This is a genomic window from Streptomyces sp. AC558_RSS880 (assembly GCF_019049255.1).
Taxonomy (GTDB): Bacteria; Actinomycetota; Actinomycetes; order Streptomycetales; family Streptomycetaceae; genus Streptomyces.
The window spans coordinates 284,114-341,784 of sequence record NZ_JAGMUJ010000030.1 but is presented as its reverse complement, the minus strand read 5'-3'; the positions used below and the strand labels follow the sequence as shown (position 1 = coordinate 341,784).

At 68.7% G+C, this 57,671-nt stretch carries 52 protein-coding genes and 1 riboswitch (2 of these 53 running past the window's edge); of the genes, 25 read left to right on the top strand and 27 right to left on the bottom strand.

Features of this window, described 5'->3' with window-relative positions; all coding sequences use genetic code 11:
- A protein-coding gene (locus KUM38_RS13520) for a Na+/H+ antiporter (RefSeq protein ID WP_217129571.1) crosses the window boundary here: on the bottom strand, nt 1-1,584 show its 5' portion. The gene continues 9 nt to the left of window position 1, outside the view; the window shows 1,584 of its 1,593 coding nt (coding positions 1-1,584); it begins with the start codon at nt 1,582-1,584; its stop codon lies off the left edge, out of view.
- Nucleotides 1,585-1,644: 60 nt separating this feature from the next.
- Here KUM38_RS13520 and KUM38_RS13515 point away from each other — a divergent pair, with 60 nt between their 5' ends.
- The 3 genes from KUM38_RS13515 (at nt 1,645) to KUM38_RS13505 (ending at nt 3,731) form a co-directional block, all read left to right on the top strand.
- A complete protein-coding gene (locus tag KUM38_RS13515) occupies nt 1,645-1,905 on the top strand; it encodes a UBP-type zinc finger domain-containing protein (RefSeq protein WP_217129570.1) in 261 nt (86 codons plus the stop codon).
- 258 nt (nt 1,906-2,163) lie between these two features.
- Nucleotides 2,164-2,577: an anti-sigma regulatory factor gene (locus KUM38_RS13510; protein ID WP_004925829.1), complete on the top strand. Its 414-nt coding sequence runs from the start codon at nt 2,164-2,166 to the stop codon at nt 2,575-2,577.
- A gap of 17 nt (nt 2,578-2,594) precedes the next feature.
- On the top strand, nt 2,595-3,731 hold the full coding sequence (locus tag KUM38_RS13505) for a SigB/SigF/SigG family RNA polymerase sigma factor (protein ID WP_308408962.1): 1,137 nt from the start codon (nt 2,595-2,597) through the stop codon (nt 3,729-3,731).
- Between the two features lie 21 nt (nt 3,732-3,752).
- Here KUM38_RS13505 and KUM38_RS13500 read toward each other — a convergent pair whose 3' ends face one another.
- Nucleotides 3,753-4,196, bottom strand: coding sequence for a hypothetical protein (locus tag KUM38_RS13500; protein WP_217129568.1), 444 nt, complete (start codon nt 4,194-4,196; stop codon nt 3,753-3,755).
- Between the two features lie 116 nt (nt 4,197-4,312).
- Between KUM38_RS13500 and KUM38_RS13495 the strand changes: the two genes are divergently transcribed.
- Nucleotides 4,313-5,281, top strand: a complete 969-nt coding sequence (locus KUM38_RS13495) for a diacylglycerol kinase family protein (RefSeq protein ID WP_217129567.1) — start codon at nt 4,313-4,315, stop codon at nt 5,279-5,281.
- 320 nt (nt 5,282-5,601) lie between these two features.
- Complete coding sequence (locus KUM38_RS13490; RefSeq protein WP_030219886.1) at nt 5,602-5,859, top strand: WhiB family transcriptional regulator; 258 nt, start codon at nt 5,602-5,604, stop codon at nt 5,857-5,859.
- Between the two features lie 148 nt (nt 5,860-6,007).
- On the opposite strand, the gene KUM38_RS13485 is transcribed toward KUM38_RS13490, so the two are convergent.
- Nucleotides 6,008-7,483, bottom strand: coding sequence for a sensor histidine kinase (locus KUM38_RS13485; RefSeq protein WP_217129566.1), 1,476 nt, complete (start codon nt 7,481-7,483; stop codon nt 6,008-6,010).
- Nucleotides 7,484-7,989: 506 nt separating this feature from the next.
- Here KUM38_RS13485 and nagB point away from each other — a divergent pair.
- The 7 genes from nagB (at nt 7,990) to KUM38_RS13450 (ending at nt 16,075) form a co-directional block, all read left to right on the top strand.
- On the top strand, nt 7,990-8,775 hold the full coding sequence (gene nagB / locus KUM38_RS13480) for a glucosamine-6-phosphate deaminase (RefSeq protein WP_217129565.1): 786 nt from the start codon (nt 7,990-7,992) through the stop codon (nt 8,773-8,775).
- A gap of 158 nt (nt 8,776-8,933) precedes the next feature.
- On the top strand, nt 8,934-9,698 hold the full coding sequence (locus tag KUM38_RS13475) for a GntR family transcriptional regulator (protein WP_217129564.1): 765 nt from the start codon (nt 8,934-8,936) through the stop codon (nt 9,696-9,698).
- Between the two features lie 228 nt (nt 9,699-9,926).
- Nucleotides 9,927-10,193 carry a DUF3311 domain-containing protein gene (locus tag KUM38_RS13470; RefSeq protein ID WP_217129563.1) on the top strand — a complete coding sequence of 89 codons (267 nt, stop codon included), beginning with the start codon at nt 9,927-9,929 and terminating at the stop codon, nt 10,191-10,193.
- Nucleotides 10,190-11,818 carry a monocarboxylate uptake permease MctP gene (gene mctP / locus KUM38_RS13465; protein ID WP_217129562.1) on the top strand — a complete coding sequence of 543 codons (1,629 nt, stop codon included), beginning with the start codon at nt 10,190-10,192 and terminating at the stop codon, nt 11,816-11,818. The genes KUM38_RS13470 and mctP overlap by 4 nt, the downstream gene beginning before the upstream one ends.
- A gap of 76 nt (nt 11,819-11,894) precedes the next feature.
- Nucleotides 11,895-12,401: a GNAT family N-acetyltransferase gene (locus KUM38_RS13460; protein ID WP_217129561.1), complete on the top strand. Its 507-nt coding sequence runs from the start codon at nt 11,895-11,897 to the stop codon at nt 12,399-12,401.
- Between the two features lie 35 nt (nt 12,402-12,436).
- Nucleotides 12,437-12,585: riboswitch (cobalamin riboswitch) on the top strand.
- A 122-nt stretch (nt 12,586-12,707) separates the two neighbouring features.
- Complete coding sequence (locus tag KUM38_RS13455; protein ID WP_217129560.1) at nt 12,708-15,068, top strand: ribonucleoside-diphosphate reductase subunit alpha; 2,361 nt, start codon at nt 12,708-12,710, stop codon at nt 15,066-15,068.
- Between the two features lie 50 nt (nt 15,069-15,118).
- Nucleotides 15,119-16,075 carry a ribonucleotide-diphosphate reductase subunit beta gene (locus KUM38_RS13450; protein ID WP_254397133.1) on the top strand — a complete coding sequence of 319 codons (957 nt, stop codon included), beginning with the start codon at nt 15,119-15,121 and terminating at the stop codon, nt 16,073-16,075.
- Between the two features lie 30 nt (nt 16,076-16,105).
- On the opposite strand, the gene KUM38_RS13445 is transcribed toward KUM38_RS13450, so the two are convergent.
- Nucleotides 16,106-16,342: a hypothetical protein gene (locus KUM38_RS13445; RefSeq protein WP_217129558.1), complete on the bottom strand. Its 237-nt coding sequence runs from the start codon at nt 16,340-16,342 to the stop codon at nt 16,106-16,108.
- 93 nt (nt 16,343-16,435) lie between these two features.
- Here KUM38_RS13445 and KUM38_RS13440 point away from each other — a divergent pair, with 93 nt between their 5' ends.
- Complete coding sequence (locus tag KUM38_RS13440; protein WP_217129557.1) at nt 16,436-17,398, top strand: GlxA family transcriptional regulator; 963 nt, start codon at nt 16,436-16,438, stop codon at nt 17,396-17,398.
- A gap of 19 nt (nt 17,399-17,417) precedes the next feature.
- On the opposite strand, the gene KUM38_RS13435 is transcribed toward KUM38_RS13440, so the two are convergent.
- The 18 genes from KUM38_RS13435 to KUM38_RS13350 form a co-directional block, all read right to left on the bottom strand.
- Nucleotides 17,418-18,788, bottom strand: coding sequence for a cytochrome P450 (locus KUM38_RS13435; protein WP_217129556.1), 1,371 nt, complete (start codon nt 18,786-18,788; stop codon nt 17,418-17,420).
- The gene (gene cyc1 / locus KUM38_RS13430) at nt 18,785-19,870 is read right to left on the bottom strand and encodes an epi-isozizaene synthase (RefSeq protein WP_217129555.1); all 1,086 of its coding nucleotides are present in this window, start codon (nt 19,868-19,870) and stop codon (nt 18,785-18,787) included. The genes KUM38_RS13435 and cyc1 overlap by 4 nt, the downstream gene beginning before the upstream one ends.
- A 219-nt stretch (nt 19,871-20,089) precedes the next feature.
- Nucleotides 20,090-20,740, bottom strand: coding sequence for a peptide deformylase (gene def / locus KUM38_RS13425; RefSeq protein ID WP_217129554.1), 651 nt, complete (start codon nt 20,738-20,740; stop codon nt 20,090-20,092).
- 149 nt (nt 20,741-20,889) lie between these two features.
- Entirely contained in the window at nt 20,890-21,870 is a 981-nt protein-coding gene (locus KUM38_RS13420) for a hypothetical protein (RefSeq protein WP_217129553.1), read from the bottom strand.
- Between the two features lie 133 nt (nt 21,871-22,003).
- Entirely contained in the window at nt 22,004-23,275 is a 1,272-nt protein-coding gene (locus KUM38_RS13415; RefSeq protein ID WP_217129552.1) for an HD-GYP domain-containing protein, read from the bottom strand.
- Complete coding sequence (locus KUM38_RS13410) at nt 23,272-24,666, bottom strand: HD-GYP domain-containing protein (protein ID WP_217129551.1); 1,395 nt, start codon at nt 24,664-24,666, stop codon at nt 23,272-23,274. The genes KUM38_RS13415 and KUM38_RS13410 overlap by 4 nt, the downstream gene beginning before the upstream one ends.
- A gap of 145 nt (nt 24,667-24,811) precedes the next feature.
- The gene (gene rsrA, locus KUM38_RS13405) at nt 24,812-25,123 is read right to left on the bottom strand and encodes a mycothiol system anti-sigma-R factor (protein WP_085575468.1); all 312 of its coding nucleotides are present in this window, start codon (nt 25,121-25,123) and stop codon (nt 24,812-24,814) included.
- Entirely contained in the window at nt 25,120-25,806 is a 687-nt protein-coding gene (gene sigR / locus KUM38_RS13400) for an RNA polymerase sigma factor SigR (protein ID WP_217129648.1), read from the bottom strand. The genes rsrA and sigR overlap by 4 nt, the downstream gene beginning before the upstream one ends.
- Before the next feature lie 256 nt (nt 25,807-26,062).
- Nucleotides 26,063-26,794 carry an alpha/beta family hydrolase gene (locus tag KUM38_RS13395; protein WP_217129550.1) on the bottom strand — a complete coding sequence of 244 codons (732 nt, stop codon included), beginning with the start codon at nt 26,792-26,794 and terminating at the stop codon, nt 26,063-26,065.
- Between the two features lie 13 nt (nt 26,795-26,807).
- Nucleotides 26,808-27,623, bottom strand: a complete 816-nt coding sequence (locus tag KUM38_RS13390) for an SOS response-associated peptidase (protein WP_217129549.1) — start codon at nt 27,621-27,623, stop codon at nt 26,808-26,810.
- A 48-nt stretch (nt 27,624-27,671) separates the two neighbouring features.
- Entirely contained in the window at nt 27,672-28,394 is a 723-nt protein-coding gene (locus tag KUM38_RS43585) for a DUF1775 domain-containing protein (protein WP_374227053.1), read from the bottom strand.
- Nucleotides 28,395-28,434: 40 nt separating this feature from the next.
- Complete coding sequence (locus KUM38_RS43580; protein WP_254397131.1) at nt 28,435-28,623, bottom strand: transposase; 189 nt, start codon at nt 28,621-28,623, stop codon at nt 28,435-28,437.
- 121 nt (nt 28,624-28,744) lie between these two features.
- Nucleotides 28,745-30,742, bottom strand: a complete 1,998-nt coding sequence (locus tag KUM38_RS13375) for a DNA sulfur modification protein DndB (protein ID WP_217129548.1) — start codon at nt 30,740-30,742, stop codon at nt 28,745-28,747.
- 3 nt (nt 30,743-30,745) lie between these two features.
- Nucleotides 30,746-31,549, bottom strand: a complete 804-nt coding sequence (locus KUM38_RS13370) for a GIY-YIG nuclease family protein (protein ID WP_161298564.1) — start codon at nt 31,547-31,549, stop codon at nt 30,746-30,748.
- 433 nt (nt 31,550-31,982) lie between these two features.
- Nucleotides 31,983-32,816 (bottom strand): phosphoadenosine phosphosulfate reductase family protein, encoded by an 834-nt coding sequence (locus KUM38_RS13365; protein ID WP_161298565.1) that lies wholly within the window; start codon nt 32,814-32,816, stop codon nt 31,983-31,985.
- Nucleotides 32,813-36,412, bottom strand: coding sequence for an AAA family ATPase (locus KUM38_RS13360; protein ID WP_217129547.1), 3,600 nt, complete (start codon nt 36,410-36,412; stop codon nt 32,813-32,815). The genes KUM38_RS13365 and KUM38_RS13360 overlap by 4 nt, the downstream gene beginning before the upstream one ends.
- Nucleotides 36,409-37,527 carry a DUF4007 family protein gene (locus KUM38_RS13355; protein ID WP_161298567.1) on the bottom strand — a complete coding sequence of 373 codons (1,119 nt, stop codon included), beginning with the start codon at nt 37,525-37,527 and terminating at the stop codon, nt 36,409-36,411. Before KUM38_RS13355 ends, KUM38_RS13360 begins: the two co-directional genes overlap by 4 nt.
- A 45-nt stretch (nt 37,528-37,572) precedes the next feature.
- On the bottom strand, nt 37,573-38,757 hold the full coding sequence (locus tag KUM38_RS13350) for a cysteine desulfurase family protein (RefSeq protein ID WP_161298583.1): 1,185 nt from the start codon (nt 38,755-38,757) through the stop codon (nt 37,573-37,575).
- A 462-nt stretch (nt 38,758-39,219) separates the two neighbouring features.
- Here KUM38_RS13350 and KUM38_RS13345 point away from each other — a divergent pair, with 462 nt between their 5' ends.
- From KUM38_RS13345 to KUM38_RS13325, 5 genes are all read left to right on the top strand, one after another.
- Nucleotides 39,220-40,848, top strand: coding sequence for a DEAD/DEAH box helicase (locus KUM38_RS13345; RefSeq protein WP_217129546.1), 1,629 nt, complete (start codon nt 39,220-39,222; stop codon nt 40,846-40,848).
- A gap of 53 nt (nt 40,849-40,901) precedes the next feature.
- Complete coding sequence (locus tag KUM38_RS13340) at nt 40,902-42,728, top strand: ATP-binding protein (protein ID WP_254397076.1); 1,827 nt, start codon at nt 40,902-40,904, stop codon at nt 42,726-42,728.
- Nucleotides 42,725-43,621, top strand: coding sequence for a phospholipase D family protein (locus KUM38_RS13335; protein WP_161298570.1), 897 nt, complete (start codon nt 42,725-42,727; stop codon nt 43,619-43,621). Before KUM38_RS13340 ends, KUM38_RS13335 begins: the two co-directional genes overlap by 4 nt.
- 74 nt (nt 43,622-43,695) lie before the next feature.
- Entirely contained in the window at nt 43,696-44,343 is a 648-nt protein-coding gene (locus tag KUM38_RS13330) for a hypothetical protein (protein ID WP_161298571.1), read from the top strand.
- Between the two features lie 197 nt (nt 44,344-44,540).
- The gene (locus tag KUM38_RS13325; protein ID WP_161298584.1) at nt 44,541-45,341 is read left to right on the top strand and encodes a phosphoadenosine phosphosulfate reductase; all 801 of its coding nucleotides are present in this window, start codon (nt 44,541-44,543) and stop codon (nt 45,339-45,341) included.
- A gap of 116 nt (nt 45,342-45,457) precedes the next feature.
- Here KUM38_RS13325 and KUM38_RS13320 read toward each other — a convergent pair whose 3' ends face one another.
- Both KUM38_RS13320 and KUM38_RS13315 read right to left on the bottom strand, forming a co-directional pair.
- Nucleotides 45,458-46,309, bottom strand: a complete 852-nt coding sequence (locus tag KUM38_RS13320) for a hypothetical protein (protein WP_217129544.1) — start codon at nt 46,307-46,309, stop codon at nt 45,458-45,460.
- 59 nt (nt 46,310-46,368) lie between these two features.
- On the bottom strand, nt 46,369-47,811 hold the full coding sequence (locus KUM38_RS13315; RefSeq protein WP_217129543.1) for a DNA phosphorothioation-associated putative methyltransferase: 1,443 nt from the start codon (nt 47,809-47,811) through the stop codon (nt 46,369-46,371).
- Between the two features lie 384 nt (nt 47,812-48,195).
- On the opposite strand from KUM38_RS13315, the gene KUM38_RS13310 reads away from it, so the two are divergent.
- Nucleotides 48,196-48,468, top strand: a complete 273-nt coding sequence (locus tag KUM38_RS13310) for a hypothetical protein (protein WP_217129542.1) — start codon at nt 48,196-48,198, stop codon at nt 48,466-48,468.
- A 289-nt stretch (nt 48,469-48,757) separates the two neighbouring features.
- Here KUM38_RS13310 and KUM38_RS43265 read toward each other — a convergent pair whose 3' ends face one another.
- A complete protein-coding gene (locus tag KUM38_RS43265) occupies nt 48,758-49,939 on the bottom strand; it encodes a site-specific integrase (protein ID WP_308408961.1) in 1,182 nt (393 codons plus the stop codon).
- A 983-nt stretch (nt 49,940-50,922) separates the two neighbouring features.
- Between KUM38_RS43265 and KUM38_RS13300 the strand changes: the two genes are divergently transcribed.
- From KUM38_RS13300 to KUM38_RS13285, 4 genes are all read left to right on the top strand, one after another.
- Entirely contained in the window at nt 50,923-51,645 is a 723-nt protein-coding gene (locus KUM38_RS13300) for a M50 family metallopeptidase (protein ID WP_217129541.1), read from the top strand.
- A gap of 156 nt (nt 51,646-51,801) precedes the next feature.
- The gene (aroA, locus tag KUM38_RS13295; protein WP_217129540.1) at nt 51,802-53,118 is read left to right on the top strand and encodes a 3-phosphoshikimate 1-carboxyvinyltransferase; all 1,317 of its coding nucleotides are present in this window, start codon (nt 51,802-51,804) and stop codon (nt 53,116-53,118) included.
- Between the two features lie 9 nt (nt 53,119-53,127).
- On the top strand, nt 53,128-54,138 hold the full coding sequence (rsgA, locus tag KUM38_RS13290; RefSeq protein WP_217129539.1) for a ribosome small subunit-dependent GTPase A: 1,011 nt from the start codon (nt 53,128-53,130) through the stop codon (nt 54,136-54,138).
- Nucleotides 54,139-54,257: 119 nt separating this feature from the next.
- A complete protein-coding gene (locus KUM38_RS13285; RefSeq protein WP_125504317.1) occupies nt 54,258-54,581 on the top strand; it encodes a multidrug efflux SMR transporter in 324 nt (107 codons plus the stop codon).
- Nucleotides 54,582-54,587: 6 nt separating this feature from the next.
- On the opposite strand, the gene KUM38_RS13280 is transcribed toward KUM38_RS13285, so the two are convergent.
- Nucleotides 54,588-55,199 (bottom strand): TetR/AcrR family transcriptional regulator, encoded by a 612-nt coding sequence (locus KUM38_RS13280; protein WP_217129538.1) that lies wholly within the window; start codon nt 55,197-55,199, stop codon nt 54,588-54,590.
- A gap of 127 nt (nt 55,200-55,326) precedes the next feature.
- Here KUM38_RS13280 and hisN point away from each other — a divergent pair, with 127 nt between their 5' ends.
- A complete protein-coding gene (hisN, locus tag KUM38_RS13275; RefSeq protein WP_217129537.1) occupies nt 55,327-56,127 on the top strand; it encodes a histidinol-phosphatase in 801 nt (266 codons plus the stop codon).
- 170 nt (nt 56,128-56,297) lie between these two features.
- A complete protein-coding gene (locus KUM38_RS13270; protein WP_217129536.1) occupies nt 56,298-56,699 on the top strand; it encodes a cyclic nucleotide-binding/CBS domain-containing protein in 402 nt (133 codons plus the stop codon).
- Between the two features lie 71 nt (nt 56,700-56,770).
- On the opposite strand, the gene KUM38_RS13265 is transcribed toward KUM38_RS13270, so the two are convergent.
- On the bottom strand, nt 56,771-57,671 hold the 3' portion of the coding sequence (locus KUM38_RS13265) for a catalase (RefSeq protein ID WP_217129535.1). It continues 551 nt past the right edge of the window; 901 of the gene's 1,452 nt are visible here — the last part of the coding sequence; the start codon falls outside the window, past its right edge; the stop codon is at nt 56,771-56,773.

Below are 57,671 nucleotides of genomic sequence, written 5' to 3'. Positions count from 1 at the left end.
CTCCCGGAACGCCGCCGCCTCCTCCAGGTCCAGCCGTCGCAGCAGCGTGCGCAGCATCTCGTCGTCGATGTGGCGGCCGTCGCGCAGTCGGACGAACACCTCGCGTTCCGCACTGATCATCTCCCGTGACAGCCGCCGGTAGGTGTCGTCCACCGACTCCCCGGTGACCGGGTTGACCTGCCCGAGCCGTTCCCAGACGGCGTTGCGGCGGCGCTCCAGGACGGTGCGCAGGCGTTCGGCGAGCGGTCCGGGCAGGGTGTTGCGCCCGTCGGCGAGGAGCTCGTCCAGGCGCTGCTCGGCGACCCGGGAGGCCTGTGCCTGGGCGTTGGCCTCGGCCAGGGTCTCGGCCCGCACGTCGCGTCCGGGGAGCTTGAGCACCCGGATCAGCGGGGGCAGTGTCAGGCCCTGCACGACCAGGGTGCCGATGACGGTGGTGAAGGTCAGGAAGAGCAGCAGGTTGCGCTGCGGGAAGTCCTCGCCCTCGGCGGTGACCGGGATCGAGAAGGCGATGGCCAGCGAGACCACGCCGCGCATTCCGGCCCACGCGATGACGAACGGCGCCTTCCAGCCGGGTCTCCCCTCGCGTTCCCTGATCTTCGCCGACAGCATCGGCGGCAGCCAGGTCGCCGGGTACACCCAGACGAACCGCATGACGACGACCACCGCGAAGACGGCGACCGCGTACCAGGCGGCGTCGACGCCCTCGTACTCGCCGAGCCCTCTCAGGACGACGGGCAGTTGCAGTCCGATCAGCGCGAACACCGCGGACTCCAGGACGAACGCGACCATCTTCCACACCGCGTCCTCCTGGAGGCGGGTGGCGAAGTCGACCTCCCACGCGCGGTGCCCCAGGTAGAGGGCGACGACCACCACGGCGATGACGCCGGAGGCGTGCACCTGCTCGGCGGCGGCGTACGCGACGAACGGGATCAACAGGGAGAGCGTGTTCTGCAGCAGCGCCTCCTTCACATGGGTGCGCAGCCAGTGCAGCGGTGCCATCAGCACCAGGCCGACCACCAGTCCGCCGACCGCCGCGAGCAGGAACTCGCCGATTCCCCCGGCCCAGGTCGCGCCCTCGCCGACCGCGGCCGCCACGGCCACCCGGAACGCGGTGATCGCGGTGGCGTCGTTCAGCAGGGACTCGCCCTGGAGGATGGTGGTGATCCGGGAGGGCAGCCCCACCCTGCGCGCCACCGCCGTCGCCGCGACCGCGTCCGGCGGGGCCACCACGGCGCCGAACACCAGCGCCGCGGTCAGCGGCAGGCCCGGCACGATCAGGTACAGGACCCAGCCGACGGCGAAGGTCGCGAACAGCACGTACCCGACCGACAGCAGCGCCACCGGCCGCAGTTGCGCCCGCAGGTCGAGGTAGGAGCTGTCGGTGGCCGCCGTGTGCAGCAGCGGGGGCAGGACGAGCGGCAGGACGATGTGCGGGTCGAGCGTGTACTCGGGCACGCCGGGGACGTAGCTGACCACCAACCCGGCGGCGACCAGCAGCAGCGGTGGCGGCACCGGGGTGCGCCGGGCGGCCGCGGCGATCGCGGCACTGCCCGCCACCAGCAACAGCAGCGGCATCACATCCATGTCCGGCCCACCCTCGTTTTTCCGCGCGGCTCTCCGCACGGGCGTCGTAATCTGGCAATCATGAAACAGTGCACGCACGCCGACGCGCTGCCGCACCCGGAACCCGTCCCGCTCGGTGAGACGTGTCCGGAGTGCCTGCGGGACGGCACCGATCCGGTGCAGCTGCGCCTCTGCCTCACCTGCGGTCACGTCGGGTGCTGCGACTCCTCGCCGAACCGGCACGCCACGGAGCACCACAACGAGACCGGTCACCCCGTGATGCGGACCCACGAGCCCGGCGAGGACTGGCGCTGGTGCTTCGTCGACCACGTACTCGTGTGACCCGGCGTGACCCCGGTGCCGGACGGTTCGACCGTCTGACGTCTGGGTACGTCAATGCGGCGCACGCTCTTCCTATTTGGGAGCCGCAGACCCCTAGCCACGGAGCGTATTCATAGTTTTACTATGAGTGACGGCATGCGGGTCGGGGTCCCGGGGACAGGACCGTCGAGAGCGCGATAGCGTCACCGCTGAACCACGTAGCGCGTTACCCGGGGGCGAACGAGGCCCTGAAACGCTTGTACCACCTTGGAGGTGAGGGTGTCCCAGATCGCAGGCGAGCCCGCGACCCAGGACTTCGTGGAAGTCCGGCTGCCGGCCGCGGGGGCCTACCTGTCGGTGCTGCGTACGGCCACGGCCGGCCTCGCGGCCCGTTTGGACTTCACCCTCGACGAGATCGAGGACCTGCGCATCGCGGTCGACGAGGCCTGCGCGATCCTGCTCCAGCAGGCCGTGCCGGGTTCGGTGCTCAGCTGTGTCTTCCGGCTCGTCGACGACTCGCTCGAGGTGACCGTTTCGGCGCCGACCACGGACGGCCACGCCCCTTCGCGGGACACCTTCGCCTGGACCGTGCTGTCCGCGCTCGCGGGCAAGGTCTCCTCCGCCGTGGACGAGGACAAGACCGTGTCGATCAGCCTCTACAAACAGCGCGGCGCGGGACCCGGGCCGGCGTGAGGAGCGAGGACGGGCCGGTGCGGGACGAAGAACGCGGCACACGGGAGCTGCCGGCCGAGCGCGTGCCGGACGGCATCGACGGCATCCCCGAGCAGGCCCGGCCGCACCCGGAGGACGACTCCACGGAGGCCGTCACCCCGGGCGGCGGGCAGTCCGGGGGTGCCGCGCGGAGCACGCCCGCGGCCGGGCCGGCCGGGGTCGCTCCGGGCCGAGGGGGCGCCCCCGCCAGGGCCAACCCGGCGGGGGACGAGGCGAGCGCTCGGGGAAGGGCGACGGGCGGGACGATGAGCGAGCACGAGCGACACGCCGAGGACGAGGCGCCGCGGGCGCCCGCCACCCGGGGCGCGCGGAGCACCCCCGGTGCTTCGGGCACCCAGGGCGGACACGCGCACCACGACCCGCAGGACCGCAGCGGGGCACGCGCCATGTTCCTCGAGCTGCGCACGCTGCAGGACGGCACTCCCGAGTACGCGGAGCTGCGCAACCGCCTGGTGCGCATGCATCTGCCGCTCGTCGAGCACCTCGCGCGCCGCTTCCGCAACCGCGGTGAGCCGCTGGACGACCTGACGCAGGTCGCCACCATCGGGCTGATCAAGTCGGTCGACCGCTTCGACCCCGACCGGGGGGTGGAGTTCTCGACGTACGCGACCCCGACGGTCGTCGGCGAGATCAAGCGGCACTTCCGCGACAAGGGCTGGGCGGTGCGGGTGCCGCGCCGGCTGCAGGAGCTGCGGCTGTCGCTCACCACGGCCACGGCGGAGCTGTCCCAGCTGCACGGCCGCTCCCCCACGGTGCACGAGCTGGCCGAGAAGCTGGCCATCTCCGAGGAGGAGGTCCTGGAGGGCCTGGAGTCCGCGAACGCGTACTCCACGCTGTCCCTGGACGTCCCCGACACCGACGACGAGTCCCCGGCGGTCGCCGACACCCTCGGCGCCGAGGACGAGGCGCTGGAGGGCGTGGAGTACCGGGAGTCGCTCAAGCCGCTGCTGGAGGACCTGCCGCCGCGCGAGAAGCGGATCCTGCTGCTGCGCTTCTTCGGCAACATGACCCAGTCGCAGATCGCGCAGGAGGTCGGCATCTCGCAGATGCACGTCTCCCGGCTGCTGGCCCGCACCCTGGCCCAGCTACGGGAGAAGCTGCTCGTGGAGGAGTGACCCGGCGCGGCCGCCGGGGCGCTACTTCCCGGCGTTCCCGGGCCCCCGGATGCCGAGGGCCCGGGTCGTCTCGGGGTTGAGCAGCAGGACGAGCGCGGTGACGGCCACGACGGAGAGCAGGATTCCTGCGGGGATGGCCACGCTGTCGGAACGCAGCAGGTTGTAGGCCACCGGCAGCGCGATGATCTGTGTGATCACGGCGGGGCCGCGGCTCCAGCTCCGCCGGGCGAACAGTCCCCGCGCGGCGAGCAGCGGAAGCAGCGCGAGCACGATCAGCGTCACCCCGCCGGTGACGGCCTGCCGACGGTCGTCCGGTTCGCCGGTGAGGGCGAGGACCGACATCCACACACCGCCGGCCACCAGCGCGAGCCCCTCCAGGGCGGCCAGTGCCGCGGCGTACGTCAGACGGCGCGGGCGGGGGCCGGTGGCGTCCGGGGCGGTGGTGGGGGTCTGCTCACTGCTCACCCCTGAAGGGTAGCCCTCGCCTCCGCGCTCCCCGTGTCGAGGTTCACGCCCCCGTCTCCCCCTCCGCCCCCGCCTCGGTCTGGGCCCGGTACCCCTCAGTAGGTACCCTGCACGTCATGCGTGCACTTCTCGTGGTCAACCCGGCGGCAACCACCACCAGTGCGCGCACGCGCGATGTGCTGATCCACGCGCTCGCCAGCGAGATGAAGCTGGAGGCGGTCACCACCGAGTACCGCGGGCACGCGCGCGATCTGGGCCGGCAGGCCGCGGAGAGCGACGACATCGACCTGGTGGTGGCCCTCGGCGGGGACGGCACGGTCAACGAGGTCGTCAACGGTCTGCTGCACGCGGGGCCCGACCCGGAGCACCTGCCCGGTCTCGCCGTGGTCCCCGGCGGCTCCACCAATGTCTTCGCCCGCGCCCTGGGCCTGCCCAACCAGCCCGTGGAGGCCACCGGCGTCCTGCTGGACGCGCTGCGCGAGGGCCGCGAGCGCACCGTCGGCCTGGGTCTAACCTCGGGCACGCCGGGCTCGGAGGACGAGGCCGTACCGGCCCGCTGGTTCACCTTCAACGCGGGGCTGGGCTTCGACGCCGGCGTGGTCGGCCGGGTGGAGCAGCAGCGGGAGCGCGGCAGGAAGTCGACCCACGCCCTGTACGTGCGCCAGGTGGTCCGTCAGCTGCTCGGCGAGCCGCACCGGCGGCGCGGGGTGATCACCCTGGAGCATCCGGGCGAGGAGCCGGTCACCGATCTGGTGCTCTCCATAGTCTCGAACACCTCGCCGTGGACGTTTCTCGGCAATCGCCCGATCTACGCGTCACCTAAGGCCTCGTTCGATACGGGCCTCGACCTCTTCGGCCTGAGCCGGCTGTCCACCGCCGCGGTTGCCCGGTATGGCACCCAGTTGCTCACTTCGTCCCCGGAGCGCGGACCCCGCGGCAGGCATGCGGTCTCCCGGCACGATCTGACGCGCTTCACCTTGCATTCGAAGGTGCCGCTGCCCCTCCAGATGGACGGTGACCACCTGGGGCTGCGAACCAGCGTGACGTTCACAGGCGTACGCCGTGCACTGCGTGTGATTGTGTGAGCAGAAAGGGCCAAAGTCCTTTCAGTCGAACGTTTAGGCCAGGATCCACCCCATGGAAGTACGGCTGTGACCTAGTCGACACCGAAGAATCAAAAAAAACTTTCCGGAAGGGGTTGTATCCGCCGCCGAGGTTTGCGAGTCTCTTCTTGGCGATCGGGACGGCCCGCAACACCGGCCTCCACAGGTCACCGGAACCCCTCTTCAAATCCAAGGACCCAACGCCGGGGAACCTGGCGGTCGGCCCTTCCCTTGTCGGGGGATTCGTGAAAGCGTTCACATTCACAAGCAATCGCATTACATACCCAGGAGAGGTAGCAGCCATGGACTGGCGTCACAACGCCGTTTGCCGCGAGGAAGACCCCGAGCTCTTCTTCCCCATCGGCAACACCGGTCCTGCGCTGCTGCAGATCGAGGAAGCCAAGGCCGTCTGCCGTCGCTGCCCGGTGATCGAGAGCTGCCTGCAGTGGGCGCTCGAGTCCGGTCAGGACAGCGGCGTCTGGGGTGGTCTCAGCGAGGACGAGCGTCGCGCGATGAAGCGCCGTGCCGCCCGCAACCGGGCCCGTCAGGCCTCCGCCTGACAACCCACCCCTGCTGACAGCCTGAGCTTGGCGGCGCGTACGGCGCGTACGCATCTCCCGCCCCCGAGCCGCAGCGCGCAGTTGAGCAAGAGCCCCGGCCGCTTTCAGCGGTCCGGGGCTCTTCGCCGTCCGTGCCCGTCCGCTCCCGCTACTTGTCCGACTGCACCGGGACGTCCAGGATCACCCTGGTCCCCCGCTCCGGGGCCGGCACCATGTCGAAGCTGCCGCCCAACTCGCCCTCCACCAGGGTCCGTACGATCTGCAGACCGAGGTTGCCCGCGGTGTGCGGGTCGAAGCCCTCGGGCAGACCCACGCCGTCGTCCTGCACGGTGACCAGCAGACGGGTCTCCTTCGTGGTGCCGCCGCGGACCGCCGACACCTCGACGGTGCCGGTCTCGCCCTCGCGGAAGCCGTGCTCCAGGGCGTTCTGCAGGACCTCGGTCAGCACCATCGACAGCGGCGTGGCGACCTCGGCGTCGAGTATGCCGAAGCGGCCCGTGCGCCGGCCGGTGACCTTGCCCGGGGAGATCTCGGCGACCATCGCGAGGACGCGGTCGGCGATCTCGTCGAACTCCACGCGCTCGTCCAGGTTCTGGGACAGCGTCTCGTGCACGATCGCGATGGACCCCACCCGGCGCACCGCCTCCTCCAGCGCCGCACGGCCGCGCTCGGACCCGATGCGCCGTGCCTGCAGCCGCAACAGCGCCGCCACCGTCTGGAGGTTGTTCTTCACCCGGTGGTGGATCTCCCGGATGGTCGCGTCCTTGGTGATCAACTCGCGTTCGCGGCGGCGGAGTTCCGTGACGTCACGGAGCAGCACCAGCGAACCGATGCGCGTGCCCTTCGGTTTGAGCGGGATCGCCCGGAACTGGATCACCCCGTCGTGCGCCTCGATCTCGAACTCGCGCGGCGCCCAGCCGCTGGCGACCTTGGCCAGCGCCTCGTCCACGGGGCCGCGGGAGGGGGCGAGTTCGGCGGTGGTCCGGCCGAGGTGATGACCCACCAGGTCGGCGGCGAGACCCATGCGGTGGTACGCGGACAGGGCGTTCGGGGAGGCGTACTGGACGATGCCGTCGGCGTCGAGCCGGATCAGCCCGTCGCCGACGCGGGGCGAGGCGTCCATCTCGAGCTGCTGGTTCGCGAACGGGAAGGAGCCGGCCGCGATCATCTGCGCGAGGTCCGAGGCGCTCTGGAGGTAGGTGAGCTCCAGCCGGCTCGGGGTGCGCACGGTGAGCAGGTTGGTGTTGCGCGCGATGACCCCGAGGACGCGCCCCTCCCGCCGGACGGGGATGGACTCGACCCGTACGGGAACCTCCTCGCGCCACTCCGGGTCGCCCTCGCGCACGATCCGGCCCTCGTCCAGGGCCGCGTCCAGCATGGGGCGGCGTCCGCGCGGGACGAGATGGCCGACCATGTCGTCCTGGTAGGAGGTGGGGCCGGTGTTGGGCCGCATCTGGGCGACGGAGACGTAGCGGGTGCCGTCGCGGGTGGGGACCCACAGGACCAGGTCGGCGAAGGAGAGGTCGGAGAGCAGCTGCCACTCCGAGACCAGCAGGTGGAGCCACTCGAGATCGGTGTCGTCGAGGGCGGTGTGCTGGCGTACGAGTTCGTTCATGGAGGGCACGTCAGCGAGCGTACCCGGCGGTCTGCGGGGCCGCGGAACACCCGCGGGCCGCGGCGCTGAGAGGGACCCTCAACCCTCCCGGCACCGCAGCCCGGAGCAACATCGGCCGTGGGGTGTGCGGTCCCGGTCGGCCGAGGGACGAGGAGCCGGGGCAGTCAGGGCAGAGAGCTCCGGTTCCTCGGTTCCACCTTCCTGTGCGGGGAAGGCAGGCTTGTTGTGCCCTGTTACGCATTGTGGACTAGACCACTGTCCCTGTAAATGCGTCGGACGCTGTTCTTCGTTCTTCGATGTCACTTCGTCGTCGGTCCGGACCCATGGGTCTCCGTCACGCAGCCTAACCCGTGGGGTTCCCGTGCGGGGCCGGTCGGCCGGGTCAATTTCGGTGCGCGGCCCTCGCGCCCGCTCTGTTAGATTGAGATTGGTCTAAACCACAGTGCATCACCGTACGGGCCCGCGCCGGCGGGTCCGGTCCCAGTCGAGTCCTCCTCAAGATCGGCAGGCCCACCGTGGAAGTTGTCATCGTTGCGGACGCCAAGGCGGGCGGCGAGCTCATCGCCGAGGCCATGGCGCAGCTCCTGCGGCGCAAGTCCGACGCCCTGCTGGGCGTGGCGACCGGCTCGACGCCGCTGCCCGTCTACGAGGCGCTGGCGGCCAAGGTGCGCTCCGGTGCCGTGGACGCCTCGCGGGCGCGGATCGCCCAGCTCGACGAGTACGTGGGACTGCCCGCCGACCACCCCGAGTCCTACCGCTCGGTGCTGCGGCGCGAGGTGCTGGAGCCGCTCGGCATCGGGATGGACGCCTTCATGGGCCCCGACGGCACCGCCGAGGACGTGCAGGGCGCGTGCGAGGCGTACGACAGGGAGCTGGCCGAGGCCGGCGGCGTGGACCTCCAGCTGCTCGGGATCGGCACGGACGGGCACATCGGGTTCAACGAGCCGTGCTCCTCGCTCGCCTCGCGCACCCGGATCAAGACGCTGACCGAGCAGACCCGGGTGGACAACGCCCGCTTCTTCGACGGCGACATCGACCAGGTCCCGCACCACGTCATCACCCAGGGCATCGGCACCATCCTGGAGGCCCGTCACCTGGTCCTGCTCGCCACCGGTGAGGGCAAGGCGGACGCGGTCGCCGCGACCGTCGAGGGGCCGGTGGCGGCGGTGTGCCCGGCGTCCGCGCTGCAGCTGCACCCCCACGCCACGGTGGTCGTCGACGAGGCCGCCGCCGCCAAGCTGAAGCTCGCCGACTACTTCCGGCACACCTACGCGAACAAGCCGGACTGGCAGGGCATCTGAGCGACCGCCCGTGGTCTGGACCAACCCTTGTTCCGGGGGTATACAAAGGGGATCACGGAGCGTGCGGGGCACACCCCCGCCCCGAGCCGTGCCACGATGTCAGCCGTGGCCGATGGGGATGTCGGTCGTTTCGGCACCCGGAGCCGGGAAGGCAGAGCATGAGCACCGACGTCAGCAGTGCGGAGAACGAGGGTGGGACCACGGTCCGTACGGCGCGTGTGCCCAAGTACTACCGGCTGAAGAAGCACCTGCTCGACATGACCGAGACGGCGCCGCCCGGCACGCCGGTCCCGCCCGAACGCACCCTGGCGGCGGAGTTCGACACCTCGCGCACCACCGTGCGCCAGGCGCTCCAGGAGCTGGTGGTCGAGGGGCGTCTCGAGCGCATCCAGGGCAAGGGCACCTTCGTCGCGAAGCCCAAGGTCTCCCAGGCGCTCCAGCTCACGTCGTACACCGAGGACATGCGCGCCCAGGGCCTGGAGCCCACCTCGCAGCTGCTGGACCTCGGCTACATCACCGCCGACGACCGGCTCGCCGGGCTGCTCGACATCACGGCCGGCGGGCGGGTGCTGCGCATCGAGCGGCTGCGCATGGCCAACGGCGAGCCGATGGCCATCGAGACCACCCATCTGAGCGCCAAGCGCTTCCCCGCGCTGCGCCGCAGCCTGACGAAGTACACGTCCCTCTACACCGCCCTCGCCGAGGTGTACGACGTCCGTCTCGCGGAGGCCGAGGAGACGATCGAGACGTCCCTGGCCACCCCGCGCGAGGCCGGCCTGCTCGGCACCGACGTCGGCCTGCCGATGCTGATGCTGTCCCGGCACTCGCTGGACCGGGACGGACAGCCGGTGGAGTGGGTGCGGTCGGTGTACCGGGGCGACCGGTACAAGTTCGTCGCACGCCTGAAGCGCCCCCAGGACTGAGCCCGGACCCGTCCCCGCGGCGGGTCCTCGGCGGATCCTCTGCGGGCCCTCGGCGGGTCCGCAAAACCCGGCGAAGCGGGCGGTCGGCAGGGGTTTCGTTGCTGTTTCCTCTCGGTTGAGCGGCGCCTGGGTACCGCTATGCGGACGAGGGGTTACGACTGCGCCACACCCTGACCTAGATTTCCTGCGCATTACCGCCGGTGATCAGTGAGGGGACGGAGCCGTCTGATGTCACAAGCCCCAGAAACCAGAGGAGGGCCGGTGGTGACGCCCATGCGCGTCGTCATCGCCCTCTGTCTCGTCGCACCATTCGTAGCCATGCTGTGGGTCGGGTCCTACGCGAAGACCGACCCGGTGTTCATCGGCATCCCGTTCTTCTACTGGTACCAGATGCTGTGGGTGCTGGTCTCCACCGCCCTGACGATGATCGCGTACAAGCTCTGGCAGCGTGACCAGCGCGCCCGCTCGGCCGCGAAGGGCGGTGCGTCGCAGTGAACGACGGCGTCAACGGCGTGGCACTCGCCGTCTTCATCTTCTTCTTCCTGCTGGTCACGGCGATGGGCTTCATGGCCGCGCGCTGGCGCAAGGCCGAGAACGAGCACAGCCTGGACGAGTGGGGCCTGGGCGGACGGTCCTTCGGGACCTGGGTCACCTGGTTCCTGCTCGGCGGCGACCTGTACACCGCGTACACGTTCGTGGCCGTACCGGCGGCGATCTACGCGGCGGGCGCGGCCGGCTTCTTCGCGGTGCCGTACACGATCCTGGTGTACCCGCTGATCTTCACCTTCCTGCCCCGGCTGTGGTCGGTGTCGCACAAGCACGGGTATGTGACGACGTCCGACTTCGTGCGCGGCCGGTTCGGCTCGAAGGGGCTGTCGCTGGCCGTCGCGGTCACCGGCATCCTGGCCACGATGCCGTACATCGCGCTCCAGCTGGTCGGCATCCAGGCCGTGCTGGACGTGATGGGCGTCGGCGGCGGCGAGGACACCAACTGGTTCGTCAAGGACCTGCCGCTGCTGATCGCCTTCGGTGTGCTGGCGGCGTACACGTACTCGTCGGGTCTGCGGGCCCCCGCGCTGATCGCGTTCGTGAAGGACACGCTGATCTACATCGTGATCGCCGTGGCGATCATCTACATCCCGATCAAGCTGGGCGGCTTCGACGAGATCTTCGCCTCCGCGCGGGAGGCGTACAGCGAGACCAACCCGGCCACGGGCGCGCCGCGCGGTGCGCTGGTGCCGGGCGAGGCGGGCCAGTGGACGTACGCCACGCTGGCGCTGGGCTCGGCGCTCGCGCTGTTCATGTACCCGCACTCGATCACCGCGACGCTGTCCTCGCGCAGCCGTGAGGTGATCCGCCGCAACACCACGATCCTGCCGCTGTACTCCCTGATGCTGGGCCTGCTGGCGCTGCTCGGCTTCATGGCGATCGCGGCCGGGGTCAAGGTCAGCAACGGCCAGCTGGCGATCCCGCAGCTGTTCGAGAACATGTTCCCGGACTGGTTCGCGGGCGTGGCGTTCGCGGCGATCGGCATCGGCGCGCTGGTGCCGGCGGCGATCATGTCGATCGCGGCGGCGAACCTCTTCACCCGCAACATCTACAAGGACTTCATCAAGCCGGACGCGACGCCGAAGCAGGAGACCCAGGTCTCCAAGGTCGTGTCCCTGCTGGTGAAGGTGGGCGCGCTGGCCTTCGTCCTGACCATGGACAAGACCGTCGCCATCAACTTCCAGCTGCTCGGCGGCATCTGGATCCTGCAGACCTTCCCGGCGCTGGTGGGCGGCCTGTTCACCCGCTGGTTCCACCGCTGGGCGCTGATCGGCGGCTGGGCGGTCGGCATGGTCTACGGCACGGTCGCCGCGTACGGGGTGGCCTCGCCGACGCAGAAGCACTTCGGCGGGTCGTCGAAGGAGATCCCGGGCATCGGCGAGATCGGCTACATCGGCCTCACCGCGTTCGTGATCAACGTCCTGGTCACGGTCGTCCTGACCTTCGTCATGAGGGCCCTCAAGGCGCCCGAGGGCGTCGACGAGACCAAGCCGCAGGACTACACGGCGGACGCGGGTGACCCCGGTGTCCAGGTGGAACTTCCGCCGGCCACGGCGGGCAGCAGCCACTGACGCCCGCGACGCGGGACGACGGGCCGCCGGAGAAATCCGGCGGCCCGTCGTCGTACCCGTCCGGCAGACTCCCCCCATGGACATCGTCATCCGGCCGGTGGAACCCGGCGAGCACGGAGAACTCGGTGAGATCACCGCGCAGGCCTATCTGCTGGACGGGCTGCTCGACTTCGGGGAGAGCGACGCGTACCTCGGTGAGCTGCGGGACGTGGCGAAGCGGGCGGCGACCGCCGAGGTGCTGGTCGCCGTGGAGAACGGGGCGGTGCTGGGCGGGGTGACCTTCGTGCCGGGTCCCGGCCCGATGGCCGACATGGCCGGGCCGGGCGAGGCGGAGATCCGGATGCTCGCGGTCGCCCGCGCGGGCCGCGGCCGGGGCGCCGGGGAGGCCCTGGTGCGTGCCTGCGTCGACCGGGCGCGGGCCGTCGAGGGGTGCGTGCGGATCGTGCTGTCGACCCAGCGCACCATGCGCTCCGCCCACCGCGTCTACGAGCGGCTGGGGTTCACCCGCAGCCCGGAGCGCGACTGGAACCCCCTGCCGGACCTGGACGACATCACTCTGCTCGCCTACGAGTTGACGCTCTGACACCTTCGCGACACAACATATGGGGTTGGCGGCGACACCCGACACAAGATGTATGCTCGTGCTCGCTGTCGTCGCAGGGGAATCCGGTGTGAATCCGGAACTGTCCCGCAACGGTGTACCCATGCCCGCGTACGCGTGTGCGTGGGCGTCAGTCCGAGGACCTGCCGACAGCGCGCCCGGCCGTCCGGTCCGGGTGCGTGGACGTCCGGGCCTCGTGGAATGGGCCGGTGGACGCGACGCCGCGTGCGCTCGTGTGCTGCCCCCTGCCCTCTTCGAGGCCCCGTGCCGAGCGAGGGAGAGCCCCACGTGACCATCGCGCCAGCCGATCCGGCCTCAGCGATCGACGTGACCGAGGAGAGCGGCGGCCCCGGTGCCGCGCTGCTGCGGACCCTGACCGAGCTGACCGCCGACCTGCCGGACGCCGACCCCGGCCGGGTCGCCGCCGCCGCGCTGCGCGGCCGGTCCGCCTCCGCCGACGAGGCGGAGTTGCGGGAGCTGGCCACCGAGGCGGCGGCCGGGCTCATCTCCGAGGACCCGGCCTACTCCCGGCTCGCCGCCCGGCTGCTGACCCTCGGCATCCGCGCCGAGGCCGCCTCGCAGGGCGTCACCTCGTTCACCGGGTCCGTCGCGACCGGGCACCGCGAGGGCCTGATCGCCGACCGGACCGCCGCGTTCGTCCGGCTGCACGCGGACCGGCTCGACGCGCTGATCGACACCGGCGCCGACGACCGCTTCGGCTACTTCGGCCTGCGCACCCTGTACAGCCGCTACCTGCTGCGGCACCCGCTCACCCGCAAGGTCGTCGAGACGCCCCAGCACTTCCTGCTGCGGGTCGCCGCCGGACTCGCCGAGGACGACAGCGCGCGCTCGGTGGACGAGGTCGCCGCGCTGTACGGGCTGATGAGCCGCCTGGACTACCTGCCCTCCTCCCCCACCCTGTTCAACTCCGGCACGCGGCACCCGCAGATGTCGTCCTGCTACCTCCTCGACTCCCCCAAGGACGAGCTGGACTCCATCTACGACCGCTACCACCAGGTCGCCCGCCTCTCCAAGCACGCCGGCGGCATCGGCCTGTCCTACTCCCGCATCCGCGCCCGGGGTTCGCTGATCCGCGGCACCAACGGGCACTCCAACGGCATCGTCCCGTTCCTGAAGACGCTCGACGCCTCGGTCGCCGCCGTGAACCAGGGCGGCCGGCGCAAGGGGGCGGCGGCGGTCTACCTGGAGACCTGGCACTCCGACATCGAGGAGTTCCTGGAGCTGCGCGACAACACCGGCGAGGACGCCCGCCGTACGCACAACCTGAACCTCGCGCACTGGGTGCCGGACGAGTTCATGCGCCGGGTGGAGGCCGACGAGCAGTGGTCGCTGTTCTCCCCCTCCGACGTGCCCGAACTGGTCGACCTGTGGGGCGAGGAGTTCGACGCGGCGTACCGGGCCGCCGAGGCGAAGGGCCTGGCGAGGAAGACCCTCCCGGCCCGCGAGCTGTACGGCCGCATGATGCGCACCCTCGCGCAGACCGGCAACGGCTGGATGACCTTCAAGGACGCCGCCAACCGCACGGCGAACCAGACCGCCGAGCCGGGCCACGTCATCCACTCCTCGAACCTCTGCACGGAGATCCTGGAGGTCACCGACGACGGGGAGACGGCGGTCTGCAACCTGGGGTCGGTCAACCTCGGTGCCTTCGTGGAGCAGGGGGACATCGACTGGGAGCGCCTCGACGAGACGGTGCGCACGGCCGTGACGTTCCTCGACCGGGTCGTCGACATCAACTTCTACCCGACCGAGCAGGCGGGCCGCTCCAACGCCAGGTGGCGCCCCGTCGGTCTCGGCGCCATGGGCCTGCAGGACGTCTTCTTCAAGCTGCGGCTGCCCTTCGACTCCCCGGAGGCGAAGGCCCTGTCCACGAGGATCGCCGAGCGGATCATGCTCGCCGCGTACGAGACCTCCGCCGACCTGGCCGAGCGGGACGGCCCGCTCCCGGCCTGGGAGAAGACCCGTACCGCCCGGGGCGTGCTGCACCCCGACCACTACGACACCGACCTGACCTGGCCGGAGCGCTGGGCGGCGCTGCGGACGCGGATCGCCTCCGTCGGGATGCGCAACGCGCTGCTCCTGGCGATCGCGCCCACCGCCACCATCGCGTCGATCGCGGGCGGGTACGAGTGCATCGAGCCGCAGGTGTCCAACCTGTTCAAGCGCGAGACGCTGTCCGGGGAGTTCCTCCAGGTCAATTCGTACCTGGTGGACGACCTGAAGCGGCTCGGCGTGTGGGACGCGCGCACCCGTGAGGCGCTGCGCGAGGCGGGCGGCTCGGTGCAGGACTTCGCCTGGATCCCCGAGGAGGTGCGCCGGCTGTACCGCACGGCGTGGGAGATCCCGCAGCGCGGTCTGATCGACATGGCCGCCGCCCGCACCCCGTTCCTGGACCAGGCGCAGTCGCTCAACCTGTTCCTGGAGACGCCGACCATCGGGAAGCTCTCCTCGATGTACGCGTACGCCTGGAAGCAGGGCCTGAAGACCACGTACTACCTGCGCTCCCGCCCGGCGACCCGGATCGCCCGCGCGGCGGCCCGCACCACCGTCCCCGTTCAGCAGGCGGCCGACCCCGAGGCCGTCGCCTGCTCCCTGGAAAACCCCGAGTCCTGCGAGGCCTGCCAGTGACGACCACCAAGAACCTGCTCGACCCCGGCTTCGAGCTGACTCTCCGCCCCATGCGCTACCCCGACTTCTACGAGCGCTACCGGGACGCCATCAAGAACACCTGGCACGTGGAGGAGGTGGACCTCCACTCGGACGTGACCGACCTGGCGAAGCTCAGCCCCGAGGAGCAGCACCTGATCGGCCGGCTGGTCGCGTTCTTCGCGACGGGCGACTCGATCGTGGCCAACAACCTGGTGCTGACCCTGTACAAGCACATCAACTCCCCCGAGGCGCGGCTGTACCTGTCGCGGCAGCTCTTCGAGGAGGCGGTGCACGTCCAGTTCTATCTGACGCTGCTCGACACCTATCTGCCCGACCCGGACGACCGGGCGGCGGCCTTCGCGGCGGTGGAGAACATCCCGTCCATCCGGGAGAAGGCCGAGTTCTGCTTCACGTGGATGGACTCGGTGGAGAAGATCGACCGGCTGGAGACGCAGGCCGACCGCCGCCGCTTCCTGCTGAACCTCATCTGCTTCGCCGCGTGCATCGAGGGCCTGTTCTTCTACGGGGCGTTCGCCTACGTCTACTGGTTCCGCGGCCGGGGTCTGCTGCACGGGCTGGCGACCGGCACCAACTGGGTGTTCCGGGACGAGACGATGCACATGTCCTTCGCCTTCGACGTGGTCGACACCGTGCGCAAGGAGGAGCCGGAGCTGTTCGACGAGCAGTTGGGGCAGCAGGTCACCGACATGCTGCGCGAGGCGGTCGAGGCGGAACTGCAGTTCGCGCGCGACCTGTGCGGGGACGGGCTGCCGGGCATGAACACCGACTCGATGCGGCAGTACCTGGAGTGCGTCGCCGACCAGCGGCTGGTGCGGCTGGGCTTCGCGCCGGTGTACGGCTCGGAGAACCCGTTCTCCTTCATGGAGCTCCAGGGCGTCCAGGAGCTGACGAACTTCTTCGAGCGGCGCCCGTCCGCGTACCAGGTCGCCGTGGAGGGCACGGTCGACCTGGACGAGGACTTCTAGGCAGTCGTGTGTCCGGACACCGCCCCGCCGTCACGCCGCTCGCGCGGTGCGGCGCGGGGCGGCGCCCGTCGCCGGGCGTGCGGCCGCCGGCCCCTCGCGGTGCCCGGCGGCGGCGCGGGCGGCGGCGCGGGCGGCCTCGGCCCGCTCGATCTGCCGGTCGATCCGCCGCTCGCGCGCGATGCCGATCAGGGCGGGCAGGGTCATGAAGAGGAACAGGCCGAGAACGGCCACCATCGCGATCAGCGCTTCCCTCTGTGTCGTATCCATGGACACCACTGTCGCGCCGAACGCTCCTTACCGGCAGTGGCAGGACTGCCGCACACCCTCGATTTACTGCCAAGAACGCGGCACACTGGAGCCATGCTCCGGAACGTGGCCGCCGTCCTCCTCGACGGTGTGAATCCCTTCGAACTCGGCGTCGTCTGCGAGGTCTTCGGTGTGGACCGCAGCGACGACGGCCTACCGGTCTACGACTTCGCCGTCGCCTCGGCCGACGGTCCCGCGGTGCGCACCAACACGTGCTTCTCCCTCCAGGTCGAGCACGGTCTGGAGCGTCTGGAGACGGCCGATCTCATCGCCGTACCCGCCGGCTCCTCCTACGTCTCCCGGGAGTTCCCGCCCGAACTGCTGGACGCCCTGCGCCGGGCCGTGGACCGGGGCGCGCGGGTGCTCAGCGTCTGCTCCGGGGTGTTCGTGCTCGCCGCCGCCGGACTCCTCGACGGCCGGCGCGCCGCCGCCCACTGGAAGCACGCGGAGGATCTGACCAGGCGGTATCCCCATCTGACGGTCGAGCCGGATGTGCTCTACGTCGACGAGGACCCGGTGATCACCTCCGCGGGCACCGCCGCCGGCATCGACGCCTGTCTGCATCTGGTGCGCAAGGAGCAGGGCCCGGAGGTCGCCAACAAGATCGCCCGGCGCATGGTGGTGCCCCCGCACCGCGACGGCGGGCAGGCCCAGTACATCGAGCGCCCGCTGCCGCGGTCCGGGGGCGACACCGTCTCCGAAGTCCTGGTGTGGATGGAGCGGCACCTCGACGAGGAGACCACCGTCGAGCAGCTCGCCGCCCGCGCCCACATGGCACCGCGCACCTTCGCCCGCCGCTTCCAGCAGGAGACCGGCACCACGCCCTACCGCTGGATCCTGCGCCAGCGGGTGCTGCTGGCCCAGCGTCTGCTGGAGGCGACGGACGAGACGGTGGACGCGATCGCGGGCCGTACCGGCTTCGGCAACGCGGCGGCGCTGCGCCACCACTTCGTACGGACCGTCGGTACCACCCCGCACGCCTACCGGCGCGCGTTCAGGGGCCCGGAGGCCGCCTGAACGCGCGCCGCGCGACCGGTCAGCGGGGCACCGCCCGCAGCCTCAGGCCGCGCGGCCGGAGCGTGATGCCGATCCGGGGCCGGGCGTCGGAGCCGGGCGCGTGGTCGAAGCGGTAGGCGGAGGCGATCACCGCGGTGGTGAGCGTGAGCTCGGCCATCGAGAAGTGGTCGCTGGGACACTTGCGGTTGCCCACGCTGAACGGACTCATCGCGTACTTGGGCACCTCCCCCGCCCGCTCCGGGAGCCAGCGGTCGGGGTCGAACTCCTCGTGCCGCTCGTACGACCGCCGGTCGCGCTGGATCGCGTACGGACTGTAGATGACGTCCGCGCCCCGGGGAATGCGGTATCCACCGAGTTCCGTGTCGGTCACCGCACGGCGGGTCAATATCCATACGGCCGGATACAGCCGCAGGGTCTCGACGACGACATTCGCGGTGTACGTCAGCTTCCGGACGTCCTCGAATGCGACCGGGCGGTCACCCACGACGGTTTTCACCTCGTCGCGGATCTTGTCGCCGAGTTCCGGGTGCTCGGTGAGAACCAGGAGGAGCGACATGATCGTGGCTCCGACGGTTTCGCTGCCGGGGGTGAGTATGGCGATGACCTGGTCGTGGATCTCCTGTTCCCCGATGGGATCGCCATTCTCGTCCTTCGCCTCCAGCAAAGCCGTCAGCAAATCGTTCGACTTTTGACCGCTCGCCCGTCGGTCGGCGACGATCTCGTCGACCAGGACATGCAGATCGGCCAACGCGCGGTTGAATTCCCGGTTGGCCGGAAGCGGAACCTTGTAGAGCGGTCCGAGCGGTACCACCATGCGCTGGTACATGCCGCTGAACAGCGTGGCGAGGTCGGCGCAGATGCGTTCCGCCCGGGCGTCCATGGAGCTGCCGCGCATCAGGCAGCGGGCGGTCACCCGGACGGCCACGCGGAACGACTCCGCCGTGACGTCCAGCACCTCTCCGGACCGCCAGCGCTCCACGAGCGCGTACGCCTCCTCCGCCATGATCGGCCCGTACGCGGGGATCGCGTCCAACTTGAAGGCGGGCTGGATGGTGCGGCGCTGGCGCCGGTGCAGCGGGCCGTTGGCGGTGGCGACGCCCTCCTTGCCGAGCAGGCTCTCCAGGGACTCCCACAGCGGTCCGGCGATGATGTAGTCGGGGCTCAGCGCCACCGCCCCGGTGAGGGCGGGGGTGGTGACGGCGTACACCGTCTTCGGTCCGAGCTTGAGGCGCACGACGTCGCCGTGGTCACGCAGCCGGGACATGAAGGACAGCGGATCGCGCGCCAGTTTCCAGCCGTGGCCGAGGACGGGGACTCCTCCGCCGGCCACGGGAGGCTCACGCAGCGCGGTCGCCTCGGCCGTTTCGGGGTTCACGGACTCGACGGTCATGACTCACCTGCCGTTTCGTTGTCGACGTACGGGGGTGTGGACCGGTCGTCCCAGCTGTCGACCCGGTACCGGCCGGACTCGTGGTGGAACCAGTAGACGGAGCTGAACCAGTTCCGCATGTTGCCGACGCAGGCGCGTACGGCGGCACTCGTTTCCTTTCCTCCCACCGTTCCGTCGTCGAGGGCGTCCGCGAAGCGCAAGGCGTCCCGTTCGGCGTCCTGGAATTCGCTGATGCATTCCTCGACGCGACGCCTCATGTCCGTGATTGCCTCTTCGAGTGTGAGTTCCTCGTGAGTGATGAGACTGATACCGAGATTGTGTACCTCACTGCCCGCTATTTCCTTCGGCAGTGAACACAGGTCGTTGTACCAGGCGGCGAATTCCTGACTGAGCAGTGCCGCCTTCCGGTAGGCGGGGTTCTGCCGTATCTCGTCCGGTAGTTCACTGCCCGCGCTCGGCTCCAGGAGATCGGTCCAGATCCAGTGCGCGAAGGTGAGCCGGCGAAGTTCCAGGTATTCCTCGACGGTGGGGACGATCCCCTCCGTGCGGTTGTGGAATTCCCGGTCGTACGCCTCGATCACCTCGTGGAAGTGCCGGGCGAACCGGGCGTTCCAGCCGCCCGACAGGAACGCGTACAGCCGCTCCACGCTGTCCGCGAGCCCCGCCACCACCGGGTCCTCGTGGCCCAGGTGGTCACCGGGGCTGTCGAGGGCCCGGTGCAGCCGGTCCTTCAGCCGCCGCCAGGCGGCGGGGCGGCCGTGCACGATGTCGCGGTCGTGCCGGTCGTCCCAGACGAAGAACCACGCGCTGTAGTCCGCTATCGCCTGCAGGACGTCGTCGGGGGCACCTATGTAGTAGCCCGCCATAAGGTCGGTGTAGCACAGGCCATCGGCATATTCCTCCACCTTGTCCGCCGGCATGAGCCGCTTTTCAAGCAGCCACGCCCTGGTCGCCTTCTGAAGCTGGGGCCAATACGGGTGGAGTTGCCGGGGAAACGCCGCCTCGATCACCGGAAGAGACAGCGCCGGTGGAACTGTGATGGTGGTCGGTGTCGATGTGGTGCCGTGTGACAAAGCATGCACGAACAATCCCCTCTCTGCCGCCGGTCGGCGCGCCCCCACCCCGATCCGGGCGCACGCCGTGCGCATCCCCGTACCTCCATTCAGCACCACAACTGACCGTTCTGGGAACGGATTTGCTTATTTCGCTGCTACGGAGGACACACAGACGAACGGCGCCCGATCGAGAAAGTGCTCGATCGGGCGCCGTCGGCGAGGAGACGGAGGGGCTCCGGAGGCCGGTCAGTCGTTGGCCACCACGGGGTAACGCGGCTCGTTCTCGGCCATCTGCCGCAGCGCGTCCTTGCGCTCGCGCTTGGACAGCCGGTCGATGTAGAGGTAGCCGTAGAGGTGGTCGGTCTCGTGCTGCAAACACCGTGCGAAGTAGCCGGTGCCGCGTACCCGGACCGGGTTGCCCTTCTCGTCCTGCCCGGTCACTTCGGCGTAGTCGGGGCGGGCCAGCGGCATGTACGCCGTGGGCACCGACAGGCAGCCCTCGTTGCTGTCGTCCAGCCGGCGCCGCTCGGCGGGCAGTTCGACCAGCTCGGGGTTGCAGAGCACACCGACGTGCCGCACACCCTCGTCGTCCGGGCAGTCGTAGACGAAGACCTTCTTGTCCACACCGATCTGGTTGGCGGCCAGGCCCACGCCCTCGGCGGTGCGCTGGCTGGCGAACATGTCGGCGACCAGCTGCTGGAGCTCGTCGCCGAAGTCCGTCACGTCCTTGCACTCCTGGTGCAGCACCGGGTTGCCGACCACGGTGATCGGGCGCGAGGTGCCGCGCTCCCGCCACGCCGTCTCGCGCTCCTCGCAGTCCTCCGTGTCGATGACGTACCCCTCGTCGTCGACGGGGAGCACGCCCGCGTGCTGCTGATCGGTGTCCTGCTGAGCCATGACCGACGTGTGCCTTCCTGAGTAAAACCGGGGTTGTGATCTGACAAGGGTACGGCGAAGCGCCCCTTCAGGGGCGCGGGACTGTGCCGTGTGCGGCTCCGCCGCGTGGGCGCGAACAACCACGACGGATCCGCACGCGGCCGACGGCCTCAGCAGACCTCTTCAAGATCCCGCCAGTCCCGCGAGTCCGGACTGTCCGCAACCCACCCGTCCAGCAACCCCCTGACCAGCGAAGCCGGCGCAGCCACCCCGCACTCCCGCTCCGGCACCCACAACTGCCCGTCCGTACGGTGCCCGAGCGGCCCGGGATGCCCCGGCTCGCTGTGATCGTGCGGGTCCAGGTGCTCGCCCTCCCCCTCGTCGGACGGCATCCGGGACTCCGAGCACATCCGACACAGCAGCCGCACGGAGGACGACCAGTCCTCGGCCGCGAACCCGGCGTCGGAGGCCAGCTGCTCCAGCGCGTCCCGGTCGGCCTCGGTCGCGGCCTCCAGCAGCACCACCCAGGTCGGCACCGGCGAGGGCGCCCACAACTCGATCTCGTCGAACACCGGGTAGGTGTGCCCGGCGGCGGTGCTCCGCTCCCCGTGCGGCACGCCGTCGTGCAGGACGACCTCGCCCCAGCGGCGCCCGGAGGACGGCAGCGGAATGGACAGCACCTCGATCCGGGCGGGGTCGAGGCGCCGCCCCCACACGACCTCCGCCTCCCCCTCCGGGGACAGCCGTACGGCCGCGCTGCCCAGGTCCATGCCGAGGGGCTCGCCGGAGTCGGTGGCCGGTCCGGGCACCTTGAGTCCGTAGGCCTGCCAGGCCCGCCGGGCCAGCGGCCAGTCCTGCAGGGCGGTGGCGGCGATGCCCACGTTCCACCAGTCGGGAGCCCCGGTGTCGCGGTCGAGCAGCGCCACGGCCCGCAGACCCGCCGCCCGCGCCTGCTCCCAGTCGTGCCGGAACTTGTGCAGCAGGGCGAGGTTGAACCAGGACTCCGACAACCAGGGCTCCAGATCGGCGGCACGGGTCAGCAGCGCGCCCGCGTCCTCGTACCGGCCGTCGCCGATGAGCGTGAACGCACGGTCCGTGGCCTGCCGCCAGGAGGCGGAGGGCCGGTGCCGTCCCTTGCCGAAGATCCTCACGATTCCCGCCTGCCGGTTCCGTCGGTGGGCTGGCCGTACCTGTCCGCGCCCCCGGACACCCTCTCCATCGCATCCAACCACGTACGGCCGCGAGGGCGCTCATTACCCATGGGTTACCCAGCCTCGGCCGGGATCAGACAGTCCCGTTCGTGGCCCTCGCCACGATCGGCCCTTCGTGTTCACGTGCCCCCTCCGTGTTCCGTGACAGCACCCGGGCCAGTGCTTCGACCACCTCCGGCGCGTACTCCCCGGCGGTTCCCAGGCGCAGTTCCTCCAGCGCGGTCAGCGGCCCGCCGGGCCCTCCTTCCCGGGACTTCTCCTCGTACGCGTTGACCACCCGGACGATACGCGCGGCGAGCGGCTGCTCCCGGTGCGGGTCGGCCTGGCGTTCGACGATCGCGGCCACGCGCGGGTCCACCCCGGTCTGGCGCACCACGGCGCCGCCGAGCAGCGCGATCCGCCGCTGCTCGGTGACCGGCAGGACGGCGGTGGCGCCACCGGGGACCGGGTCGACGAGGCTGAGCTGGCCGATGTCGTGCATCAGGGCGGCGTACTCCAGCACGGTCAGTTCGGGTTCGGTCAGCCCGAGGTCCCGGCCCACCGCCCGGCTGAGCGCGGCGACCCGGCGGGCGTGCCCGGCCGGGGTGCATCCGGCGATCTCGGTGGCCCGCGCGAGGGAGGTGATGGTCTGCCGGTAGGTGGCGCGCACGGCGGCGTACCGCCGGTAGGACAGCTGGGCGAGCAGCAGGGGTACGGAGAAGACGGGCAGCGCCCACAGCCCCACGACCGCGACCCCGAGCGCCATCACCGCGCCCGTGGCGACGACCGCGGCCCCGATGCCGGGCACGGCCCGCAGTTCGTCGCGCAGCGTCGGCAGGAAGGGCCATCCGGTGCGGGAGTGGGCCAGCGCGGCGGCGAGCACGGCGTCGCACAGCGCGGTGAGGGACAGCAGGGCGAGCAGGAGCAGCGCGTGGGCGGGGCCTCCCCAGCCGTCGAAGGTGCCCCGGTTGTACAACGGCTGGAAGCACACGGCGGCGAACCCGACGGTCAGCACCCTGCGGGCCGACGGGTCGAGGGCGGGTCCTTCACCACGCCCGACGTGCGGCACGCTGCCGAGCAGGGACGCGGCGAGCACCACGGTGACGACCTGGGCGGCGCCGTGGTGGGTGGGCCGCCCCGCGGTCTCGCCGAGCAGCGCGTACGACAGTGAGCCCGCGGCGGCGAGCGGCGCCGCCTCCCTGATCCGTGTCCCGTTGCGCCGGGTGAGCTCGCCGACGGCGATGAGCACCCCGAAGGCGAGAGCGGCACCGCGTTCCTCGACGCCGTTGTAGAGGGTGCCGCCGAGGGAACCGGCGGCGAGGACGACGGCGCACAGGTGGACGACGGTGTGGAGCCGGGGCCTCATCGGCGCGCCCCGGGCCGGCCGGCGACCGGTGCGGCGGGCCCGGGCACGGCGGTGGACCGTGTGCCGCCGGCGGCCGGCCGGGGGTCGTCGGCGGTCACCGCCGGATGCCAGCCGTCCCGGCCGATCGCCCGGATCAGCGCGGCCACCATCCGCGGGTCGAAGTGGGTGCCCGCGCACCGCCGGAGCTCCTCCAGCGCCACGGACACGGGCCGCGCCCTGCTGTAGGAGCGGGTGGAGGTCATCGCGTCGAAGGCGTCGGCGACGGCGACCACCCGTGCGGACTCGGGGATCTGACTGCCCGACAGGCCGTAGGGGTAGCCGGCGCCGTCCAGCCGTTCGTGGTGGTGCAGCACCGCCGCGCGGGCCTCGCCGAGGAAGGAGATCCCCCGCACCATCTCGTGCCCGTACTCGGGGTGCAGTTCGATCACCCGGCGCTCCTCGGGGGTCAGCGGGCCGTTCTTGGTGAGCAGCCGGGTGGGCACGCCGAGCTTGCCGACGTCGTGCAGGATGCCCGCGAAGCGGAGCACCTCGACGCGCTCGTCGTCCATGCCGAGTTCCCGCGCGATCATCATGGAGGCCCGTCCGACGCGTTCGCTGTGCCCGCGCGTGTAGCCGTCCTTGATGTCGACGGCCTGGACGAGGGCGCGGATCGTCGCCTGATGGGCGGCCCGCTCCCGGTGGTACTGGGCGAACGCCCACCAGGAGACGCCCATCGGCAGCAGCACGAGCAGCGCGGCCACGGGGCCGTAGGGGCTGCGCCACAGCAGCGCCATCATGAGTCCGGCGAGGCCGTGCACGGTGATCGGTGCCAGCGACCCGAGGAACAGCCGCCACCAGGCGGCCGGCGCCGAGATCCGCCTCCCGCGCGGGAGCACGCCGGGCGCCGGGATGCCGCCGTCCAGCAGGGTGAGCACCAGGCAGAACACCAGCACCGCGGCCCCGGCCGTGCCGAGCGCGCCCGGGACGTCGCAGTCCGCCACCGCGTCCCGGCCGCCGACCGCCAGGTGGACCCGGCTCGCGGCCCATACGGCGAGCACCAGCCGGCCGGCCCGCCAGAGCCTGCGCGCCAGGTACGGGCGTTGTTCCACGGGGAGCAGCAGCGCCCCGGGGAGCGCGACCAGCGCCGCGGCGGACGGTGGCAGCAGGAAGGCCCCGGCGAGCAGGACGGGGTGGAAGGTTCCGCCCGGGTGCGGGGCGGCGGCCGGGCGCGACCGGGCGAGGCGCTCGCAGCCCGCATACACCGCGGCGAGCAGGGCGACCGCCCACCAGGAGAAGCGCGCACCGCCCGGCGGGGACACCGGGACCGAGGGGACCAGGGACAGCGGACAGAGCAGGCCCAGCACGGTGACACAGACGACATACGCGCGGGCCCGCGCCGGTAACGCCTCCATGAACCCCTCCCCGACCGTGCCCGCCGACACCCGGCCTGTCACCTGTCAGGCTCTGGAGCCTAGGACGGCGGGGTGTGCCTCCACGGGCCGATAACCCGCGGATTAGCACGTTCGAGTGACACAGGAGTCGGGGAACCGCGGAGTGTCAGGACTCCTGCGGTGCGGCCGGTGAGGCCGTGACGTCCTGGTCGGGGACGGCCTGGCCGGAGCGGATCAGATCGAGCCGGCCCATGACCTTGGAACGCAGGTCACCCGGCACGTCGTCCTGCCCGCAGCAGCGCTTGACCAGCTTCTTCACCGCCTGCTCGAGCCCGTACTTCTCCAGGCACGGCGAGCACTCCTCGAAGTGGTGCTCGAACTTCACACAGTCGGAATCCGGCATCTCACGGTCGAGGAACTCGTAGAGATGATCGAGGATTTCGCTGCAATCCGTCTCGTGCGGCTCTCCGCAGCTCATGACCCCGAGCCTTTCGCTTCGTTCGACTCTCCGGCGCCGGCCGGGACCAGTCCGCGCTCACGCGCGTAGTCCTCCAGCATGCCGCGCAGCTGACGGCGGCCACGGTGCAGCCGGGACATCACCGTACCGATGGGTGTCCCCATGATGTCCGCGATCTCCTTGTAGGCAAAGCCCTCCACATCGGCGAGATACACCGCGATGCGGAACTCCTCGGGGATCGCCTGGAGCGCTTCCTTGACGTCCGAGTCGGGCAGGTGGTCCAGCGCCTGCGACTCCGCGGAGCGCAGACCCGTGGACATGTGCGACTCGGCGCGCGCGAGCTGCCAGTCCTCGATCTCCTCGGCCGCGCTGCGCTGGGGTTCGCGCTGCTTCTTGCGGTACGAGTTGATGAAGGTGTTGGTGAGGATCCGGTACAGCCACGCCTTGAGGTTGGTGCCCTCGCGGAACTGGTGGAAGGACGCGTACGCCTTGGCGTACGTCTCCTGCACCAGGTCCTCGGCGTCGGCCGGGTTGCGCGTCATGCGCAGGGCGGCCGAGTACATCTGGTCGAGGAACTCGAGCGCGTCCCGCTCGAAGCGCGCGCTGCGCTCCGCGGTCGACTCCGCGCCCGTGCTGCCCTGGCCCTCGGGCTGCTCCGCCTGGCCGTGTTCGGTCCCTGCGCCGGTACCGGGAACCGGACCCACCTCCTCCAGAGTTGTCGTGAGACCGAAAGCGGTCTCACCCGAATCGGAGGATAGACGACGATCCGGTCCGCCCGCCGCCCGAATCGGGACGGTCTTGGCCGCGTGCAGCACCGTCCAGTCCAGGTCGGCGCGGGCACTGCGGTTCGGGCAGAACGTGGAACCCATGCGGCGGACTTCCTCTCCTACGGCGGCGATGCCGTTGACCGGCACATACGTCCGTCCCAACAGCGGGATCCGCGCGGGCATTCCCGGTGCCTCACCCGAGTGAGGCGGTCCACCGCACGACCGCGTCCGTGACCACCGCCACGGCCTCCTCCTGCGTGAGGTCCGCCCTTTTGGGCACGGCGAAGCCGTGATCGCCGTGGGGGACCTCGACCAGTTCGTACGCCCACCCGTCTCCCACCACCGCCCTCGCACCGACGCTCCCCCAGGGCTGAACGCCTGGGGGGACCCCCATCGCGCGGCCCCTCCCGTACTCGGGGAACTCCGCGGGTCTGCCGAAGGGGTCGTTGCCGCCCTGGACGACGAGGGTGGGCACCCCCGCGCCGAGCAGTTCGCCGGCGCGGGACTTCTCGGGCCTGCCCGGCGGATGCAAGGGGAAGCTCAGGGCGAGTACGGCGTGGGCGCCGAGTTCCGCGGCGGTGCGGCAGGCGACGCGGGCGCCGGCGCTGCGCCCGCCCGAGACCACCGGCAGGCCCGGCTTCGCCAGCGCGGGCCAGATGCCGCGCCAGCCGGTGTCGAGGGTCTTCGGCGCGGGGGCCACCTTCTTGCCGGCCACCCGCCAGGGCTGTTCGACCAGGGCGACGGTCACGCCGTGCGCGGGCAGCCCGGCGGCGAGCGCCTTCAGGTCCCGGGCCTCGATGCCGCCGCCGGCGCCGTGGCCCACCGCGAGGACGAGGCGGGCGCGCTCACGTGCGCGGTGCCAGGTGACGCGGGCGGGGCCCGCGTCCGTCTCGACGGTCTCGGTCGTGACTGTCGTGTCTGCCATGTCGGGGGTCACGTCAGAAGAGTGTGCCCTCTTCCGGCGCGGCCAGCTCGGTCAGCAGCTCCGGTCCGTTGTTGCGGACGTTGCTGACGGCCGTGGGGACCGGGTAGGCGCGCATCAGGCCGGAGGGGGGCGGGGCGAGCAGCCCGCGCAGCTCCTCGACGTCCGTGCGGGCGGGGTCCAGCCAGGCGTCCCAGCGGTCCGGCGTGAGCATCAGCGGCATCCGCGGGTGGATCTCGGCGAGGGTGTGCGGGCCGTCCGCCGGCGAGACGGCGAGCGGGCTGCTCTCCGCCTCGGTGGTGATGACGGAGCACGTCACCCACCAGGTCTGGGGGTGGTCGTCCGGCAGCGTCCGGTCCCGCCAGAACTCGTACAGCCCGGCCATGGCGAACACCGAGCCGTCGGCCGGCGTCACGAAGTAGGGCTGCTTGCGGGGCCGCTTCTTCTTCCCCTCGACCTCCAGGTCCCGCTCCTGCTTGCCGGTGACCCACTCGTAGTAGCCGTCGGCGGGCAGGATGCAGCGCCGGGAGGAGAAGGCGCGGCGGTAGGACGGCTTCTCGTGGACGGTCTCCGCGCGGGCGTTGATCATCCGGGCGGCGCCCTCGGGCGTCTTGGACCAGGAGGGCACCAGGCCCCACTTCAGCTTCCGCAGCTGCCGAACCGGGCGCGGGTCCGCCGCGTCCTTCAGGGCACGGTCGAGTACGGCGTAGACCTCCTTGGTCGGCGCCACGTTGTAGTCGGGCGCCAGGGTCTCCTCCGGCTCCCACTTCTCGATCTCAAAGATTCCCGCGAGATCCTCGGGCCTGCGACTCGCTGCATACCGTCCGCACATATGGACACTCCATCTGACCTGCGAAAACGTGCTTTAGTCAGCACCAAGTCAGCACGGTGCTGGTGAGCGCCATATCCATCGCCTTGACCGCCAGCGGCAGGCCATTGCTGGCGAGGTCGTGGCGTACCAGTGTCGCAGGTCGTGAGACGACCAACCGTAACGGACCGCATGCTCACCCACGGCGGCGGACAGGTTCATTGTGATGTGCAGGGCAACTGAGCCCTTGCGCCATGGCTCCGTGGCCTTGATTCGGGGGAAGGAGAAATGGAACGGCGCCCTGCCGGCAGCCACCGGCGGCAGGGCAGGTGCGCTACTCCGCCCGGGATCCGGCGGAACGGCTGCGCACAACGGCAATGCCGGCGGCTGCCAGGCCCAACGCCGCGACCAGCCTGGCGATGTCGGGGCCACGGTCGGTCGATTCGCTGGCCGAGGCGGTCGACCCGGCGCTGTCGAAGCCCTTCGTACTCGCCGACGAGGCAGTCGAAGAGCCCCCGCCCTCCTCGCGCCCTTGGCGGTGAGCTTGAGCACGGGTGCCGGGTTCTCCAGCTCCTGGCCGCCCTGGGCCTCGATCCAGCGGACGATCTTGCCGTCTGAGTACGTCTGCAGGGTCTTGAAGGTCAGCTGGCCCGTGTCGTCGGGCAGCTGGCCGAAGGCGACGTTGAAGTCCTCGTACTGCCCCGGGGCGATCTTTCCGCCGCTGAGGTGATCTCGGAGACGGCGTCGGTCTTGACGGCCGTCTTGAGCTTGGTGGTGGTGACCTGGGCGGTCCAACCGTCCTGTGGAAGCCGGGATCGTCCAGCTCGAGGCAGAGCTAGTACCTGAAGTCAATGCGGCACCGCACGGCCTCCGCGGCAGCGCGGTCGGACAGGCTCAGGAGGAACTGCAACACGCTCACCGTGGCCAGTTGGGCGGGTGAGAGGCCCGGGCGCCCGTCGCGCGGGTACTGGTCGGCAAAGTCGTCGTCGTGCCACAGTCCGTCCAAGCGGTCCCGCACCCACATCGCCGTCGTTGCGTTCGGGTTGCGCACCTCACCACTGGGTTGACCTGCACCACCGTCACGAGGCTGCCCACTGAACACGCTCGTCAGCCCGAGCCCATCAAGATCACCGACAGAGTCAAGCTCAGACAGATACCTGCGCGATCTGGGCCAGGCGGCGGGCGCCGAGGACTAGAACCCCTTGCAGTACGACGTCATCGTCCGCTGGCACGCCCGATGCGCGGAGTTCGCTCTGGACATACGCTTTCGCAGCATTTCGATATTCGATACATGCCTGTCGGGTAACGCCAGCCACAACGCCCGGCGCCCGACCACGACCGATTGTTTCGAATTGTTGTGCAAGCCAGCGATACGCCGCAAACTGAAGACTTGATTCTGCGGCGTCCGCCATCACTCGATCGTCTCGCAAGTAAGGACTATCTGGATCTGAGATCATCTTCCAGGCCAGCTGTTCAGAGGTTGTCAGGGCCTCTGAAGGGATACCCCCATCGGCGAGCACCGCCGCATTCTCTCTCAGCTCGACAATCGGGCACATGACCGAAAGAGAAACCAAGCCCTTGACGCCGTTGGCACCAACCTTAGTGTAGTTGACATTTCGGTCGCCCTTAATTCCGGTTCCAAGCCAGAAGTCAGGGTTGGCGAGATAGGGAGCAACCCGCGCGTTCATTCGTTCGATCCAGCGTTCAAGGACTGCGAACCTATCCGATGAACATTCCCACTCGCCCGCAAATTCAGACCGGGCGATATCAAACCTGACCGCCGAGAGAAGGATGCCGCGCTGAAAGATCACGGCAAATGCGTTATCGCCAGATTTCACATTCTCGGCGATGCCGCGGGCAAGATCACTCGGATCATTCCCGGTGCGAGTCTGAAAAGCCTGCTTTCCGTACTTATCGAAGCCAAGCCAGAGCTCCAGAGGGCCGCCGATTAGCCCTTCCGCCTGATAGTCCTCCCTCAGCTTTTTGTAGGGCTCCAACTGTAGGAGGGGGCGCACGATCGCCTGTCCGACACCACTCGCGAAGGCATCCGCAACTGCAGAGACTTCTTCGGCAGAAAATATGAACGGCAATGCGTCGTCTTCATACTTACTCAGCCTATTGCGCAGGGCGAGCTCCGACCAGCGTGAATCACCTACCGGGCCGATGAGCGCACTTACCTTGGTGATATATTCACGTAGGCCCTCATAGTCCGTCTCGTCGCAACGATTCGGATATATCTGCCGGATGGTCTCATGCAATCCGAGGACACTTGTAAGATGCAGGCCCCGATCGAATTTTGCCTGATCCGAATGCCAATCGACGAGCGCCAGCGGGATTCGATCAATCGAATCTTGACCGTTGCGACCGTCTCCGACTTCCGACGTCAAAAGACGACGCATACTTACGGACACGATGTCCTGATCATCAAGCAGATATGTGCGCGTCTTTGAGACCGCCACGGCGTGCTTATTTAGGGCGACAAAAATGCTCCTGCAGGCATGGAGTAGCCTGTCCTGATCTCGAGCAGGAACGAATCCAGCTCTCTCGTCAAGAACCAAGAGTAGTACAGGAATCTTCGTGGTATCCGGCTTGAGCAGATTGGTCTGCGGTGAGTCGAGGATCTTTTTCAAGGCTAGGAAGCGGTGTTGGCCATCGAGAATCACGGCACGAGCACGCTTAGTACTCCACCGGATGAACCCGATATCCGTTCCGGGCAAGCTGTCGATTTGGACGGGACCGATCGACGTACGTTCCAGATCACCATCTGGAGTTTCAGCCGGGGCGGCCGAGTCTTCAATGTAGCTTTCAGCGACCGTGTCAGCCTTATCTGGATCGACCGGCAAGAGAACGACGGTGAAGGCGTTGAAAAATTTGAGCGAGCCGGATTGCCTCAAGTAAGTAGCGATCGGGCCGGCAGCACGGTCCTCGTCTACCGTTCGCTGAAACAGTTCCTCGAGGTTTACGGGCTCGTCGTCACTAAACGCTAGCTCCCGGGCCAGGCGCAGGTACTGATCTGCTTCCCTGATGGTCATCGAGATAGAGAAATAGGGGACTTTCTCATCACCGATGGCGTATTCGCCTCGGACGTAAGAGTACTGGTCGGTATAGGCTGGACGACGACGGCTTAGTGATGAAAGGCTCATGAGCTAGTCCATCTTCATATTCAACAAAGGGTGGGCGGCACGAATGGTCAGCGACTCAGCAAAACGCACCAGCTGATCTGCTTGCCTCAACTCAGGGGCTGCCGCGGCGTCAAGTTCGGAGTCCGAGAAGAGAGTGTCATCGTCTTCGGCGTCCAAATCGTTACCCCCGCCATCGTCCTCGTCTGCGCCGTCATACTCTCCTGCGCTGAGCATATTTCTTGCCGTCGGTTCCGCCGCGCCGGCCGCCCGCAAGGCGCGAGCACGTTCTTCTTCAGCCGCCACAAGGTCCGCGATATTGTCGGGGGACGTAACAGGGAGCATGAGCACCGCACAGTCATTGACAGTCAGCCCCAGACGCTCAAGCTCGCCACTGAGATGCGAGTCCGGCTTCATATGCGCCTTTAGGCGCACCGACAAATTGACGGCCTTACCCACGTACAGCGGCCTCTGAAACAGAGTGGCACACAAGAAAGCCCATTCAAGATGCAGGTTTCGAGCCTTTATCATCTCTTCCACCCGGACAGCTGACGCACGTGTAAGTCCAGGCGGAGCATCCTGAATCAGGACATTTCTATATCGTCCAACCATTCCAACTTCGAGCGGCTCGCCACGGGGCGCACTGATTCGCGTCTGAACGAGAGAAATTACGTCTTCCGGTTCGCGCTCGAGTGCCGTCTTTCCGATATCAGTGAAGTCAAGTGTCCATATATAGATGCCGGGCACTCTTGGTATCAGCTCGGAACGTTCCCGTCCCATCGCCAAGTACTCGCGAACGTTCAGCACGCGCGTTTCAAACGCAGTGAACACCCATCCCCCCATGGTGCACGGACGCGCGGATCCGCTCGCTCTGCCGGAAGTTGAGCCCATACCCTAGCAGTAGACCTCTTCAACTTGAGTGGGAACTTGCCGACTTGGTGGCGGATGAAGGTCGGCAAAGGGATGACTGCCAAAGACTCCTGGACACCGGCTCCGGGATCCACATGGGCTGGCCGTTGACGTTCGCCCCGCCCAGTTCGGCGCTTCGGTTCCTGCCTCCCTCCAGCCCGACTGGCGCCCACAAGCTGCCTCATCGCGCAGAGCGACATCCAGACGAGCAGTGGTCCTGCTACTGGTTCCTCAGCCGTCTGACTGACCTCTCGCAGCCCCGGGGCACAGGCGCGCGTTTCGGACGCAAACTACCCGGAAAACGCACTGGCCCGGCTCGGTGTACCGCGCCGGGCCAGTCACTTGTATGTACGTCTCAGAGGTGGCAGACGGAGCAGCCTGCCTCGTCGTCGTCGGAGTCAAGCGCGTCCGAAAGTACTTCCAGGAGGGGCCGGTTGGGCTTGATGCGCTTGGCCGCGCGGTCAAGGGCGGCCTGGTGCTTAGCCTCGATCTCGTCCTTGCGCTCTATGAGCTCCGGGAGCGACTCGCCCTGTGACCAGGTGTAGTTGCGGCCTTTCATGGCGGTGTGCCGGTAGCGGACCTTCTCCTCGTATTCGACGGCCTTGTCGTAAAGGTCGGGGTGGCGCTCCTTGAGGCCGACCCACTCGTGCTTGCGCTGGAAGAAGCAGAAGTAGCAGCCCGAACGCGTGCGCCACTCGTAGTAGCCGGGCAGGCCGATGCCAGCCTCGTCGAGGATGCGCATCACGCCGTCCTTGTCGATGCCGTCCTCGCGGAAGGGGAAGACCGCCTCGATGTTCGGCTTGGTGCTGACGTAGCCGAGGCGGTTTTCGTCGGCCCGGATGGCCACATAGGAGATGACCTTGTCGTCGCCGACCCACTCCTCCAGGGGCTTGATCTTCAGATTTTTGGTGCACCAGCGCATCTGCGGGCTGGGCAGGGTGCCCTGGTAGACCTCCATCCAGTGATCGAAGTCCCGGTCGGCGTTGAGTCGCTCGATGGGCTTGCCGAGGGCCGCTTCTAGCCGGTTGAGGTACTCGTACGTCTCCGGGAGTTCAGCACCGGTGTCGCAGAAGAAGTACTCCATCTCCGGCACGCGATCCCGCATGTAGATGGCAAGCGCCGACGAGTCCTTGCCGCCTGAGATACCCAGGACGTGGCGAACCTTCTCCTGGGTGACTGGATCCGTCATGCCCCCTCCTTCGTTTCAGTTGCTGTGGCAGCGGGTCCATCGGCAACGCGTTGCGCAAGAGCGGCGAGCAGGATCCGTGCGCCGTCGGGTCCGAGGGCCTGCTCAGCCTGCTGCAGTACGTCGGCCGCAAGCTGGTCGGCCTGGCCTCGGGACTGTTCCGGCACGTAGATCAGCGTCCGCCGTTCCGCTCCTGTCTTGTCCGTCAAGGTCAACAGCCGAGTCTCCAGATTTACTTCCTGCTCGCGGGACTCGCCGCTGTCCTGGTAGAGGTGTGCAACGCGGTCGAGGGATGCGGACATCTCGCGTGCAAGGCGGGGGAACATGCCTGCGTCCCGGTCATCCCAGTCTCCGAGTGCCTTGTTGCTGAGGCGGACGACGATTGGGTCGAGCCAGTCCTCGTCAGCGAGGCTCTCGCTGAGCGCGAAGTCGACGAAGCCTCGCAGCTCCGGGTTCAGTGACACCGTGGCGAAGCCACTCAGCCGTGCGGCGAGCGTCGACCGCAGCTCGGGAAGAGTCGCGGGCAGACGGAACTCCTCGGCAAGCACCGCGACCACCTCTTCTCGCAATGTGCGGTCGATTCCGGTGATCTCGTCTGCCGCTGCGGTCAGCCTGTTGACATACTCCGTGGCCGCCTCCGCGTTCGCGCGGCTACCGGCTTCGAAGGGGGCGAGACCCAGCGCCTTGGGCAGAGCCCGGAAGAGCAGATCGTCCGGATCCTGAGAGTCTTCCAGGGTGTTGCGCACGGCGAGTGCATCCGGAGAGATGCGCTTGGTCTTGCGGGCGTAGCTGTTCAAGACCATGACGCGTTCGAGCAGCGCCCTGGCCACGGACAGCAGATCGGGGTTGCGCAGCGCCTGTGAGCGTGGTGGTTCGACCTTCAAAGACACCAGGAGCTTCTTGATCACGCTGGCGCGCTGGCCCTGCCCGACCGGCGTGTATTTCACCTCGAAGCGGACGGGGGCGGCGAGGATGCGGTCGACGACGTCCGGCGTCAGCCGGGGCAGGTAGGAGCCTTCTTCGAAGAGGGCTACATCGTGTCGGCGGATCACCAGGGCGGTGACGACCAGCAGCGGCCAGACACCGGCCTTCACCCCGTAGGGCGGGCTCATCAGGACCCGGATGATGTGATCAAGGCTGGTACGCCGGGTTGCCGCGTCCAGTGCCTTCTGCAGCGCCTCCCAGACAGGCTGAGCATGCTCGTGGCCCTCGCCCGGAGCGGAGAAGCCGTACGGCAGCAGGCTGTTGGGGGATTTCTCGGCCTGGATGGTGCTGTTGGCCCGGTGCAGGCCAAGGTAGGCCAGCGCGCCGCTGTAGATGGCTCGTTCCGGGCCGTATCTGCCGGCCGTCGAGTCGAAGCCCAGGTACTGCTCGCCAGAGCGGGTGAGCATCGCGTCCAGCACATCGCTTCGGGCACGGGCGGCGTTGCTGGTGAGTGAGTGCCGTCCGAGCATCTCGTTGCGGATGTGCGGGGTGTGCCGGTAGACGTTTTCGCAGGCGAAGGAGACCAGGCCGCTGAGGCTTCGGGCCGGCAGACTTGAGCTGTCGGCGGCCGTTCCAGGGGCCAGTCCGGCGTTCCACAGGTCCCAGGTGGCGTCCTGAGTCGGCGGATAGAAGGCCGCCTGGATGACCTCCCGCAGTTCGGCCTCCGCCTGGACGGCGCGGTCGGTGACCTCCCGCCGGGCGACGTGATCGAGTTCCTTGTCCTCGAGCAGCTCTCTCAGGGCGATGAGGTGCGTGGCGGAGCTGAGCACCACGTCGGGGTGGGCGGTTGTTCCGAGGATCACCGGCAGCGTCGAGTCGACCGTGGGCAGCTGGTCCCGGGAGCCGAGGTGGAAGACGAGGAGGCCGTCGGCCGGGTCCTTCAGCTCGTCCGGCGCCGGGATTTCGCGGGTCTCGGGGCCGCTGACGGCAGTGAGGAACACCCGCATCATCCCGGTGACCTGACTGTGGCGGCCGGCAACCACCGCACTGGGGAGGTGTGCGCCAAGGCGCTGGACGACAGAGGCATCGTCGAGGTGACTGATGATCTCCTTCAGACGGGCGTCGATATCGAAGTCTGTGCCCTGCCAGACGCGGTATTCACCGCTGAATTCCCGGTGGACAAGGAAGCCCCGGCGGACGAGGTCGGCGAGCTGCTCCTCAAGGCGGGCGAAGGCGCCTGCATCGTCCAGGTCGGTGGGGTCGTGGAGCGCGAGGTGGATCACGTCGCTGGTGGCGCTGAGCGCGCCGTCGGCGTCGATGAGGTTAAGCACGCCGATGGTCTTCAGCAGCCACTGGTCGGCCTCGGGCAGCCCGTTGGCTTCCTTGATGCGTGCGTCGACTTCGATCCAACGGCCTGCGTTGGAAGCCGCGAGCAGCGAGGTCCGGCCGGAGTTGAGGAAGTAGTCATACAGCTGTGGCAGCTGCACGGTGCTGGCGCGTTCGGCATCCGGCCGGGAGTGTGCGGCCAGCGAGTCGCGGACGGTGTTGGGCTCTCCGCTGTTGAGGAAGCCCGACAGGCTGCGGTCGTGCTGGCCGATTTGCGCCGCCAGGATCGGCGCAGCGATCGCCGTCAGAGGGTGCAGCGGGTAGAGGTCGGCGAAGTCGTCGCTGGCCAGCTCGGTAAGAACGTTCAGGCCGTGGTTCTTCCACGCGAGGGCTGATGCCTGGGCCGAGGCGCGGATGAGGTCCTGACCCGCTGCGTCGACCGCGGAGTGGTCCAGACGCCGGCGCAGGAGCTGTAGGGAGTCGCCGTGGTGCGGGACGAAGGTGACGTCTTCGAAGCGGCCCTGGATCTTTGCCCATTCGCGGATCTTGAGCTCACTGGACCGTGACGCGTAGTCCATGAACGACAGGTGCTGCAGGGTGACCAGGAAGACGGGCATGCCGTTGGGCCCGGCGCTGTGCTCGGCGAGCTCCTGCAGGAGGAAGAGATCGTTCTCGGCGCCGGAGAATTCGTTGTGTCCGGCGAGGTGTTCCAGGGTCTTGCCGAACTCGTCGATGATCAGCAGGAGCGGCTGCTGATTGTCGGTCAGGGCCTTGATGGCGGCCATGACCTGCTTCGTCTTCGTCCCGGTCGTCGTCGGGTCTTCGCAGGCGGCGAGTGCTGCGGCGATGTTCTTCGGGATGCGCTTGCCCCAGCGGCGCTTTGCCGCGGTGTTCAGCGCACGGGTCACGGTGGCGACCAGCGGTTCCCGCCGCGCGGTGGCCACGGCCCCGAGGAACCCGGTTCTGGTGCGCTCGGCCCGGGCCGTGGCGAGACGTTCGGAGAGGGCTGGGCTGGTGTCCGCGAGGATCTGGTGAGCCTCGTCGCGGCGGTCCTCATCGCGGCCGAGAAGCGCGTCGATCAGGTTGGCCAGCGTGGACTTCCCTGAGCCGTAGGGTCCGGTGAAGGACCAGGCGCGGGGACGCCGCAGGTCGCTGACAGCGTTGGTGAGGCGCTCCAGTACGTCGACTGCCCGCGCGCCGACATACGGTTGGTGCAGTTCGTCCTCGACGTCGCGTTCGAGGTTGGTCGAGCGCATCTGGGAGCCGACCAGTTCGATACCGGCCGGGAACTGAGGGGTTACCTCGTCCTGCGGGGTGCGAGAGGTGCGCGTGGGAGCTGCGGTGGTCACGCGTTCTCCTGAGTCGTGAACTGCTGCTGGTGGTCCTGGGGCTTGCGTTCAGCCTTCTCAGCTTTCTCGGCCTTCTCGGCCTCCTCTGCTTCGGCCAACTGCGGGTACTGCGCGCTCCATTCGGCCCGGGTGGGAAAGCCGGGGCGCCGGGTGACGTGGTCGTACTGCTCGTCGAGGATGTCCCAGGCGAGCGCCATCGGATCGCCCGAGAAGGACATGGTCCGCTGGCCGACGGCGTCCACCCGGTTGAGTTCCGGGCGACCCGCGGCGACCTTGTCCAGGGCGGCGACGATCTCAGGCTCCCGGACCCGGAAGGCCCGGCCGGGCGCTCCGGGCTCGTTGGCAAGCCGCGCCAGGGAGATGGAGCCGGAACCCTGGTTGTCGCGGGCGGCGTAGTCGAGGCAGGCGTAGACCAGAACGTGAGCCGGGAGAGAGGTGCGCGTGCCAGTGGTGAACTGCCACTCTTGCTTTCCCCGAGTGCCCACGGAGGTCAGCAAGTCCAGCTCACGGAAAGGGCAGGCCAGGAGGTCTTCATAGGTGGCGCGGGAACCGCTCTGTTCGACCGGCGTGCGCGCATACATCTTGGTCAGGCACTCGACATCCCGGGTGATGGACGCCTCAACCGGTCCATCATTGAAGGAGAAGTTGACATGCCGCGTCACGACCTGCGTCATATCCGCGATGGTGAAGCGAGAGAACGGGGCAAGGTGAAACGCCGTGTACCAAGCGGGGGCCCAGCATTTGGCGCCCGGCCGCGACGACACGAGCCACCAGTGCAACAGCCACAGGCTGCCAGGTTCCTCAAGGTAGGGATCGGCGCCATGCTCGTCGAGCAGCCACCGTGCTTCCCAAGTGGGGGAAGCGTACTGGGCCTTGGTCTTACCGGCCGGGTCGGCGTGCTCGCGGGTGAGCTTGAACGCCTTTGACCAGTACCGCATGGCATGGACCATGTTCTTACCCACGCCGAGCAGGACCGGGGCATCTTCGGCGAGGAAGGCTGCCGGATTGTCCTTGACCTGCAGGTACGCCTTATGCAGCCAGCCGAAGCGGGGGGCGAAGGTCTCATGGCGCGCGAAGCTGGAATGTGCGGCTTCCGCGAGCCTACTGTCTGCCATACGAGGGCCTCTCAATACACGAAGAGATAAAGGGAACTGCTGAAGTCAGTGAGCAGCGGCTCCGGCTGTCGCTGCCAAGGCGGCGCGCACCTGGTGGACCGCGCGGACCACCGCCTCGGCAGCTGCGGCGGTCTCGTCTGCGGTTGTGGCGTAGCCGAGGGAGAAGCGCACAGTGCACTCCGCTTCCTCCCGGCTCAACCCCATGGCGAGCAAGACGTGGCTGGGAGTTGGGGCTCCCGAGGCGCAGGCGCTTCCGTCGGATGCGGCTATGTGCGGCATGGCGGCCATGACTGCGTCAGCGGGGGCGCCTGCGAAGGTGATGCTCGTCACGCCGGGCAAGCGGGGGGCTTGTTGTCCGTTGATGCGGCATCCGTCCACAGTCGTGGTCACCATGTGCTCAAGCTGATCGCGCAGTTGGGTCACGCGGGCGACGTCATCGACAAGGTCACGGCTGACGGCCGCAGCGGCAGCTCCGGCACCGGCGATCCCGGGCACATTGAGCGTGCCGGCCCTCCACCCCTTCTCCTGCCCACCACCGGTGATCAGCGGCCTGAACGGCAGCGGTGTACCACGTCGTACGAACAGTGCGCCAACACCTTGAGGGCCGCCAAACTTGTGGGCCGACAGCGACAGAAGGTCAACGTCCACTTCGGATAGGTCTAGGGGCAGCCGGCCGATCATCTGCGTGGCATCCGTGTGGACCAGCGCACCTGCGGCATGCGCCGCCTTGACGACCGGAACAAGGTCGGTGAGGACCCCGGTTTCATTGTTGGCCGCCATCAGGGAGACGAGACTCACACCGCCCCGGTCAAGCTCTTCCTCCAGGGCCCCGGTTTCCACCAGGCCGTCTGCCCGCATCGGCAGGACAGTCAGTGATCCCGGCTCGTATTGGGTCAGATCCCGGGCGGTCTCCAGCACTGCGGGGTGCTCCGCACCGCTCGTCACGATCCGGGCCCCGCCGCGGTGAGCCGCGCGCAGGGCCAGATTATTCGCCTCGGTTGCCCCTGACGTGAAGATGATCTCCCCGGGCGAGCAAACGAGCAGGTCAGCAAGGTGCCGACGAGCAGTCTCCACACGATGGGCGGCCTCCCGGCCGGGATGATGCACACTCGACGCGTTACCGACGGCCTGCAGGGCCTCCAACACTGCCGCCAACGCTTCGGGCCGGATCGGAGCCGTCGCATTGTAGTCGAAATACGCCGAAACCGTCCCCTCGGACTCACCCCTCATACCCCACCTCGTCTCGCTCAGCACCGCACACAATCTACTCCTGGTGGAACCCGGACGTGTGCACCGGGGGCACCACCAGGAGTGAGTCGCGATCGTAGCGATCGAGATCGATCAGTCAGCGAAACCGACACTCAGCCCGGAACGCAAACTGCAACTCGAACTAATGTTCCCTATTGCTTGGGTGCCTGCAACCCATATCGGGAAAGGGCATCGACGCAGAGGCCGTACGAGAACCTCGGCGGAGCCTGCCGCACCCTCATCAACACCTCTGAGCTGCCAATATCAGTCGCTGAGACCCGAGTGTCAGTGCGTGGGTTTATGGTGATCAGGCACTGTAACCCTGGGGCGACTCAGAGTTGCGGGCTGCTCTGCATGCACAGAACTGAGGCGGGGGCTCCGCGTGTTGACGGCCATTCAGACATCGAGGGGAAATCTCCCCTGTTCCGCAGGGGTGGTGAATCGATGACAGCGTGGTCGCCCGGCCTGTCCTTCCAAGCCGTGCTGGACAGCGCTCCGTTGCCGTACATCCGCGAGCGGCTCGGCACGCACATGTGCGCTCTGCTCGACCTCATCGACGGCGGAAGCGCCAGCGATGAGCGGCTCCGAGCAGTCGCCGCCGTGACGGTGGACGCCGAGAAGCTCGTGTCCGATCACACGGACCGCGAGGAGCTGCTGCGGCTCCTGCCCGCCGACAAGCAGACAGAGCTTGCCCAACGTCTTGGAGCGGACGGCGCGGGCACCGATGCCCTTCTCTACCTGAACGGTCTGAAGTGGGCGAGTGAGCAGCAGCGGCAACTGCTGGAGTTCTTCGGCTTCAGCGTCGACAGGGCGCCTGCGCTGCCCCCGCTTTTTCGGCAAGACGCCGAACCCGAGTACGGGCTGTTCCCCCACCAACGGCGCGCAGCCGCACGCGTGAAAGAGTTGCTGTACGACGGACCGCGGCGGGTTGTCCTTCACCTGCCGACAGGCGTGGGCAAGACCCGCACCGGAATGAACCTGATCGCCGACCATCTGCGGCAGCACGAGCCCACCCTCGTGGTCTGGCTGGCGCGTGGGCAGGAACTGCTGGAACAGGCGGCTGCGGAGTTCGAGCGCGCGTGGTCCAAGCTCGGCGACCGTCCGATTACGGTCGTCCGGATGTGGGGCGAGGCGCCCACCGATGTGCAGGCGCTGACAGACGGCCTTGTCATCCTGGGGCTGGAGAAGGCCGTCTCCGCGGACAAGAGCGATCCGGAGCTTCTCCGCAAACTCGCATCGCGCAGCACCCTCACCGTCTTCGACGAGGCTCATCAGATCATCGCGCCGACCTACCAGCGAGTGGTGGACGCCCTCACCATCCGCCCCGATGCCAGCTTGCTGGGCCTGACGGCCACCCCCGGCCGAACCTGGGCGGACGTCACGCAAGATGAGCGACTGTCGGACTTCTTCGCCCGCCAGAAGGTCATGCTGCAGATCGACGGATACAGCAACCCGGTAACCGCCCTCATCGAACAGGGCTACCTGGCCAAGCCCATCATGAAGACCGTCGCCTCCGAAGCCGGCCTGCATCTGTCCGCGCGCGATCAGCAACTGCTCGCGAAGTCCTTCGACATCCCGTCGGACATCATCGCGTCGCTGGCCCGCGACGAGCAGTGGAACCTCAAGGTCGTCCAGACCGTGCTGGAGCTACTGGAACGCCAGCACCGCAGGATCCTGGTATTCGCGGCCTCCGTTGACCACTGCCTCCTGATCGCCGCCGTCCTGTCGGCGCTCGGCCTCGATGCCGACTTCGTCACCGGCGAGTCCTCTCCCCGGCACCGGAACGACGCCATCAGACGCTTCAAGGGCGCCGGCCGACGCCCCATGATTCTGTGCAACTTCGGGGTCCTGACCACAGGCTTCGATGCCCCGGCGGCCAGTGCTGCCATCATCGCCCGACCGACCAAGTCGCTGGTCCTGTACAGCCAGATGGTCGGCCGCGTCATCCGCGGCCCCAAGGCCGGCGGAACCACCACCTGCGAGATCGTCACCGTCGTCGACCCGGAGCTGCCCGGGTTCGGAGACGTGGCCGAGGCATTCACCAATTGGGAAGACGTATGGGAGACCGCGTGACCGGCGAGGGAAGCAAATACCGGATCGTCAGCCCTTCGCTGACCGTCAAGGCCATGCGCGACAGCGGCTACAAGAACACCGCCTACGCGCTAGCCGAGCTGATCGACAACAGCATCGACGCGGAAGCCACTCTGGTTCAGGTCTTCGCCTGCGAGAGCCCAGTGCAGGGCGCCACGCAGACGAGGCACCGGGTGGACACCATAGCTGTCCTTGACAACGGCAGGGGGATGGACGCCGAACGCCTGCGGCGCGCCTTGAAGTACGGCGACGGCCTCGGGGGTGACCGCAACCGCATCGGACGCTTTGGCATGGGTCTGCCCAACTCCAGCATGTCCCAGTGCACCAAGGTCGAGGTCTGGTCATGGACCAATGGGGCCCCGAACGCCATGTACACCTACCTCGATCTTGAGGAGATCAACGGCGGACTCGACGACGTCCCCAGTCCCGTACACCACCCCGTGCCAGAGTACTGGAGCGACCTCAGCGAGGCACCGCTGGGAACCACCGGCACCCTCGTGGTCTGGTCAAACCTTGACCGGGTCAAATGGCACGGCGCCGGCGCCACCCTGCGCAACACTGCCGAGCTGATCGGCCGTGTGTACCGGCACTACCTCCACGACGGCAGGGTGGAGATCAAGATGGCGCCGGTCCGCGAAGCAAAGGTCCTCGAAGGAGACAACGGAGCGTACTTCGCCGAGCCCAACGACCCCCTGTACCTCATGGACTCAACGGGGACGCCGCCCCCATTCGGGAACAAGCCCATGTTCGAGCCCTTCGACATGGGCAACGAGAAGGAACCCGGGGTCGCCTACTTCCCGATCACGGTCGATGGGACGAAGCACAACGTGAAGGTGCGGGCATCCATCGCCCGGCCCGAGGCCCGCCGCGCCGATGTCGAAGGTCACCCGTGGCCCGACAACGCGAACCCCAACGGGAACCCCGGTTTCCAGCCGTGGGGTCAGCATGCTCGTCGGAACATCGGGATTTCCCTGGTCCGGCAGGGGCGCGAACTTGACCTCGATTCCAAGTGGGCCATCGGGTACGACCCCGTCGAGCGCTGGTGGGGCGTCGAGGTGGAATTCCCCCCGGAGCTCGACGACATCTTCGGCGTCACAAACAACAAGCAGACCGCCACGGTCTTCTCGTCTCTCGCCCACTTCGACTGGACGGCCGAGGCCGAGGGGGACGAGACGCCCAAGGCGTTCAAGGACCGCATCGCCGAGTTCGGCGACCCGCGCCTTCCGTTGATCGATCTCGCGGTCTACCTGGAGAAGAACCTCCTTCCCGCAATGCGGCGGAAGCTGAGGCAGCAGACGCTGGGCAACCGGGGAGGCAAGAAGCGCCACGACGACGTCGTCACGTCCAAGGCCACGGACGCGGTGAAGCGCCGACAGGAGGACGGTCATACGGGAACGACCGACCGCCTGGCAGAGGAGGCCACCGAGAAGGACAAGCGCCAGGAGCAGTTCGCGGCGCTCACCGAGCGGCATCACCTCGACGAGCACACCGCCCAGTCCATGGTCGACGAGGCACTGGAGAAAGACTGGCGTGTTCGCTGGATCTCCAGCCCGCAGGACTCCACGGCGTTCTTCAACATCGACCTCATGGCCGGCATGCTGCAGGTGATCTTCAACACCGAACACCCGCTGCACAGCGAGCTGATGACCGTCCTTGAAGACGTGCCCGAAGACGCGAGCGAGACCGAACTCCGCCAACGTCTCGCCCGCGCCTCCGACACCTTCAAACTCCTCGTCTTCTCCTGGGCCCGCATGGAGGACGAGATCCCCAACAAGCGGGACCGCGCCAGGATCTCGGACGCCCGGCGCGACTGGGGCCGCTACGCCCGCGACTTCATCGAAGACGGGAGCGATGACGAGTGACGCAGCCGGACCACGTCTGGCAGCAGATAGCCGACCTGATGAAGGGTGCCACGACGCGAGTCGCCCTTGTGGCGCCCTTCATCAAGAAGACCGTCTTCGAGGAGACCCTCGCCTCGGTGCCGGCCTCGGTGGAGAAGATCGAATGCGTCACGCGCTGGACTCCGGCGGAAGTAGCCGCCGGAGTCTCCGACCCCGAGATCATCGAGGCGGCGGAACGGGACGAACGCGTCAAGATCACTCTCTGCCCGTCGCTGCATGCCAAGATCTACGTCGCCGACGACCGATGCCTGGTCGGATCCGCGAACCTGACCGGCAAGGCCACCGGCCGAGTCCCCAACGCCAACGTGGAGCTCTTGCTGGATGTACCCCTCACCCATCCCGAAGTGCAGCGCGTTCTCAGCCAGATCGAGTCCCGCTCGACAGCTGCAACACCCGTGGTGGCCGCCCTTGTCCGGCAGCAGGCAGAACTTCTGAAGGAGGAACGCATCCCGCCTCCGGCCGAGGGTGAACCCGCCCCCCTCTGGTACCCGGAGACGAGGCGCCCGGAGAACGTGTTCGCGCTGTACAGCGGGCGAACGCGATTCACCTCGCCGGTTGAGGCCGGCATCATCCAGGACCTTGCCATGCTCGATGTCCCGGCAGGTTTGGCGGAGCACGACTTCAATGCGGCGGTCGAAGCTCGGCTGCACGCCATCCCAGAACTCCACAAGCTGCTCGTCGGCGAGCGCCTCAGCAACATCGAGCTCCAGAAGGCCATCGTGGAACGGACAGGAGACCCCGAGGACCAGGCGCGCAGGACGACGGAGACCCTCGCGGCCTGGCTACAGCACTTCGGCCGCTATTACACCGAGGTGGGCTCATGGGAGCTGCGCCCCGGCATCGAGCACGCCTAAGATCACAGCCACGGCGTGGCCTGCCAGCACGTCGCCGACGAACACGGGCACAGGGTGATGGGGAAGGCCGTTTCATGGCACAGGTACGCGTCCCGTTCCTCCTCGGGCACGCCGAGATTGCCTTCCTCTTCCACGTGGAGCCGCAGACGTCGCAACGGTGGCGGACGGAGGGCAAGCTCGACGAGCCCGATCTGATCGCGTCGGGCAATCCATACTGGCTGCTGAGCACGGTCATGCGACTTGACGGCGAAGGCGACCGCAAAGTCGACCGGGAACGGCTCGCCCGGCATAAGGCTGGTATCCCGCTCGGCTACGACCCGGAGGACAAGGAGCACCTCCCGGTCGTCGTCGGTATCCAGGAGGCAGCACGTGTTCTGGGACGGGACGCGCAGGCCATCTCTCGGTGGCGCAACCGGCAGCGGATCGCCGAGGCCGATCTCCTCCTCTCCGGTTCTCCGCTGTGGCTCCTTGAGACGATCCTGGACGACGCACGACAGCGGCAGCGACCCATCGTCGCTGCCGAAGTCGCTGCACTGCGTGCAGGACAGCGCGCTCCTCAGAAGCCTCGTGGTCGAAGACTCAAGGCCCCGACGGCGCGCCCACCTCGACAGCCACCGCCTGCTGCTCAGACGTTCGCAAGCGCTGACCATGGCGCCGCAGCCGAGTTCCTGACGTCCGTCCTGGCTCAGGGATACTCCGTCACCATCAAGCCCCAGCCCTAGCCCCCGGTCTTTGGACGCCAGCAGCAGTGACCAACCTCCGCGTTCGCCGACAGCAGTGAGAGAAACACTTGCTTCTTGATCACTGTATCCATACTGTCTCTCATATGTCGATCTTGCAGCAGAGGCCCGGAGCCCATCACGCCGATCCCACCGACTCCATCTCCCCGGCCGCTACCCGTGAGCCCAACCGTCCTCGGATGAAGGTCGTTTCCTACGGAGGCGGTGTCCAGAGCACCGCCCTGCTCGTGCTGGCAGCTCGCAAAGAGATCGATTTCCGCGCCTTCCTGTTCGCCAACGTTGGCGACGACAGCGAGCACCCCGCGACCCTTGCCTACGTCCGTGAGATCGCCATCCCGTACGCCGCACGTGCGGGACTGGACATCCACGAACTCAAGCGGCGCCGACGCGACGGGGCCACGGAAACGCTCATGCAGCGGCTGAACCGGCCGGACACCCGGTCGATCCCCATCCCCGTCCGCATGGCCAACGGCGCTCCTGGCCGCCGCAACTGCACCGCCGACTTCAAGATCAAGGTGGTCGGGCGGTGGCTTCGGGAGCACGGCGCCACCGCAGAGGCCCCGGCGGCGGTCGGTATCGGCATATCGGTCGACGAAATCCATCGCGCCAACCGTCGGCGGAGGGAACCTCACGAGGTCATCGAGTACCCCCTCCTCGACCTCGGGCTGCGCCGGGACGACTGCGAGCGCATCATCGCCGGGGCCGGCCTGCCGGTACCGCCCAAGAGCTCCTGCTTCTTCTGCCCCTTCCGCACCGTCGACGCCTGGCGCCACCAGCGTCGGCACGAGCCCGAGTTGTTCGCCCAGTCGGTCCGGCTGGAGGAGACGATCAACCATCGGCGGGCCACACTCGGGCGGGATGCCGTGTATCTCACGAGGTACGGCATCCCGCTCACCCAGGCCATCCCGGATCAGAACCCGGGGGAAAGTGACGTCGATGAGGATGAGGGGGCGTGCGACTCCGGCTGGTGCATGACCTGATACGTGCCAGGCAGCCGCGATGGGTGGGGCCCGAAGCCATGCTTCGGGCCCCACCCATCGTTTGTGAGCCCTGGGGTGCCGACATGGCCACCGCAGGGCGCTGCTGGTGGCGGAAATCAGAGCTCGGGCGGCTCGCCGGGCTGAAGGTGGAGGACTGAGAGGTACTCGCCGTAGGGCATCTCTTCATCCACCCAACGGCTGCCGCCGGAGGAGTCGGGAATCCACATGCCGTCGAGAAGGTACTTGTCGTCGAAGACGGCGACGCGGTCCTCCTGCACCGCTGCCGCCATCAGCATCTGTATCCCCAGCAGCAGAACCGTGGAGGCTTCCTTCACCGCGCAGACCTCGGCGTGCCCGGTGGGAAAGACCTTCGCGTCCGCGTCGCTGCCCGGCTCGGGGACGGCAGCACGACCGTGAACGGCCATCTCGTGCAGGGCAATCGCTTGGGTCACCGCTGCCGCCACCGGTGTGCCGACGCCTGGCATCTCGTCCGGGATGTGCGTCCGCAGATGGTCGGCGACCGCGCGAGCGTGCACAGGCCATGCGTCGCCGTGGTGGTGCAGCCGCCGTTCCGCGGCCTCGACGGCCAGTCCAAGCTCCGGGGTGTCCGGGTGCAGCAGCCGGACGAATCCTTCAAGCGCTGCGCGCAGGTAGCCAAGGCGCACCTGGTGCTGCTGCCACTCCTCCATCATCTCGGTCCAGACGGCATCGAAGTCAAGGCCCGCCGAGCACATGCCGCCGTCGTCGTAGGACATGTCGAACGTCACCGTGCGCAGGCCCTGGGCGAGGCGCAGCCACTTGTAGGCCGTGTCCCAGCTGTTCTGCGCCCCAGGGGCTGCCGTGACGGCGGAGGCGTGCTCCACCCAGTCGGTGAGTTCACGAACGTGGTCCTCGGGCTCGGACAGCGCGAGTGTGGACAGCGTGCGGTACGAGGGCAGGCAGGGGCCCTCCATCCGGGTAGTGGTCATGCGTGGAGCGTGGCACACGGCACTGACAATCGCTCCGGTGCCGAAAGCCGGTGCGACGCTCAGGTGCTGGTGGTGCGGCGTACAAGCCGGTGGCCTCGCAACTCCCGCTCGCAGCGTACGAGTTCGCGCTCCCATCCCTCTTCCGTGCCGATCAGGTGCGGACTCTCGTAGAGGCCAGCGCGCACCTCGGCCTCCGTGAGCCTCCGGTACTTGGGTGCGTCGGGATCGTCCTCAGCAAGGAATTCGTGCTTACGGTGCAACAGAGGACGGTTGGTGGAATCTGCGTACGAAGTGAAAGAGGACTTGAGGGTCTTCAGGTCGACGGCGTACGAGGCCGCGATCCGCGGGTGGGGATCCGTGTCGAACTCGGGGTAATCGAGCCAGCTGACCCCTCGGCCCTGATGGCGGAGCTTGACGACGGACCACTCGCCAGGGCGGCCGGCAGCGATACTCGCGCACTGCTCGTACAGTCGCAGCACGGCCGGGATCCGGTGAAGCGCACGACGGTGCACGTACAGGGCGGTTGCAGTGAACTTGCCGGCGATCGATCCGTTCATCGCCCGACGGACGTATGCGTCGTCACGCAGCTTGAACAGCAGCCGATCCGCTCGCTGGCACGCCTCGGTGTACGAAGGGAAGAAGGCACGGATGTCCAGTTGAACCGGCAGGGGCAGACTGGTTACCGGGCCTCGGCCATGAAACAGCTCCAACGCGAGGAACAACAGAGTGTCGAGGGCTCCACGCTCGGCGCTCCGCTCGACCTTCACGGGGTCGGCTTCCTGCTCGGCAAGGCGTTTGAGCTCAGCGGGACGCAGGTGGCCGAGGAGGCTGATGATGGGCTGCGGCATTTCCTCCAGCTGAGGCATCCTGCCGCGTTGTTCGAGATGATCGACGACCGAGGTGATCGCCGAGGCGGTGTCCTCGGACGCCAGCCATCCCCCTTCGGGGGCGACCTGGCGGGCTAGGTAACTCAGGCGGGCCGCATCGTCCTTGAATGCGTAAACGATGCCGGGCGCCGCCGACACGCAGCGGACACCGGTGGCTTCCTCGACGTAGTCGCGAAGCTCGCCGGCGGCGTAGAGGTGCTGGAAGGTGCGGCGTTGGGTGAGGATGCCGTCGCCGTACTCGGTGCCGTTGATCTGGTTGCGCTCCCACCTCAATCGCGCGGACACCACGAGTACCGACTTGGCGAGGTCCCAGGCCCGTAGGAGCGTCTCGCGTCGTTCGGCGGGATTCTCAATGACGTTCAGAACATAGGTCAGAAGGACCACCTCGGCCGACTCACGCCGCCCGTCCGGAAAGTGCACCGGGTCCCACCCCTCGGCATCGAAGCCGAGGTTCTGCAATGCCCGCACATCGCCGCCACGTCCACACCCGTAGTCCAGCACTCCCGTGTCGGGTTCCAGCTGAAGGTCGCCAACGGCGCGACGGGCCGGCAGCGAGAGGCCGATTCGGCCGATCGCGGTCTGATGCCTCTGGCTGCTCCACAGCTGCTGTGTCATCGGCGTCCCCAGATTCCACGGACAGGCCAGCATGCGACAGCACCGAACCTTAACTGACACTCGATCCGGTGACCGGCTTACGGGGAGTCACACCCCCCAGCTGACCTCGGGTGACGCTGCTCTTCGCCACGATTGCAGGCGTGGCGGGTCGTCCAGGTGACGACGGACGCCGAAGAGTTCGCCCGGGCCACGCCTCAAGCGGATAAGAAGGCGCGGCTTCCAGGCACGGTAGCCCGGATTCTCCGAAGAGGTATGCCGATCGCTTCAGCTCAAGGTGATGGGGCACTTGGGCACGCCGTCGGCAAGTAGCCCGGTAATTAAGTCGACGAGGCCGGCGGGATCGATTTTGAGATCCGGCCCCGCGTGCTTGCTACGGTCCCGCACATGACGCTGCCTGTACCTCGTGCTGCTGATCTACGCCGGGAATCGCTCAGCGGACTGCTGGACCGTGTGGAGCGGTCGCTGCAGGTGCGTCTCGACCGGGAAACGGTGGTGCGCAAGCGCCGGACCATGGGGGCACGAACGGACCGGGATACCTGGGTCCGCACCGAACTGCGGGGGTTCGGCCGGATCGGCGCCCAAGGGTGGAATAGACCCGAAATCGCTGCCGACCTCAGCGGGGTCGCCATGCCTTCGTGGCACGCAGGCTTCGCATGATGCGAGCCGAGTGAACGAGTGATCTGGCGAGCGGATGAGATGGAACTGGTCAACGCCGCGCCGGTCGGGCAAGCCGCTCTTGTGATCGAAGACCCTCGTCTCCCAGATGCATGGTGGTCCGCGCTAAGCGCTTCACTGGACGCGCTCGCTGTCTCGGCGACGGCCCAAAGCGTTTCAGCCGCCGCCGACAACCCCTCTGGCCAGTCTCACCGATTGGACCAACGCCGCACGTTCATCACAACCGCCCGCCTGCGAAACGCATCGTACCGGCCATCGGGTCAGCGCAGAATCAGCCGGACCGGGACAAGGCAGCGTCGAGGGTGTCAGCGCCTGTACGGCTTGCGGGCAGACAGCCGGCTGTTCCGTCGGGTGACTGCCCCGCTGCGCCGAGGGGCCCGGGCCGCATGGCGTCCTGCAGGGTCGCCCGGCAGCGATGCCAGGCGCGAGGCACAAGGTGTCCGTAAATGTCGATCGTGGTTTTGACCGATCGGTGGCCTATCCAGCGCGAGACCTCGTGGATCGGGACTCCGTGGGCCAGCGCGGTCGAGGCGAAGAAGTGCCTCAAACGGCCAGGCGTGTACTTCGCCTCACCGTCCGCATCGACCAGCCCGGCCGACCGGCATGCCTTCTTGAAGTGGTAGCCGTAGGTGCAGGCAGTAGGCATCGCGCCTTTGCCGCGCGGACGCGGGGCGAAGAAGACCTCAAGCACCCGCCGCTTGCCCCTGCATCCGGTGAAGACCACCGGCACCGGTTCCCACCTCGACAGGTGAGCGTCGATCTCCTGATCGACGAAAGGGGCGGTCGGAACGTCCCTGTACTCGCCCTCACTCCGGTACTTCAGGGGTACGAATACCGCACGGCAATCCGCCCGGTGGGCCTGAGCGCTGACCTGCCAGCGGACCCTGACGAAGCCCGGCCGCCGGCTCTCGCCGGAAAAGGCCAGGGCTTCGCTGGAACGTTGGCCGGTGCCCGACTGAAGGTAGACGGTGAGCCGGTACTGCGGCGCGATGTGCGCCGCGATCAGATCGACCTCACCCGGCGTCGGGATCTCGTCCCCATCCACTGCCAGCGCAGCCGCTCGGGGCATCCGCACACCCCGTGCCGGATTATCCGGGATACGTTTGTCGACGACGGCCGCCTCCAGCATGGCGGCCACCATCATCATGCGGACCTTGACCGTGGAAGCCGCCAGCCCCGCACCGGAACCATGGATGTCCTTAGCGAACTTCTCAAAATCGCGCCGCGTCAGTCCGGCAAGTGTCCTCCGGCCCAGGCGCGGCACGAGATGGTTGCGAACGAACCCCTCATAGTTGCGGCGTGTCGACTCACCGAAGGTCCGCCCGTCGAGCCACTCCTGCGCCCAGACCTGCAAGGCCAAAAATCCGCGCGCAGGATCCACCTCGGCGACGGCACCCGCCTTCTTATGGTTCTCAACATTGACGGCGAAAGCGTCCGCGCCGTCCGGACCCACCCTTCGCGGAAACGACTTCTCCCGTTGCCGACCCCGCCTGCCGCCCGGCTCCCGATACCGCACCGTCCACCCATGACCGCATCTTGAACGCTCGCAGGGATAGTTCCGATCCCGGACATCCCGCTTGCATTTCTGAAAGACACTCGCCACTCAAGCCCCCTCCCCGGTTCCACTCGCATCGGAATTCGAGACATTTCGTCTCATCGCTGCCTGAAACACAACCGCCGAGCGGCTCTCTGCGCCAGCAAGCGCCGTACCTGGCACCTGTTCTGCACCGTGGCCTCACTCACCCTCAGGCGCACGCTCCGCCATCTCGGCCACAGCCAGAGGGTGATATTCCCCCTGCACACCCAGCCCCCGATATTCCACCAACCCCCGTAACTGAACCGTGCAACAGCGTCTGCCAGCCAGGCAAGACATTCAACTCCGATTCCCCCTTTCCAGCGAACGTCGGAGAAGAACACTTTAAAGCGCGTTACACACGGGAGATCAGAGAAATTCTCTGCATGACCAGGGCACCGAGGCCGAGCAAGCATCGAAGGAGACGGCCCGGTGCGAGCAGCCACGTCTACCCCACAAGGGCGCGCCAGCATTCCCACGACCCTCGCGCTCACAGAGTGGGACACGCTCTCCCGACACCAGCGGCGTGGCGCGATACGTCCGCGACGACGGTCCGCTGCACAGACACAGTGATCGACCCCACGACAACGCGACGCCCGAACCGGGACAGCATGAGGTAAGCAGCACCGACCCAGCACAGGACAGGTTTCCCGGGGTGATCACAGGTGTCTCCAGGTCAGCACCCAGTCAGCACGGGTAAAGCAAGAGCCCCGGAGCGATCCGGGGATTTAAGGCCGTGACCTGCATGTTTGCCGTCAGGAACGATCCCTGTTACGTCGGCGTCTCAGATACCGTCCGCACATACGTGCAACACTGCCAGACTCCGCACGCGCAGAGGGAGCAACCGGAAACAGATGGAAAGCATGGTCAGTACCGCGTCCGCCTCATTCGCCTCCCTCTGGGACGAGGTCTCCGGCACCCAGCCCGACCCGGACGTGTGGGTGGTCGTCGCCACACTGGTCGCCGCGGCCGCCGTCGTCGTACCGCAGGGGCTGTGGCGGCTGTCCCGGAACGCCGTCACGATCGCCCACGAGGGCGGGCACGGCCTGGTGGCGCTGCTCACCGGCCGCACGCTGACGGGGATACGCCTGCACTCGGACACCAGCGGTCTGACCGTCAGCCGCGGCAAGCCGCACGGCATCGGCATGATCCTCACGGCCGCCGCCGGCTACACCGCTCCCCCGCTGCTGGGCCTGGGCGGCGCCGCGCTGCTCGGCGCCGGCCGCATCACACTGCTGCTGTGGCTGGCCACGGCGCTGCTGGTGGCGATGCTGGTGATGATCCGCAACGCGTACGGGGCGGTGTCGGTGCTGGTCACGGGCGGCACGTTCGTCCTGGTGTCCTGGCTGGCCGGGCCCCAGGTGCAGGCGGCGTTCGCGTACGCCGTGGTCTGGTTCCTGCTCCTGGGCGGAGTGCGCCCGGCCTTCGAGCTCCAGGCCAAGCGGTCACGCGGCGGCGCGGGGGACTCGGACGCGGACCAGCTGTCGAGGCTGACGCACGCCCCGGCGGGGCTGTGGTTCTTCCTGTTCCACGCGGTGTCGCTGTGCTCCCTGATAGGCGGAGGCAGGTGGCTCCTGGGCCTGTAGACCACGGCGCGCCTGCCGGCGAGGGCCGCGAGCAGCCGGCCAGAAAGGGGCCCGGGACCGTGCCGCCGTGCGGCTCCGCCGCACGGGCGCGACGAGCCACCACTCAGCCGCACCCGAAACACAGCCCGCCTCCCGGGCTCCTTATAAAGTGGGGCCATGGCCCCGAACCCCACGCACACCGCCCTCTGGCCCGCCCCGCACGCGAGCGGAGCCGTCGACGCGACGGTCCACGTGCCCGGGTCCAAGTCGGTCACCAACCGCGCCCTCGTCCTCGCCGCCCTCGCCTCCGAGCCGGGCTGGCTGCGCCGCCCGCTGCGCTCCCGCGACACCCTGCTGATGGCCGGCGCCCTGCGCGCGATGGGCGTGGAGATCGAGGAGGGCGTCGGCCCGGACGGCACCGGCGAGGCCTGGCGGGTGCTCCCCACGGGCCTGCGCGGCCCGGCCACCGTCGACGTCGGCAACGCCGGCACGGTGATGCGATTCCTGCCCCCGGTCGCCGCGCTGGCCGACGGCCCCGTCCGCTTCGACGGCGACCCGCGTTCCTACGAGCGTCCCCTGAACGGCGTCATCGACGCGCTGCGCCACCTGGGCGCCCGGATCGACGACGAGGACCGCGGCGCGCTGCCGATGACCGTGCACGGCGGCGGTGCCCTGGACGGCGGCACCGTGGAGGTCGACGCGTCCTCGTCCTCCCAGTTCGTCAGCGCCCTGCTGCTGTCGGCGCCGCGCTTCAACCAGGGCGTCGAGGTCCGGCACACCGGCGCGACGCTGCCGTCCCTGCCGCACATCCGGATGACCGTCGACATGCTCCGCGCGGTGGGCGCCCAGGTGGACACCCCCGAGTCGGGCGGCGAACCGAACGTCTGGCGGGTCACGCCGGGCGCCCTGCTCGGCCGGGACCTGACCGTCGAGCCGGACCTGTCCAACGCCCAGCCGTTCCTGGCGGCGGCGCTGGTGACCGGCGGCAAGGTCGTCGTCCCGGACTGGCCGGCCCGTACCACCCAGCCCGGTGACCGGCTGCGGGAGATCTTCACCGAGATGGGCGGTTCCTGCGAGCTGACCGAGTTCGGGCTCGTGTTCACCGGCTCCGGGTCGGTCCACGGCGTCGACGTGGACCTCGGCGAGGTCGGCGAGCTGACGCCCGGCATCGCGGCCGTGGCGGCGCTCGCGGACTCCCCGTCGACCCTGCGGGGCGTGGCCCACCTGCGGCTGCACGAGACGGACCGGCTGGCCGCGCTGACCAAGGAGATCAACGAGCTCGGCGGCGACGTCACCGAGACCGCCGACGGCCTGCACATCCGCCCCCGCCGGCTGCACGGCGGGGTCTTCCACACCTACGAGGACCACCGCATGGCCACCGCCGGCGCGATCATCGGCCTCGCGGTCGAAGGGGTGCAGATCGAGAACGTGGCGACGACGGCGAAGACCCTGCCGGACTTCCCCGAGCTGTGGACCGGGATGCTCGGGGCGTAGGGGTTCACCATGCGCCGCTACGGCAAGCACACCGACGAGGACGACATCCGCTCCCGCCCCAACCGCAAGGGCAACCGGCCGCGCACCCACATCCGGCCCAAGCACGAGGACGCCGCCGAGGGCCTGGTCCTCACCGTCGACCGGGGCCGGCTGACCTGCCTGGTCGACGACCGGATCGTGATGGCGATGAAGGCCCGCGAGCTGGGCCGCAAGGCGGCGGTGGTCGGTGACCGGGTGGCGATCGTCGGCGACCTGACCGGCGACAAGGACACGCTCGCGCGGATCGTGCGGATCGAGGAACGCGCGTCGGTGCTGCGCCGTACCGCGGACGACGACGATCCCTACGAGCGGGTCGTCGTCGCCAACGCCGACCAGCTCGCCGTCGTCACCGCCCTCGCCGACCCCGAACCCCGCCCGCGGCTGATCGACCGCTGCCTGGTCGCGGCGTACGACGGCGGTCTCGAGCCGCTGCTGGTGCTGACCAAGTCGGACCTCGCGCCGCCGGACAAGCTGCTGGAGCTCTACGGCGACCTCGACATCCCGTACGTCGTGACCAGCCGCGCGGAACTGGAGAGCGGCGAGGCCGCGGACCGGGTCCGGGAGCAGCTGGACGGCCGGATCACCGCGTTCGTGGGGCACTCCGGGGTCGGCAAGACGACGCTGGTCAACGCGCTGGTGCCGGAGGAGCGGCGACGTACGACCGGACACGTCAACGCGGTGACCGGGCGGGGGCGGCACACGACGACGTCCGCGCTGGCGCTCCCGCTGTCGGGTGCCGGGGGCTGGGTGATCGACACCCCGGGGGTGCGGTCCTTCGGGCTCGCCCACGTCGACCCGTCCCGGGTGATCCTCGCCTTCCCCGATCTCGAGCCGGGCACGGCGGGCTGTCCGCGCGCGTGCAGTCACGACGAGCCGGACTGCGCGCTGGACGCGTGGGTGGCCGAGGGGCACGCGGATCCGGCGCGGCTGTACTCGCTGCGGCGGCTGCTGGCGACGCGGGAGCGCACGGAGGGCGACTGACCTCCGCGTTGTTTGTCGTGGCCTCCGGGCGGTAAGTGCATACTCGCACCGAGCCGGACCCGAACCTGTCGAACCTGACGAAGCGGTCACTGTACGTGGGGAATGCGGGAGGACGACACATGGCGTGGCTGCTGGTCATCGTGGCCGGGTTGCTCGAGACCGGCTTCGCCGTGTGCCTGAAGCTGTCGCACGGCTTCACCCGGCTGTGGCCGACCGTCGCGTTCTGCGCGTTCGCGCTGGGCAGCTTCGGGCTGCTGACGCTGGCGCTGAAGAAGCTGGACGTGGGGCCCGCGTACGCGGTGTGGACGGGCATCGGCGCGGCGGGGACGGCCATCTACGGGATGGTGTTCCTCGGGGACCTGGTGTCGACGCTGAAGATCGTGTCGATCACGCTCGTGATCGTCGGCGTGATCGGGCTGCAGCTGTCGGGGTCCGCGCACTGAACCCCGCTACGGCATCACCGGAGGCCGGTGCAGGGCGCCGCGCACCAGGTCGGCGACGCCGGTGTCGGCCGGGGGCGCGGTGACGCAGGACAGGGCGAGGCGGACCACCAGCTCGCAGGACCGGGCCAGGTCGGCGGTGTCGGACCTGGGGACGCCGGGGCCGGCCAGGACGGCGACGGCACGGTCGCGGACGAGGGCGACGAGGTCGGTGGGTGAGGGCAGCGGGCCGTCGGCACGGCGCTGCGCGGGCACGGCGGATCCGGACGCCACGGCCGCGAGGCCCGGGGCGGGCAGGCGTGCGCCCCAGCAGCCGGTGAGCATGGCGCGGACCAGGGCGTTCTCACGGGCGCTGGCGGTGGTCCACTCGGCGGTCGCGGTCAGCCGGTCGCGCGGGTCCACGTGGCCGGCGAGGGCGCGGTCGACGCCGGCGAGGTAGCCGTCGGCCTCCCTGCGGACGAGGGCCCGGGCGAGGCCGTCCTTGCTGCCGAACTCGTTGTACAGCGTCTGGCGGGAGACTCCGGCCGCGGCGGCCACGTCCACCATCCGCACCGCGGGCCAGGGCCGACGCGCCAGTGCCGTGTAAGCGGCGTCCAGCAGAGCTTCCCGCGCTGCAGGCATCTTCGCCTCCCTCGGGGCGAGCGGCCGACCCTGCGGTTAGATTTGACGCGCCGTCGGGCACTGTCAAGGGTTCTCGGGCCCCGCCCCCGGTGGCCCCGCACCGACCTCGGCAGATACCGTTCGTTGCATGCCCGACTACCTCGACGACCTGCGTTTCGCCCATGTCCTGGCGGACGCCGCCGACGCCGCGACGATGGAACGGTTCAAGGCTCTCGACCTCAAGGTGGAGACCAAACCCGACATGACGCCGGTGAGTGAGGCGGACAAGGCCGCCGAGGAACTCATCCGCAATCACCTCAAACGCGCCCGCCCGAGGGACGCGGTCCTGGGCGAGGAGTACGGGGTGGAGGGCACGGGACCCCGACGCTGGGTGATCGACCCGATCGACGGCACCAAGAACTACGTGCGCGGGGTTCCCGTGTGGGCCACGCTGATCTCCCTGATGGAGGCCGGTGAGGGGGGCTTCCAGCCGGTCGTCGGGGTGGTCTCCGCCCCCGCCCTCGGCCGTCGCTGGTGGGCCGCGCAGGGGCACGGCGCCTTCAGCGGCCGCAGTCTGTCGTCGGCCTCCCGGCTGCGGGTCTCCCGCGTCTCCAAGCTGTCCGACGCCTCCTTCGCGTACTCCTCGCTCAGCGGCTGGGAGGAGCAGGGACGCCTGGACGGCTTCCTCGACCTCACCCGCGAGGTGTGGCGCACGCGCGCGTACGGCGACTTCTGGCCCTACATGATGGTCGCCGAGGGAGCGGTGGACCTGTGCGCCGAGCCGGAGTTGTCGCTGTGGGACATGGCGGCCACCGCGATCGTGGTCACGGAGGCGGGCGGCAGTTTCACCGGGCTCGACGGCCGCCCCGGCCCGCACAGCGGCAACGCGGCCGCGTCGAACGGGCTGCTGCACGACGAGTTGCTGGGGTACCTCAACCAGCGTTACTGAGCGGCACGGGCGAGCGTGCGCGCCCCCGATCGGCCGCACGCGCCCTCTTGTTGACCCCCGCTCTGCCTGCCACTCTGAGAGTCCCCCCCACTTGTGAACTTGTGAAATCGCGAACGAACGGGCCCTCACGTCCGTGGCCTCGCGTTTTCCGGTAGGAGGTGGCTCCATCCATGCTCGTCCGTGACGCCATGAGCACCGTGGTCCTCACCATCGGCCCCGCCCACACCCTCCGCCAGGCCGCCACCCTGATGTCCGCCCGCCGGGTGGGCGCGGCCGTGGTCCTCGATCCCGACGGCACCGGCATCGGCATCCTCACCGAGCGGGACGTGCTCAACTCCGTCGGGCTCGGCCAGGACCCCGACACCGAGCACGCCCACGCCCACACCACCACCGACGTCGTGTTCGCCGCCCCGTCCTGGACCCTGGAGGAGGCCGCTGTCGCCATGACCCACGGCGGTTTCCGCCATCTGATCGTCCTCGACCGGGGCGAGCCCGCCGGCGTCGTCTCGGTCCGCGACATCATCCGCTGCTGGGCGCCGGAGCGGCGGCGGGCCCAGCAGGTACCGGCGTAGTGACACGCGGAACGGGCCGGGCCCCGAGAGGGGGTCCGGCCCGTGTTTCGGCAAGCGGTCCAGCGCTGGAATCAGCCGCGCAGGGCCTGGACCGCGGCCTCCAGCCGCTTGCCGAAGTCCTCGTCCGCCTGACGGAAGTTGTTGATCGCGCGGTCGGCGATCTCGTCACGCGTGACCCCGGAGATGGCGCCCGCCAGGTTGTTCACCAGGCGCTCCTTCTCCTCCTCCGTCATCAGCCGGTACAGGTTGCCCGCCTGGACGAAGTCGTTGTCCTCGGCGTGGACGGGCGTGACCGTCTCACCGGTGACACCGGTCACGGGGATGGGCTGCCACAGCGGACGCCCCGTCTGGGTCGGACCGCCGAAGCTGTTCGGCTCGTAGTTCTTCGCGCCCTTGTGGCGGCCGTCGTACAGGTAGCCGTCACGGGAGTTGGTGCGCGCCTCGGTGGCGTGCGGGCGGTTCACCGGCAGGTGGTCGGCGTTGATGCCGACGCGGTAGCGGTGGGCGTCGCCGTACGCGAAGAGGCGGCCCTGGAGCATCTTGTCCGGGGAGGGACCGATGCCCGGCACGAAGTGGGCGGGGCTGAAGATGGACTGCTCGACCTCGGCGAAGATGTTCTCCGGGTTGCGGTTGAGCTCCAGCTTGCCGAACTCGATCAGCGGGTAGTCCGCGTGCGGCCAGACCTTGGTCAGGTCGAACGGGTTGAAGCGGTACGTGGCCGCCTCGGCCGCCGGCATCACCTGGACGTAGACGGTCCAGGACGGGAACTCGCCGCGCTCGATGGCCTCGCGCAGGTCCCGCTGGTGGGAGTCGGGGTCCTTGCCCGCGAGGATCTCGGCCTCCTCGGCGGTCAGGTTCTTGATGCCCTGGTCCGTCTTGAAGTGGTACTTGACCCAGAAGACCTCGCCGGCCTCGTTGTTCCACTGGTAGGTGTGCGAGCCGAAGCCGTCCATGTGGCGGTACGACGCCGGG

Bases quoted from the DNA above. Each gene is read 5' to 3' on its own strand.
- KUM38_RS13515 (WP_217129570.1), top strand. From the start codon at position 1,645: ATGAAACAGTGCACGCACGCCGACGCGCTGCCGCACCCGGAACCCGTC.
- KUM38_RS13495 (WP_217129567.1), top strand. From the start codon at position 4,313: ATGCGTGCACTTCTCGTGGTCAACCCGGCGGCAACCACCACCAGTGCG.
- KUM38_RS13490 (WP_030219886.1), top strand. From the start codon at position 5,602: ATGGACTGGCGTCACAACGCCGTTTGCCGCGAGGAAGACCCCGAGCTC.
- KUM38_RS13475 (WP_217129564.1), top strand. From the start codon at position 8,934: ATGAGCACCGACGTCAGCAGTGCGGAGAACGAGGGTGGGACCACGGTC.
- KUM38_RS13470 (WP_217129563.1), top strand. From the start codon at position 9,927: ATGTCACAAGCCCCAGAAACCAGAGGAGGGCCGGTGGTGACGCCCATG.
- KUM38_RS13460 (WP_217129561.1), top strand. From the start codon at position 11,895: ATGGACATCGTCATCCGGCCGGTGGAACCCGGCGAGCACGGAGAACTC.
- KUM38_RS13450 (WP_254397133.1), top strand. From the start codon at position 15,119: ATGCGCTACCCCGACTTCTACGAGCGCTACCGGGACGCCATCAAGAAC.
- KUM38_RS13445 (WP_217129558.1), bottom strand. From the start codon at position 16,342: ATGGATACGACACAGAGGGAAGCGCTGATCGCGATGGTGGCCGTTCTC.
- KUM38_RS13440 (WP_217129557.1), top strand. From the start codon at position 16,436: ATGCTCCGGAACGTGGCCGCCGTCCTCCTCGACGGTGTGAATCCCTTC.
- KUM38_RS13435 (WP_217129556.1), bottom strand. From the start codon at position 18,788: ATGACCGTCGAGTCCGTGAACCCCGAAACGGCCGAGGCGACCGCGCTG.
- def (WP_217129554.1), bottom strand. From the start codon at position 20,740: ATGGCTCAGCAGGACACCGATCAGCAGCACGCGGGCGTGCTCCCCGTC.
- KUM38_RS13415 (WP_217129552.1), bottom strand. From the start codon at position 23,275: ATGAGGCCCCGGCTCCACACCGTCGTCCACCTGTGCGCCGTCGTCCTC.
- KUM38_RS13410 (WP_217129551.1), bottom strand. From the start codon at position 24,666: ATGGAGGCGTTACCGGCGCGGGCCCGCGCGTATGTCGTCTGTGTCACC.
- rsrA (WP_085575468.1), bottom strand. From the start codon at position 25,123: ATGAGCTGCGGAGAGCCGCACGAGACGGATTGCAGCGAAATCCTCGAT.
- KUM38_RS13395 (WP_217129550.1), bottom strand. From the start codon at position 26,794: ATGGCAGACACGACAGTCACGACCGAGACCGTCGAGACGGACGCGGGC.
- KUM38_RS13390 (WP_217129549.1), bottom strand. From the start codon at position 27,623: ATGTGCGGACGGTATGCAGCGAGTCGCAGGCCCGAGGATCTCGCGGGA.
- KUM38_RS43580 (WP_254397131.1), bottom strand. From the start codon at position 28,623: ATGTGGGTGCGGGACCGCTTGGACGGACTGTGGCACGACGACGACTTT.
- KUM38_RS13375 (WP_217129548.1), bottom strand. From the start codon at position 30,742: ATGAGCCTTTCATCACTAAGCCGTCGTCGTCCAGCCTATACCGACCAG.
- KUM38_RS13365 (WP_161298565.1), bottom strand. From the start codon at position 32,816: ATGACGGATCCAGTCACCCAGGAGAAGGTTCGCCACGTCCTGGGTATC.
- KUM38_RS13355 (WP_161298567.1), bottom strand. From the start codon at position 37,527: ATGGCAGACAGTAGGCTCGCGGAAGCCGCACATTCCAGCTTCGCGCGC.
- KUM38_RS13350 (WP_161298583.1), bottom strand. From the start codon at position 38,757: ATGAGGGGTGAGTCCGAGGGGACGGTTTCGGCGTATTTCGACTACAAT.
- KUM38_RS13345 (WP_217129546.1), top strand. From the start codon at position 39,220: ATGACAGCGTGGTCGCCCGGCCTGTCCTTCCAAGCCGTGCTGGACAGC.
- KUM38_RS13340 (WP_254397076.1), top strand. From the start codon at position 40,902: ATGCGCGACAGCGGCTACAAGAACACCGCCTACGCGCTAGCCGAGCTG.
- KUM38_RS13330 (WP_161298571.1), top strand. From the start codon at position 43,696: ATGGCACAGGTACGCGTCCCGTTCCTCCTCGGGCACGCCGAGATTGCC.
- KUM38_RS13325 (WP_161298584.1), top strand. From the start codon at position 44,541: ATGAAGGTCGTTTCCTACGGAGGCGGTGTCCAGAGCACCGCCCTGCTC.
- KUM38_RS13320 (WP_217129544.1), bottom strand. From the start codon at position 46,309: ATGACCACTACCCGGATGGAGGGCCCCTGCCTGCCCTCGTACCGCACG.
- KUM38_RS13315 (WP_217129543.1), bottom strand. From the start codon at position 47,811: ATGACACAGCAGCTGTGGAGCAGCCAGAGGCATCAGACCGCGATCGGC.
- KUM38_RS13310 (WP_217129542.1), top strand. From the start codon at position 48,196: ATGACGCTGCCTGTACCTCGTGCTGCTGATCTACGCCGGGAATCGCTC.
- KUM38_RS13300 (WP_217129541.1), top strand. From the start codon at position 50,923: ATGGTCAGTACCGCGTCCGCCTCATTCGCCTCCCTCTGGGACGAGGTC.
- aroA (WP_217129540.1), top strand. From the start codon at position 51,802: ATGGCCCCGAACCCCACGCACACCGCCCTCTGGCCCGCCCCGCACGCG.
- rsgA (WP_217129539.1), top strand. From the start codon at position 53,128: ATGCGCCGCTACGGCAAGCACACCGACGAGGACGACATCCGCTCCCGC.
- KUM38_RS13285 (WP_125504317.1), top strand. From the start codon at position 54,258: ATGGCGTGGCTGCTGGTCATCGTGGCCGGGTTGCTCGAGACCGGCTTC.
- KUM38_RS13280 (WP_217129538.1), bottom strand. From the start codon at position 55,199: ATGCCTGCAGCGCGGGAAGCTCTGCTGGACGCCGCTTACACGGCACTG.
- hisN (WP_217129537.1), top strand. From the start codon at position 55,327: ATGCCCGACTACCTCGACGACCTGCGTTTCGCCCATGTCCTGGCGGAC.
- KUM38_RS13270 (WP_217129536.1), top strand. From the start codon at position 56,298: ATGCTCGTCCGTGACGCCATGAGCACCGTGGTCCTCACCATCGGCCCC.